The 55873-nt window shown below is 62.1% G+C and carries 57 protein-coding genes and 1 pseudogene (2 of these 58 cut by a window edge); 34 read left to right on the forward strand and 24 right to left on the reverse strand.

Features of this window, described 5'->3' with window-relative positions; genetic code table 11:
- The 4 genes from IPJ87_03305 to lpdA all read right to left on the reverse strand — a co-directional run.
- On the reverse strand, window positions 1-325 hold the beginning of the coding sequence (locus IPJ87_03305; GenBank protein MBK7940893.1) for a polysaccharide biosynthesis/export family protein. 455 nt of this gene lie to the left of the window's left edge; the window shows 325 of its 780 coding nt (coding positions 1-325); its start codon is at window positions 323-325; the stop codon falls past the left edge of the window.
- Window positions 326-354: 29 nt separating this feature from the next.
- The gene (locus IPJ87_03310; GenBank protein MBK7940894.1) at window positions 355-1581 is read right to left on the reverse strand and encodes a glycosyltransferase; all 1227 of its coding nucleotides are present in this window, start codon (window positions 1579-1581) and stop codon (window positions 355-357) included.
- 37 nt (window positions 1582-1618) lie between these two features.
- Complete coding sequence (gene asnB, locus IPJ87_03315; protein ID MBK7940895.1) at window positions 1619-3490, reverse strand: asparagine synthase (glutamine-hydrolyzing); 1872 nt, start codon at window positions 3488-3490, stop codon at window positions 1619-1621.
- Window positions 3491-3572: 82 nt separating this feature from the next.
- Window positions 3573-4961 (reverse strand): dihydrolipoyl dehydrogenase, encoded by a 1389-nt coding sequence (gene lpdA, locus IPJ87_03320; GenBank protein ID MBK7940896.1) that lies wholly within the window; start codon window positions 4959-4961, stop codon window positions 3573-3575.
- A 94-nt stretch (window positions 4962-5055) separates the two neighbouring features.
- Between lpdA and IPJ87_03325 the strand changes: the two genes are divergently transcribed.
- From IPJ87_03325 to IPJ87_03335, 3 genes are read left to right on the forward strand one after another with little or no spacing between them, the layout of a single operon-like run.
- Complete coding sequence (locus IPJ87_03325) at window positions 5056-5550, forward strand: hypothetical protein (GenBank protein ID MBK7940897.1); 495 nt, start codon at window positions 5056-5058, stop codon at window positions 5548-5550.
- 18 nt (window positions 5551-5568) lie between these two features.
- The gene (locus IPJ87_03330) at window positions 5569-5955 is read left to right on the forward strand and encodes a rhodanese-like domain-containing protein (protein MBK7940898.1); all 387 of its coding nucleotides are present in this window, start codon (window positions 5569-5571) and stop codon (window positions 5953-5955) included.
- On the forward strand, window positions 5955-6782 hold the full coding sequence (locus IPJ87_03335) for an alpha/beta hydrolase (protein MBK7940899.1): 828 nt from the start codon (window positions 5955-5957) through the stop codon (window positions 6780-6782). The genes IPJ87_03330 and IPJ87_03335 overlap by 1 nt, the downstream gene beginning before the upstream one ends.
- Window positions 6783-6813: 31 nt before the next feature.
- Here IPJ87_03335 and IPJ87_03340 read toward each other — a convergent pair whose 3' ends face one another.
- Window positions 6814-7191: a RidA family protein gene (locus IPJ87_03340; protein ID MBK7940900.1), complete on the reverse strand. Its 378-nt coding sequence runs from the start codon at window positions 7189-7191 to the stop codon at window positions 6814-6816.
- Between the two features lie 90 nt (window positions 7192-7281).
- Here IPJ87_03340 and IPJ87_03345 point away from each other — a divergent pair, with 90 nt between their 5' ends.
- The 8 genes from IPJ87_03345 to IPJ87_03380 all read left to right on the forward strand — a co-directional run bounded on the left by IPJ87_03345 (window position 7282) and on the right by IPJ87_03380 (window position 16506).
- A complete protein-coding gene (locus tag IPJ87_03345) occupies window positions 7282-8682 on the forward strand; it encodes an MBOAT family protein (protein ID MBK7940901.1) in 1401 nt (466 codons plus the stop codon).
- 2 nt (window positions 8683-8684) lie between these two features.
- A complete protein-coding gene (locus IPJ87_03350) occupies window positions 8685-9587 on the forward strand; it encodes a hypothetical protein (protein MBK7940902.1) in 903 nt (300 codons plus the stop codon).
- 51 nt (window positions 9588-9638) lie between these two features.
- Window positions 9639-10418, forward strand: a complete 780-nt coding sequence (gene surE / locus IPJ87_03355; GenBank protein MBK7940903.1) for a 5'/3'-nucleotidase SurE — start codon at window positions 9639-9641, stop codon at window positions 10416-10418.
- Window positions 10405-10704 (forward strand): hypothetical protein, encoded by a 300-nt coding sequence (locus IPJ87_03360; protein ID MBK7940904.1) that lies wholly within the window; start codon window positions 10405-10407, stop codon window positions 10702-10704. Before surE ends, IPJ87_03360 begins: the two co-directional genes overlap by 14 nt.
- Window positions 10701-11819 (forward strand): lipid-A-disaccharide synthase, encoded by a 1119-nt coding sequence (lpxB, locus tag IPJ87_03365; protein ID MBK7940905.1) that lies wholly within the window; start codon window positions 10701-10703, stop codon window positions 11817-11819. Before IPJ87_03360 ends, lpxB begins: the two co-directional genes overlap by 4 nt.
- 32 nt (window positions 11820-11851) lie before the next feature.
- Complete coding sequence (locus IPJ87_03370) at window positions 11852-13015, forward strand: SpoIID/LytB domain-containing protein (GenBank protein ID MBK7940906.1); 1164 nt, start codon at window positions 11852-11854, stop codon at window positions 13013-13015.
- Window positions 13016-13102: 87 nt separating this feature from the next.
- On the forward strand, window positions 13103-15163 hold the full coding sequence (locus IPJ87_03375) for a hypothetical protein (protein ID MBK7940907.1): 2061 nt from the start codon (window positions 13103-13105) through the stop codon (window positions 15161-15163).
- Window positions 15164-15318: 155 nt separating this feature from the next.
- Complete coding sequence (locus IPJ87_03380) at window positions 15319-16506, forward strand: hypothetical protein (protein ID MBK7940908.1); 1188 nt, start codon at window positions 15319-15321, stop codon at window positions 16504-16506.
- Here the strand turns inward: IPJ87_03380 and IPJ87_03385 are convergent.
- Both IPJ87_03385 and IPJ87_03390 read right to left on the reverse strand, forming a co-directional pair.
- Window positions 16503-17234, reverse strand: a complete 732-nt coding sequence (locus IPJ87_03385) for a hypothetical protein (GenBank protein MBK7940909.1) — start codon at window positions 17232-17234, stop codon at window positions 16503-16505. The genes IPJ87_03380 and IPJ87_03385 overlap by 4 nt on opposite strands.
- A gap of 133 nt (window positions 17235-17367) precedes the next feature.
- Window positions 17368-17655, reverse strand: a complete 288-nt coding sequence (locus IPJ87_03390; protein ID MBK7940910.1) for a hypothetical protein — start codon at window positions 17653-17655, stop codon at window positions 17368-17370.
- A 148-nt stretch (window positions 17656-17803) separates the two neighbouring features.
- Between IPJ87_03390 and IPJ87_03395 the strand changes: the two genes are divergently transcribed.
- The 3 genes from IPJ87_03395 (at window position 17804) to IPJ87_03405 (ending at window position 21458) form a co-directional block, all read left to right on the forward strand.
- On the forward strand, window positions 17804-20122 hold the full coding sequence (locus tag IPJ87_03395; GenBank protein MBK7940911.1) for a CotH kinase family protein: 2319 nt from the start codon (window positions 17804-17806) through the stop codon (window positions 20120-20122).
- Window positions 20123-20250: 128 nt separating this feature from the next.
- Window positions 20251-20946: a hypothetical protein gene (locus tag IPJ87_03400; GenBank protein MBK7940912.1), complete on the forward strand. Its 696-nt coding sequence runs from the start codon at window positions 20251-20253 to the stop codon at window positions 20944-20946.
- Window positions 20943-21458: a hypothetical protein gene (locus IPJ87_03405; protein ID MBK7940913.1), complete on the forward strand. Its 516-nt coding sequence runs from the start codon at window positions 20943-20945 to the stop codon at window positions 21456-21458. Before IPJ87_03400 ends, IPJ87_03405 begins: the two co-directional genes overlap by 4 nt.
- Before the next feature lie 23 nt (window positions 21459-21481).
- Here IPJ87_03405 and IPJ87_03410 read toward each other — a convergent pair whose 3' ends face one another.
- Window positions 21482-21979, reverse strand: a complete 498-nt coding sequence (locus tag IPJ87_03410; protein ID MBK7940914.1) for a ClbS/DfsB family four-helix bundle protein — start codon at window positions 21977-21979, stop codon at window positions 21482-21484.
- A 131-nt stretch (window positions 21980-22110) separates the two neighbouring features.
- Window positions 22111-23283: a DUF1624 domain-containing protein gene (locus tag IPJ87_03415; protein ID MBK7940915.1), complete on the reverse strand. Its 1173-nt coding sequence runs from the start codon at window positions 23281-23283 to the stop codon at window positions 22111-22113.
- Between the two features lie 198 nt (window positions 23284-23481).
- Here IPJ87_03415 and IPJ87_03420 point away from each other — a divergent pair, with 198 nt between their 5' ends.
- The 8 genes from IPJ87_03420 to IPJ87_03455 all read left to right on the forward strand — a co-directional run bounded on the left by IPJ87_03420 (window position 23482) and on the right by IPJ87_03455 (window position 32790).
- A complete protein-coding gene (locus IPJ87_03420; GenBank protein ID MBK7940916.1) occupies window positions 23482-24258 on the forward strand; it encodes a redoxin domain-containing protein in 777 nt (258 codons plus the stop codon).
- 55 nt (window positions 24259-24313) lie between these two features.
- Entirely contained in the window at window positions 24314-25813 is a 1500-nt protein-coding gene (locus tag IPJ87_03425; protein MBK7940917.1) for a hypothetical protein, read from the forward strand.
- 172 nt (window positions 25814-25985) lie between these two features.
- Window positions 25986-27104, forward strand: coding sequence for an MFS transporter (locus IPJ87_03430; GenBank protein MBK7940918.1), 1119 nt, complete (start codon window positions 25986-25988; stop codon window positions 27102-27104).
- Window positions 27105-27708: 604 nt separating this feature from the next.
- Window positions 27709-29040 carry a hypothetical protein gene (locus IPJ87_03435; protein MBK7940919.1) on the forward strand — a complete coding sequence of 444 codons (1332 nt, stop codon included), beginning with the start codon at window positions 27709-27711 and terminating at the stop codon, window positions 29038-29040.
- A gap of 33 nt (window positions 29041-29073) precedes the next feature.
- Complete coding sequence (locus IPJ87_03440; protein MBK7940920.1) at window positions 29074-29598, forward strand: T9SS type A sorting domain-containing protein; 525 nt, start codon at window positions 29074-29076, stop codon at window positions 29596-29598.
- 318 nt (window positions 29599-29916) lie between these two features.
- Window positions 29917-30459 carry a GNAT family N-acetyltransferase gene (locus IPJ87_03445; GenBank protein ID MBK7940921.1) on the forward strand — a complete coding sequence of 181 codons (543 nt, stop codon included), beginning with the start codon at window positions 29917-29919 and terminating at the stop codon, window positions 30457-30459.
- Between the two features lie 64 nt (window positions 30460-30523).
- Entirely contained in the window at window positions 30524-31078 is a 555-nt protein-coding gene (locus IPJ87_03450) for a LemA family protein (GenBank protein ID MBK7940922.1), read from the forward strand.
- The gene (locus IPJ87_03455; GenBank protein MBK7940923.1) at window positions 31078-32790 is read left to right on the forward strand and encodes a DUF2207 domain-containing protein; all 1713 of its coding nucleotides are present in this window, start codon (window positions 31078-31080) and stop codon (window positions 32788-32790) included. The genes IPJ87_03450 and IPJ87_03455 overlap by 1 nt, the downstream gene beginning before the upstream one ends.
- Window positions 32791-32810: 20 nt before the next feature.
- Here the strand turns inward: IPJ87_03455 and IPJ87_03460 are convergent, their stop codons facing one another.
- Window positions 32811-33884, reverse strand: coding sequence for an aminotransferase class V-fold PLP-dependent enzyme (locus IPJ87_03460; protein MBK7940924.1), 1074 nt, complete (start codon window positions 33882-33884; stop codon window positions 32811-32813).
- A gap of 142 nt (window positions 33885-34026) precedes the next feature.
- Between IPJ87_03460 and IPJ87_03465 the strand changes: the two genes are divergently transcribed.
- From IPJ87_03465 to IPJ87_03490, 6 genes are all read left to right on the forward strand, one after another.
- Window positions 34027-35031, forward strand: a complete 1005-nt coding sequence (locus IPJ87_03465) for a hypothetical protein (protein ID MBK7940925.1) — start codon at window positions 34027-34029, stop codon at window positions 35029-35031.
- A 70-nt stretch (window positions 35032-35101) separates the two neighbouring features.
- Entirely contained in the window at window positions 35102-36205 is a 1104-nt protein-coding gene (locus IPJ87_03470; GenBank protein MBK7940926.1) for a hypothetical protein, read from the forward strand.
- A 59-nt stretch (window positions 36206-36264) separates the two neighbouring features.
- On the forward strand, window positions 36265-36516 hold the full coding sequence (locus tag IPJ87_03475) for a hypothetical protein (GenBank protein ID MBK7940927.1): 252 nt from the start codon (window positions 36265-36267) through the stop codon (window positions 36514-36516).
- Between the two features lie 13 nt (window positions 36517-36529).
- Window positions 36530-36904 carry a putative toxin-antitoxin system toxin component, PIN family gene (locus tag IPJ87_03480; GenBank protein ID MBK7940928.1) on the forward strand — a complete coding sequence of 125 codons (375 nt, stop codon included), beginning with the start codon at window positions 36530-36532 and terminating at the stop codon, window positions 36902-36904.
- A gap of 861 nt (window positions 36905-37765) precedes the next feature.
- Window positions 37766-38077, forward strand: a complete 312-nt coding sequence (locus tag IPJ87_03485) for a type II toxin-antitoxin system RelE/ParE family toxin (GenBank protein ID MBK7940929.1) — start codon at window positions 37766-37768, stop codon at window positions 38075-38077.
- A 39-nt stretch (window positions 38078-38116) separates the two neighbouring features.
- Complete coding sequence (locus tag IPJ87_03490; GenBank protein MBK7940930.1) at window positions 38117-39226, forward strand: helix-turn-helix domain-containing protein; 1110 nt, start codon at window positions 38117-38119, stop codon at window positions 39224-39226.
- A gap of 268 nt (window positions 39227-39494) precedes the next feature.
- Here IPJ87_03490 and IPJ87_03495 read toward each other — a convergent pair whose 3' ends face one another.
- The gene (locus IPJ87_03495; GenBank protein ID MBK7940931.1) at window positions 39495-39656 is read right to left on the reverse strand and encodes a hypothetical protein; all 162 of its coding nucleotides are present in this window, start codon (window positions 39654-39656) and stop codon (window positions 39495-39497) included.
- A 343-nt stretch (window positions 39657-39999) separates the two neighbouring features.
- Between IPJ87_03495 and IPJ87_03500 the strand changes: the two genes are divergently transcribed.
- Both IPJ87_03500 and IPJ87_03505 read left to right on the forward strand, forming a co-directional pair.
- Window positions 40000-40866 carry an HNH endonuclease gene (locus IPJ87_03500; protein MBK7940932.1) on the forward strand — a complete coding sequence of 289 codons (867 nt, stop codon included), beginning with the start codon at window positions 40000-40002 and terminating at the stop codon, window positions 40864-40866.
- Window positions 40867-41068: 202 nt separating this feature from the next.
- Entirely contained in the window at window positions 41069-41539 is a 471-nt protein-coding gene (locus IPJ87_03505; protein ID MBK7940933.1) for a hypothetical protein, read from the forward strand.
- A gap of 102 nt (window positions 41540-41641) precedes the next feature.
- Here the strand turns inward: IPJ87_03505 and IPJ87_03510 are convergent, their stop codons facing one another.
- The 10 genes and pseudogenes from IPJ87_03510 to paaZ all read right to left on the reverse strand — a co-directional run bounded on the left by IPJ87_03510 (window position 41642) and on the right by paaZ (window position 50385).
- A complete protein-coding gene (locus tag IPJ87_03510; GenBank protein MBK7940934.1) occupies window positions 41642-42556 on the reverse strand; it encodes a radical SAM protein in 915 nt (304 codons plus the stop codon).
- A 117-nt stretch (window positions 42557-42673) separates the two neighbouring features.
- Window positions 42674-43648: a nucleotide-binding protein gene (locus IPJ87_03515; protein MBK7940935.1), complete on the reverse strand. Its 975-nt coding sequence runs from the start codon at window positions 43646-43648 to the stop codon at window positions 42674-42676.
- A gap of 73 nt (window positions 43649-43721) precedes the next feature.
- A complete protein-coding gene (dcm, locus tag IPJ87_03520; GenBank protein MBK7940936.1) occupies window positions 43722-44699 on the reverse strand; it encodes a DNA (cytosine-5-)-methyltransferase in 978 nt (325 codons plus the stop codon).
- The gene (locus IPJ87_03525) at window positions 44696-45280 is read right to left on the reverse strand and encodes a hypothetical protein (protein MBK7940937.1); all 585 of its coding nucleotides are present in this window, start codon (window positions 45278-45280) and stop codon (window positions 44696-44698) included. Before IPJ87_03525 ends, dcm begins: the two co-directional genes overlap by 4 nt.
- 413 nt (window positions 45281-45693) lie before the next feature.
- Window positions 45694-46806 (reverse strand): ParB N-terminal domain-containing protein, encoded by a 1113-nt coding sequence (locus tag IPJ87_03530; GenBank protein MBK7940938.1) that lies wholly within the window; start codon window positions 46804-46806, stop codon window positions 45694-45696.
- 270 nt (window positions 46807-47076) lie between these two features.
- Entirely contained in the window at window positions 47077-47427 is a 351-nt protein-coding gene (locus tag IPJ87_03535; protein MBK7940939.1) for a DUF5615 family PIN-like protein, read from the reverse strand.
- Window positions 47424-47666: a DUF433 domain-containing protein gene (locus tag IPJ87_03540; protein ID MBK7940940.1), complete on the reverse strand. Its 243-nt coding sequence runs from the start codon at window positions 47664-47666 to the stop codon at window positions 47424-47426. The genes IPJ87_03535 and IPJ87_03540 overlap by 4 nt, the downstream gene beginning before the upstream one ends.
- Before the next feature lie 18 nt (window positions 47667-47684).
- Window positions 47685-47894, reverse strand: a pseudogene (locus IPJ87_03545) (hypothetical protein).
- A 14-nt stretch (window positions 47895-47908) separates the two neighbouring features.
- Window positions 47909-48340, reverse strand: coding sequence for a hypothetical protein (locus IPJ87_03550; protein ID MBK7940941.1), 432 nt, complete (start codon window positions 48338-48340; stop codon window positions 47909-47911).
- Window positions 48340-50385 (reverse strand): phenylacetic acid degradation bifunctional protein PaaZ, encoded by a 2046-nt coding sequence (paaZ, locus tag IPJ87_03555; GenBank protein ID MBK7940942.1) that lies wholly within the window; start codon window positions 50383-50385, stop codon window positions 48340-48342. Before paaZ ends, IPJ87_03550 begins: the two co-directional genes overlap by 1 nt.
- A 168-nt stretch (window positions 50386-50553) precedes the next feature.
- Between paaZ and IPJ87_03560 the strand changes: the two genes are divergently transcribed.
- Entirely contained in the window at window positions 50554-51681 is a 1128-nt protein-coding gene (locus IPJ87_03560) for a hypothetical protein (GenBank protein MBK7940943.1), read from the forward strand.
- On the opposite strand, the gene IPJ87_03565 is transcribed toward IPJ87_03560, so the two are convergent.
- Together IPJ87_03565 and IPJ87_03570 are read right to left on the reverse strand one after the other, a co-directional pair.
- Window positions 51659-52072, reverse strand: coding sequence for an aldehyde dehydrogenase family protein (locus IPJ87_03565; GenBank protein ID MBK7940944.1), 414 nt, complete (start codon window positions 52070-52072; stop codon window positions 51659-51661). The two genes, IPJ87_03560 and IPJ87_03565, sit on opposite strands and share 23 nt — an antisense overlap.
- Before the next feature lie 231 nt (window positions 52073-52303).
- Window positions 52304-53173 carry a hypothetical protein gene (locus IPJ87_03570; protein MBK7940945.1) on the reverse strand — a complete coding sequence of 290 codons (870 nt, stop codon included), beginning with the start codon at window positions 53171-53173 and terminating at the stop codon, window positions 52304-52306.
- A gap of 395 nt (window positions 53174-53568) precedes the next feature.
- On the opposite strand from IPJ87_03570, the gene IPJ87_03575 reads away from it, so the two are divergent.
- The 3 genes from IPJ87_03575 to IPJ87_03585 all read left to right on the forward strand — a co-directional run bounded on the left by IPJ87_03575 (window position 53569) and on the right by IPJ87_03585 (window position 55000).
- Window positions 53569-53937 (forward strand): hypothetical protein, encoded by a 369-nt coding sequence (locus IPJ87_03575; protein MBK7940946.1) that lies wholly within the window; start codon window positions 53569-53571, stop codon window positions 53935-53937.
- Between the two features lie 5 nt (window positions 53938-53942).
- Entirely contained in the window at window positions 53943-54230 is a 288-nt protein-coding gene (locus IPJ87_03580; GenBank protein MBK7940947.1) for a type II toxin-antitoxin system RelE/ParE family toxin, read from the forward strand.
- 113 nt (window positions 54231-54343) lie between these two features.
- Entirely contained in the window at window positions 54344-55000 is a 657-nt protein-coding gene (locus IPJ87_03585; GenBank protein MBK7940948.1) for a hypothetical protein, read from the forward strand.
- A 267-nt stretch (window positions 55001-55267) separates the two neighbouring features.
- Here IPJ87_03585 and IPJ87_03590 read toward each other — a convergent pair whose 3' ends face one another.
- On the reverse strand, window positions 55268-55873 hold the end of the coding sequence (locus tag IPJ87_03590; GenBank protein ID MBK7940949.1) for a hypothetical protein. Its footprint extends 924 nt past the window's final position; 606 of the gene's 1530 nt are visible here — the last part of the coding sequence; the start codon falls outside the window, past its right edge; its stop codon occupies window positions 55268-55270.

The following is a 55873-nucleotide window of genomic DNA, read 5'->3' on the forward strand; positions in this document are numbered from 1 at the left end:
TGACGCGGCCGAGCAGCGGCAGCTTCACGTTGCCATCGGGCTCCACCAGGTAGTTGAACTGCAGGCGCTGCATGCTACGCGCATTATCCGCCCCGGTGCCGATGGACACCATGTCGATCATCTTGAACCCGTCGTTGGCGAAGAGCCGGAACTGCAGGTAATCGTTCGGCTGGATCTTGAACGCCAGGTCCACCGTGTCGGGTACCGAGTCGAACTGATAGCCCAGCGGTGTCTTGAACATGATGTCGCGGTTGATGGTGCAACCGCCGCCCATCAACACCGCCACCGCCAACACCACCAAAGGCCCAAGACGTGCCGTTCGCATCGCGCAAAAGTAGCGTTCTGGCCCCACGGTCAGTTCAGCAGGGCATCGTACAGACGGGCGGTATCGTCCACCAGGCGTGTGTAGTGGTAGCGCTGGCGCACGAAGTCCCATCCCTGCCCGCCCATCCGGCCCCGCAGCGCATCGTCCTCCACCACACGCAGGATGGCCTCGGTCATCGTGGCCAGGTCGCCCGATGGGCTCAGCAACGCCGACCGGTCCGGCAGGACCACGTTCTCAACGCCGCCCACACGGGTGGTCACCACCGGCCGGTCCGAGGCCTGCGCCTCGATCAGGCTCACCGGTGTGCCCTCGTTCAGCGAGGTGAGGACCACGAGGTCGACACCGGCGTAGACGATGTCCACCTCCTTGATCCAGGAGGTGAAGGTGATCGTGGCCTGGGGCACCACGGCACCTGACCCGGCGCCGTGGCCGAAGCCATGTCCGTTGAAGATGGGGCCCACGGCGTGGCTCAATCCGAGCTCCTTGACCCGCGCTTCCAAGTGGTCGCGTTCCTCACCGTCGCCCACGATGAACGCGCGCACACGCCGTTGGGTGCGTCGGGCGACCGCGGCCATGGCCTCCAGGAAGAGGTCGTGGTTCTTGATCGGGACGAGCCGGCCGACGATGGCGATGGCGATCTCGTCGTCGGCCACGCCGTAGACACTTCGGAAGAAGGCCCGCTTCTGTGCGCGGTCCTCCCGGAACCGGCTGAGGTCGAAGCCCAGGGGGATCACGCTCACCTTGTCCCCGGGACAGATCCGGTGCTCGTCCACCAGTTCGTGCTTCTGCTTCTCGCTGATGGCGATGATGCGACTGCTGCGGCGGGCGAGGAAGCGCTCGATGTTCTTGTACAGCGCGGTACGCACCGGACCGAAGTAGCTGTGGAAGACGTGGCCGTGGAAGGTGTGGACGATGGCCTTCACGCCGAGGTCCGCGGCCGCCATGCGCCCTACCGCACCGGCCTTGGCGGCGTGGGTGTGCACGATGTCCGGCTTGAACTCGCGGATGAGCTGTTTGATGCGTCGGTAGGCGCCCCTGTCGCGCCAAGGGGCCACCTCGCGCTGCAGCTCCGGCAGGATCATGGCCTCCACTCCGAGGGAACGGAGAATGTGATGGCTGCCTTCCTCGGTGGCCTCCTGGCTGCCCCCCACGAGCAGGGTCTCATAGTCCCCGGGCAGGTAGCGGGTCAGGTAGGCGGCGTTGTGCGTGGGCCCCCCGAGGTTGAAGCGGTTGATGATCCGGAGGATACGAGGCATGGGCCGACGGCAAAGGTAACGGGGGCGCAGGAAGGGCTCAGGCCATGTACCGCCGCCACCACGTCAGATAGACGATGAGGGCATGCACGGTTGCCTGCGAACTTCCGGGCGAAGGGCCATGGAACCGGTTGAGCACCTGCCGGACGGCACCTGGCTCGAGGCCAGCGGCACGGAGCAGCTCGGTATCCGCACAGGTGGCCAGGCGGTCGGCCAATGGCCCTTTGAGCAGGGGGGTCAGCGGTACCTCGAAGCCGCGCTTGGCCCGGGTCAATGTGCCTTGGGGCAGCAGGTCCCCGAAGGCTTCGCGCAGCAGCTGCTTTCCCGAACCCTTGCGGAACTTGACCTCGGACGGAAGGGCGAAGGCCAGCTCCACCACACGCCGGTCCAGGAACGGGGTGCGTACCTCAAGGGCGTGCGCCATGCTGGTCAGGTCCACCTTGCGCAGCATGTCGTCGGGCAGCACGGTGTGCACATCCGCCCACAACAGGCCGTTGAGGTCGCGGTGCGCGGCCAGGGGGGCGGTGATCGCGGCCCGACGCTGCGCGAAGGCCCCTTCGTCGGATGCAGGATCCAGGAGGGTGGCGGCATCGAGCTCCTCGTCCCACGAGGCCAGGAGCAGGTATCGGTCCTCCGCGCTCAGCGCTGCGCTTCGTGCGAACCGGTCCAGCTGGCGCACTTTATCGGCCAGTGGGTGGTTGCGCGAACGGGGCAGTACCCTCCACAAGGGGGAGCCCAGCAGGGCCAGCCGCTCCACCGTCCCGGGTGCGCGAACGCGGAGCTCGGCCTGGTGTTTCCGGTATCCGCCGAAGACCTCGTCCGCGCCATCACCGCTCAGGGCCACGGTCACTTGCTGCCGTGTGCGGGCGTTCAGCACGTAGCTGGGCAGGGCGCTCTGGTCCGCGAAGGGCTCGTCCAGCGCGGCCAGCAGATCGTCGTAGCTGGCGGCCAGGTCATCGTGCCCCAGGGTGAAGGTGGTGTGGTCGGTGCCCAGATGGCGCGCCACGGCCTCGGCGAAGGGGGTCTCGTCGTAGTACGCCTCGGTGTAGCCGATGCTGAAGGTGCGCAGGTCGGGTTTGTGGCGCCTGGCCAGTGCGCTCACGATGCTGCTGTCCAGGCCGCCGCTGAGAAAGGTGCCCACGGGCACGTCGCTCACCAGCCGGATCCGCACGGCGTCATCCATCAGGTCGCGGAGCCGCTGCACGGGGTCCGAAGGCACGGGGGTCTTCGCCGCTTCGGCCTCCGCCTCGTACCAGCGGGCGGTGCGGATGCCCTGGGCATCCACCATCAGGCTGTGGCCGGGCCGCAGCTTGTGCACACCTTCCAGGATGGTGTGCGGCGCAGGGATGTAGTAGTGCGTGAAATAGGTGCGCAGTGACACGCGGTCCAGCCGGCGCGGAGCCCCCAGGGCCAGGAGGGCGCCCAGCTCGCTGGCGAACATCACCGTGTCCTCGTGCAGGCACCACAGCAGGGGCTTCACCCCGAACCGGTCGCGGGCCAGGAAGAGCGTGTCCTCCTGGGCATCGTGGATGGCCAGGGCGAAGAAACCATTGAGGTCGTGCAGGAAGGCCGGTCCTTTCAGGGCGAAGAGCCGCAGGGCCACCTCGGTGTCAGTGCGGCTCTTGAAGCGGTGGCCCTGGGCTTCCAGCCTGGCGCGCAGCTCGGCGAAGTTGAACACCTCGCCATTGAAGACGATGGTATACCGGCCCTCCAGGTCGGTGAACGGCTGGTGCCCGGCGGCCGATGTGTCGATGATGCTCAGGCGACGGTGGCCGAGCACTGCGCGTCCCGCCCGGTGCACGCCCTCGTCATCCGGCCCCCGATGGGCGATGCAGGCCAGCGCGGCCCGGATGCGCTCGTCCGACGGGGCCGGCCCGCCGCCCAGATGGTAGGTGCCGGCGATGCCGCACATCGGAGAAAGCTGAAGGTTGAAAGCCGAAAGCTGAGAGCCGAAAGGACCGCCCGTTCAATGCTCAGCTCTCACGTTTCCCATGTCACAGATGGATCACCTCGCCATAGGCGGCGGCGGCGGCCTCCATGATGGCCTCGCTCATGGTGGGGTGGGGGTGCACCGTCTTGATGATCTCGTGGCCGGTGGTCTCGAGCTTGCGGATGCTCACGCACTCGGCGATCATCTCGGTGACGTTGGCGCCGATCATGTGCGCGCCCAGGAGCTCGCCGTACTTGGCGTCGAAGATGAGCTTCACAAAGCCGTCCTTGTTGCCGCCTGCACTGGCCTTGCCACTGGCGGTGAAGGGGAACTTGCCCACCTTGATGGCCAGGCCCTTGTCCTTGCACTGCTTCTCGGTCAGGCCCACGCTGGCCACCTCGGGGCTGCAGTAGGTGCAGCCGGGGATGTTGCCGTAGTCGAGCGCCTCGGGGTGGTGCCCGGCGATCTTCTCCACGCAGATGATGCCTTCCGCGCTGGCCACGTGCGCCAGGGCCTGGCCGGGGGTCACGTCGCCGATGGCGTAGTAGCCGGGGATGTTGGTCTGGTAGTGCTCGTTCACCGTGATGCGGCCCTTGTCGGTGGCGATGCCCACCTCCTCCAGCCCGATGCCCTCGATGTTGGGGGCGATGCCCACGGCGCTGAGCACGATGTCGCACTCGATCACCTGCTCACCCTTGGCGCTCTTCACGGTCACCTTGCAGCCCTTGCCCGCGGTGTCCACCTTGGTCACCTCGGCGCCGGTCATCACGTCGATGCCCTGCTTCTTGAAGCTCTTCTCGAGCTGCTTGCTCACCTCCTCGTCCTCCACGGGCACCACGTTGGGCATGAACTCCACCAAGGTCACCTTGGTGCCGATGGCGTTGTAGAAGTAGGCGAACTCGCTGCCGATGGCGCCGCTGCCCACCACCACCATGCTCTTGGGCTGCTCGGCGAGCACCATGGCCTCGCGGTAGCCGATGATCTTCTTGCCGTCCTGGGGCAGGTTGGGCAGCACGCGGCTGCGTGCGCCTGTGGCGATGAGGATGTGCTTGGCCTCGAGCACCTGCTTCTTGCCGTCGGCGCCGGTGACCTCGAGCTTCTTTCCCGGCATCAGCTTGCCAGTGCCCATGATCACGTCGATCTTGTTCTTCTTCATCAGGAACTGCACGCCGTTGCTCATGCCCTTGGCCACGTCGCGGCTGCGCTGCACGATGGCCTTCATGTCGGGCGAGCCGCCGTTGACGGTGATGCCGTAGTCCTTGGCGTGGTGGATGTACTCGAACACCTGGGCGCTCTTCAGCAGGGCCTTGGTGGGGATGCAGCCCCAGTTGAGGCAGATGCCGCCAAGGGCCTCGCGTTCCACGACGGCGGTCTTCAGGCCCAGCTGGCTGGCACGGATGGCGGCCACGTAGCCTCCGGGGCCACTGCCGAGGACGATCACATCATAGCTCATGAGGAAGGGGTGCGGGTTGAGGGGGCGAAGGTAGGGGCCATGGCCGATCGGCGACGGCGACGGTGGCACGCCCGCCGGTCCTACATTCGCCTCCATGGCCACCACCTTCCTGCCGGACGATTCCGGTTCCACCCAGCGCCCTGACATGCTCACGGGCCTCGGCATCCTGAGCTTCATCAACTGCGGGCTCTTTCTGCTGATCTACGGCTTGGGCCTGCTCTTCACCCTGGGTCTTCGGTCCGTGCCCGAGGAGGAGTTCATGGCGCAGATGAACGAGCAGATGGCCGGCATGAGCGACATGATGGGCGAGGAGGGCGTCGCGGCCTTCGAGGAGCTCGTGCCCCTGTTCTACCATGGCGGCGCCTTGCTGATGGGCCTGCTCCTGCTGCGTACCGTCGCCCGCTTCATCGGGGCGGTCAACATGTGGCGAGGCCGCCGCCAGGGCTTCTACCTCTACGCGGTGGCCCAGGTGGTGGGCATCTTCGTTCCGCATGCGGTGCTCCCGTGGAAGTACCTCGGGATCTTCGGCCCTTTCCTGGCCCTCGCGTTCGTGGCGCTGTACGGCAGCCAGTTGAAGCGCTTCAGCTGAAGGAGCGTGCGTATCGGGATGCCGATCCTGCTCGTCCTCGGACCGATGCTCGCGGGCTGTTTCACGGTCCGCAGCACGGACCGGTTCACCTACACCAAGGTCGATGCCGCCTCCTATGCGCGCCTGCTGGCGGACAGCACGGCCCGGGTGCTCGTGGACGTGCGCACCGCCGGGGAGCATGAGAAAGGTCACCTGCCGGGCGCCATCAACCGGAGCTTCCTCTCGTTCCGCTACGGCCGGCTGGTGCGCGACCTCGACCGTTCCACGCTCGTGTTCCTCTATTGCCAGACCTGCCACCGCAGCCCGCTCGCGGCACGGCGGATGAAACGGATGGGCTTTCGCCGGGTGGTGGACCTGGAGGGCGGATTTCAACGGTGGCCTGGGCCGATCACCACTGTTCCCTGATGCGTGTTCTGTTGCCCATCAGTTGCTCCGGCCTGCTCCTGGCCCTGTCAGCCAGTGGACAGGTGCAGCGGTCCGCACCGCCTGCGCCCTTCACCTTGGGCGTGGTGGAGACCATTCGCAGCACCACCCTCGCTGAGGACCGCGTCCTCAACATCGCCCTGCCGCAGGGCTACCACCCCGACAGCGCCGCGCGCTACCCGGTGATCTACCTGCTCGATGGAAGTGCCGATGAGGACTTCATCCATGTGACCGGCGCCGTGCAGTTCGCTTCGTTCCCGTGGGTGGATCGGGTGAAGCCGAGCATCGTGGTGGGCATCGCCAACGTGGACCGGAAGCGCGACCTCACCTTTCCCTCCACGGTGGCCAAGGACAAGGCTGACTTCCCGACCACCGGCGGAAGCGCCGCGTTCATGCGGTTCATCGCGAAGGAGATGATCCCCTTCATGGACGCCAACTACCGCACCACCCGGGAGCGCACCCTGATCGGCCAGAGCCTCGGCGGTCTCTTTGCGACGGAGCTGCTGTTGCGCATGCCCTACCTCTTTCAGCACTACATCATCGTAAGTCCCAGCCTGTGGTGGGACGATGGATCGGCCTTGGACATCCCGGCGGATGCCCTCAGCGCGCCCGACATCGGCGTGGCCTCGGTACACATCACCGTGGGCAAGGAGGGAAAGGCCATGGTGGGTCCGGCCCGCAAGCTCGCCGCCCTGGTGCGCAAGGCGCATGTGCCCCGCGTGGCCTTCCACCGCATCACCGACCTGGACCATGCCAACATCCTGCACGAGGCGGTGATGGAGGCGCTGCAGTGGCGCACGGACCGGTGAGTGTCCGAGCCGGGTCGGGATCGACCTCCGGTCACCCCTTCCAGGCCACCCCGCTGATCTCCACGTTCACCCCGCGCGGCAGGCCCTTTACGGCCACGGCCTCGCGGGCGGGCGGCGTTTCGGTGAAGTAGGTGCCGTACACCTCGTTCACGGCGGCGTAGTGGGCCATGTCGCTCAGGAAGATGGTCACCTTCACCAGGTGCTCATAGCCCATGCCGGCGGCCTTCAAGAGGTTGCCCACGTTCTCCATCACCTTGTGCGTTTCGGTGGCGATATCGCCCATGTGCAGGTCCCCGTGTTCATCCAGCGCGATCTGGCCGCTGAGGTAGAGCGTGGGGCCGGCCTGGATGGCGGGCGTGTACGGGGCGAGGGGCTTGGCGGCGTTGGGCGGGAAGATGGGCTGTTTCATGTGTGCGAGTGCCCATGAGCACAAGGGCATCTGGGACGCGAAGATGGCGATCGAGCGGGCACGCCGGGTAGTTTTGCGCGCCGTCAGCCCATGCTGTTCAATTCGGTCCACTACCTGTGGTTCCTGCCCACGGTGTTCGCGCTCTACTGGGGCGTGTTCCGGAGCCTGCGTGCGCAGAACCTGCTGCTGATCGTGGCCAGCTACGTGTTCTACGGCTGGTGGGACCCGCGCTTCCTCGCGCTGCTGTTCGTCAGCTCGTTCAGCGACTACTGGCTGGGCCTGTGGATCGACCGGAGCGGCGATGCGCGTGTCCGCAGGCGGGCCTTGGTGCTGAGCCTGGTCTTCAACCTGGGCATCCTGGCTTACTTCAAGTACAGCAACTTCTTCATCGCCTCGGCGGTGGATGCGCTGCACGCCTTGGGCCTGCAGGCCAACATCGGCACCTTGAACGTGATCCTGCCGGTGGGGGTGAGCTTTTACACCTTCCAGAGCATCAGCTACACGATCGAGATCTACCGGCGCGAGATGCGACCGGTGCGCGATCCCATCGCCTACCTCGCGTTCGTCAGCTTCTTCCCGCACATGGTGGCCGGGCCTATCATGCGAGCGGTGGACCTGCTGCCCCAGATGACCGCGTCCCGGCGGTTCACCTATGCCAACGGCGTGAGCGGCCTGCGGCTCATCGTCCAGGGCCTGTTCAAGAAGGTGGTCATCGCCGACAGCCTGGCGCCCATGGTGGATCAGGTGTTCCGGCTGTATCCCTGGGAATCCGGGCCCGACCTCGCGCTGGGGGCGATCTACTTCGCCTTCCAGATCTACGGCGACTTCAGCGGCTACAGTGACATCGCCATCGGATCGGCGAAGCTCTTCGGCATCGAACTGATGACCAACTTCCGCACGCCGTATCTGGCCCGCGACATCGGCGACTTCTGGAAACGCTGGCACATCAGCCTCAGCACCTGGTTCCGCGATTTCCTGTACATCCCGCTGGGGGGCAACCGGGTGAGCCGCCCGCGGCGTGTGTTCAACACGCTGGTCACCTTCATCGCCAGCGGGTTCTGGCATGGCGCCAACTGGACCTTCCTGGCCTGGGGGGCGATCCACGGGCTGCTGTACGTCCCGCTGATCGGCAAGGCGGATGGGCCAGCGCGACCGGCCGGACAGGCGCGCATCCTCCTGTCCACGCTCCTGACCTTCGCCGGCGTCACGCTCGCTTGGGTCTTCTTCCGCGCCCGGAACATCGCTGAGGCCTTCGGCTACCTGAAGGGCATGTGCACCCAGGACGTCATCAGCGTGCCCGACCGGCTGGACGGACTTCCTTTCGTGGGGGTCATGGTCCTGCTGGACCTGGTGAACCGGCATCACGTGCGTGATCCCTTCGGCCAGATCACGACGCGGTGGGTGCGTTACGCCGTCTACTTCACCCTGGTGCTGGCCGTGGTGCTCTTCAGTCGGCGGAACGACGTGCAGTTCATCTACTTCCAGTTCTGACCATGCGCCCGTTCCTGTGGAAGACCCTGATGGCCGCCGCGCTCTGCGCCCTGGTGGCGGTGGTGCTGGACCTGGCGCTCACCCGGCGGGCCGCCGGCCGGCAGTTCGAGCGGTACGCGGACCTGCACGTGATCCGCGCGGGAAAGGCGGAGGCCGAGGTGGTGGTGATCGGCAATTCACGCGCCCGGTACCACTACGATGCCCAGGTGATCGCCGAGCGGTTGAGGCGCCCGTGCTACAACCTGGGTATGATCGGGTATCCGCTGCTGGACCAGTTGGGCAAGCTGCGCTACTACTTGGAGCACGCGCCGGAGCCAGCGCTGGTGGTGGTGAACGTCGACGCCGCATCGTGGAGGCCGCTGGCCCGGGATACCATCATCCAGTACGAGCAGTTCCTGGATGATATCCGTGACCCTGCCGTGCTGGACATCGTGCGGCACAAGACCGGGTTCCGTCCGCTGGACCTACTTCCATGGGCGCGGTACGCAGGATTCCCGGAGTACGTGCTGAAGATCGCGACCTTGGACACAGTGACGAACGTGCACGCGGGCTTCGTGGCTTCCACGGAGGTGCTCGATCCCAAGCGTGCCCGCCAGGTCAGCCTGCCAGCGGATGCGCTGAACGGGCTGGACGGGTATCTCGAGGCCTTGCGTGCGCATCGTCGCCGGCATTGGCCCCATGCGCGGGTGGCGTTCGTGGAGACCCCCTTCCATGGCTCGGACAGCCTTTGGATCCTGCGGGCCCTGGAGCCGCGGTTGGACCGGGCGACCGAGATCGTGGTGCCGGTGGACCTGAGCTGGACGGGCGACCCCACGCTGTTCATGAACCGCACCCACTTGAACGCCAAGGGGGCCGCGCACTTCAGCGCCCTGGTGGCTGATTCCCTGCGGGCGAAGGGCTGGTGATCCCGGTTCCCGTGGCAGGTCCGAGCGCGTGGATGGGTAGTTTCGCGGCCCATGGAGCACCGACCGCTGATCCTGGTCACCAACGACGATGGCATCTTCGCCCCGGGCATCCGCGCCCTGGTGGAGGAGGTCCGCGCCTTCGGTCGCGTGATGGTGGTGGCCCCGGACAAGCCCCAGAGCGCCATGGGGCACGCCATCACCATCCACAGCTTCCTGCGCCTGAACAAGGTGGCCTACCTGGACGACCTGGACGCTTGGAGCTGCAGCGGCACACCGGTGGACTGTGTGAAGCTGGCCATCTACAAGCTGCTGGAAGGGCGCAAGCCCGACCTGCTGGTCAGCGGCATCAACCACGGCGCGAACATCAGCATCAACGTGCTGTACAGCGGCACCATGAGCGCGGCGGTGGAGGGGGCCATGGAAGGCATCCCGAGCGTGGGCTTCAGCCTGATGGACCACAGCATGGAGGCCGATTTCGCACCGGTGCGGCCGGTGGTGCGGAGCGTGGTGTCCAACGTCCTGCGCCACGGCCTTTCCCAGGGGGCGTGCCTCAATGTGAACGTGCCCCGCACCCGCGGCGAGGCCCTCAAGGGCATGCGCGTGTGCCGTCAGGCCAAGGCCAACTGGGAGGACGAGTTCGAGACGCGGCTCGATCCCGGCAAGCGCGAGTACTACTGGTTGAAGGGGGAGTTCAAGAGCGAGGACCACGGACAGGACACCGATGTGTGGGCCGTGAACAACGGCTACGTCAGCATCGTGCCCACCCAGTTCGACATGACGGCGCACCACGCCATCGCCGACCTGAACACCTGGGACCATGGCCTGGAATGACCGCACGGTCGGCCTGGTGGGCGGGTTGCTGGCGCCCGCGGCCGGTTTTCTCGTGTATGCCCTGATCTACGTCAACCTGATCCGGCCCCACAACGACCTGGGCTGGTTCGTGCAGGACCTGTTCCTGGGCACCCGCCGCTACCAGGCCCCGGTACTGAGCCTGTCCCTGCTGGCCGACGTGCCGCTGTTCTTCTGGTTCGACCGCAAGGGCCGCGTGGAGGCCATGCGCGGCGTGCTGATGGCGGTGTTCATCCACGGTGCGGTGATCGTGGCCCTTTGGATATGAGCCGGCGCGTGTACCTCATCGCCGGCGAGGCCAGCGGCGACCTGCATGCGGCCAACCTCGTGAAGGCGCTTCGCCGCGAGCACCCGGAGGTGGAGCTGCGTGGCTGGGGTGGCGACCGCATGGCGGCGGCCGGGGTGCAGGTGGTGAAGCACATCCGTGAGCTGGCCTTCATGGGCTTCGCCGAGGTGCTCCTGAACCTGCGTACCATCCTCGGCAACATCGTGGCGTGCAAGGCGGACATCGCCGCATGGCGCCCCGATGCGATCGTGCTGGTGGACTACCCGGGCTTCAACCTGCGCATCGCGACCTATGCACGCACGCTCGGCATCCCCGTGTTCTACTACATCAGTCCGCAGGTGTGGGCCTGGAAGGCCGGCCGGGTGAAGCGCATCCGCCGCGACGTCACCGAGCTCTGCGTCATCCTGCCCTTCGAGCAGGAGTGGTACGCCGAGCGCGGCATGGACGTCACCTTCGTGGGGCACCCGCTGCTGGACGCCATCGCCGAGGAGAACGACCATCCGCCGACGCCGTTGCCGGGTGCGGACGGGCGACCGGTGATCGCCCTGCTCCCGGGCAGCCGCCGCCAGGAGGTGGAGCGCATGCTGCCGGTGATGCTGGAGGCCACCGCCGGCTTCACCGACCATCAATGCGTGGTGGCCGCGGCGCCCGCGCTCGATGATGCGGTGTACGCGCCGTTCCTCCGGAACAGCTCCGCTCTGGTGGTGCGTGAACGCACCTACGGCCTCCTGCGGCAGGCCCGGGCGGCCTTGGTCACCAGTGGCACCGCCACGCTCGAGACGGCGCTCTTCGGGGTGCCCGAGGTGGTGTGCTACGGGGGCAGTGCCGTGAACGTGTGGCTGGCCCGGCGGCTGGTGAACGTCCGGTTCATCTCCCTGGTGAACCTGATCATGGGGCGCGAGGTGGTGCGGGAGATGATCCAGCAGGACCTGACGCCGGAGGCCCTGAACGCCGAGGTGCATAGGCTGCTGCACGATGCGCCCTACCGGGCCGCGATGCTGGACGACCTGGCCCGGCTGCGGGAACGACTGGGTGGCCCCGGGGCCAGTGCGAAAGCGGCGTCGCGCTTGTGGAAAATTCTGGTCCAGCGCTCCTGACCGCCCTGTCGGGCGCGGGTACTTTCGCCGCCATGCGCCTCCACCTTACTGCGTGGGCCCTGGTCGCGGCCGGCTGGGTCGGTGCCCAGTTCCAGGAAGTGCAGGTGGCGGTGCTCCATGGGAAAGGCGTCACCAGCGCCACACTGATGGGCACCCGCGGCGCCATGGCCGTGCTGACCGATGGCCGGCAGGTGGGCGAGCTCGCACCCAATGACGGGCTGCGGGTAGCCTTGGAGGACGGACGCATCGTGGGCCGGTCCTTGAGCGCGACGTGGACGGCCCGCGAGCGGATCACGCTTCGAGCGGCCTCTGGAGGTGGCGTGCGGCTGCGCGCCGTGGTGCCCAAGCTCGCCGAACGCGTGTACAGCGGGTCCATCGACATCCGTCGGGCGGGCGCCGAACTGCGCTTCGTGAACGAAGTGAAGCTGGAGGATTACGTGGCCGGGGTGGTCGAGAGCGAGGCCGGAGCGCAGCAGGCACCGGAGTACTACAAGTTGCAGGCGGTGGGCTGCAGGACCTATGCGCTGGCGAACGCGCGGAAGCATGCGCCGGAAGGCTTCGAGCTCTGCGACCAAGTGCATTGCCAGGTGTACAAGGGAAAGGCCACCCATGGACCGATCACCGAGGCCGCACAAGCCACCCGCGGCATGGTGGTGGTGGATGCTGGGATCAGGCTGATCCAGGCCACCTTCCATAGCAACTGCGGGGGAGAGACGCTCAACGCGGAGGACATCTGGAGCAAGTCCGAACCCTATCTGCAGGCCACCACTGACAGCTTCTGCATCGAACAGCCCCATGCCACCTGGGCCATGACCATCCCCAAGGCCGACTGGCTCGGCTATATGGAAAGAAAGCATGGGCTGCGCACTGCGGATGCGGCCGTGCGCGCGGAACTCCTTGCCCACGAACCCCAATGCCGTGGCCTCTACCTCAATACCACCAAGCCGCTCGTGCCGCTGAAGCAACTACGGGAGGACTGGAAGTTGCGGAGCACCTATTTCACCGTGCGCACCGCCGGCGACCAGGTGGTGCTGGACGGTCGCGGCTTCGGACATGGCGTGGGGCTCTGTCAGGAAGGGGCCATGGAGATGGCGAGGCGTGGGATCCCCTTCATGGACATCCTGCATCACTACTACCGCGATGTGCACCTGGTGGACCTCAGTAGCCTCGAGTTCTTCCGCGACGAGGGGCAATGAGGCCGGCCCCGCAGACCGGTCGTCGAAAGAAGTTGACGACGCTCGATGAATGGTCTATTTTTGTCGACGAACACCGAATCCAACCGCATGGAGAAGTTCCTTACCCTGCTTGTTCCCGCTTTCCTGCTCTCGGCACCGGTCCACGCCCAGGTCGCCATCGGCCTGAACGAGATGCCGGCTGCCGGGGATGAACTGCGGTTGACCCAGGCCAACTTGAACCTCTTCATCAACTACGCGCAGACGGGTCCGGGCTTCACCTGGAACTACACCAACCTGCAGGCGGTGAGCGAGGACACCACGACCTACCAGACGGTGGCCTCCACGAACATCGTCTACGCGCTGGTCTATGCGGACATCTTCTTCAATCCGAACCGGGCCAACCATGCCACGGCCGGTGTGGACATCCCGTTCAACCAGCTGCTGCCCATCGCCGACCCGTACACGTTCCTGTACCGGAGCAATTCCCAGTACAAGAAGATCGGCTTCGGCGCGGAGCTCGCGGGCATTCCGGTGCCGATCATCTTCAGCCAGCAGGATGTGATCTATGAGCTGCCGCTGGACTACGGCGACGCGAGCGTGTCCAGCTCGGCCTGGAACGTCAGCCTGCCGACCCTGGCGTACTACGGCTACCAGCAGACCCGCACCAATGAGGTGGACGGCTGGGGTACCATCAACACACCGGCGGGGAGCTTCAGTGCCCTGCGGGTGAAGACCACGCTGGCCGGTCGCGACACGATCAACGTGGATACGCTGGGCATCGGGTTCGCCATAGAGCGGCCCGTGGTGCGGGAGTACAAGTGGCTCACACCGGGGTTGCGCGTTCCAGTGCTTCAAGTGAACACCACGCAGATCTTCGGCTTCGAGGTGGTGTCCGCCATCTACTTCTACGACGTGCCGCGCAGCATCACGGTGGAACAACCGCTTTCCGCCAGCATCTGCCCGGGTTCCACCCTGGACATCACCTACAGCGAGACCGGTGTGTTCAACAGCGGTGGCCTGCTCATCGACGCGAACGACTTCATCGTGCAGTTGAGCGACGCCAACGGCGACTTCAGCAATGCGGTGGACATCGGGCAGGTGACGGCCACTACGGCAGGCACCATCCCGGTGACGATCCCGGCGAACACCCCTCCAGGTACCGGTTATCGGATCCGGATCGTGTCCACCAGTCCCGCGTTCACGGGCGAGGACAACGGCTTCGACATCACGATCGACAACACGCCGCCGGTAGCCGTTGTCTCCGCCAATGGCCCCACGACCTTCTGTGCGGGCGGAAGCGTCACCCTTGATGGGACCTCTGGTGGCGGTCTGGCCTACCAGTGGCAGTTGGACGCCTCGGACATACCGGGCGCCACGTCAGCGACCCTGGTGGCCGATGCCCCGGGCAACTACACGGTGATCGTGTCCAGCGCGTGCGGAGTGGACGATTCGGACCCGGTGCTTGTGATCGTGAATGACCTGCCGCAGGCACCGGCCGTCCTGGCCTCGGATACCACGGTGTTCTGCGACGGTGGCTCGGTGATCCTTGTGGCCGACCTCTTCCCCGGTGTCACCTACATGTGGAGCGTCGACGGTCAGGTGATCCCCAACGCGGACACCGAGCAGCTCAACGTCACCACCGGTGGAAGCTACACGGTTGCGGTAACTGATGGCCTTGGCTGTAGCAGCGCATCGGCCGATACGCTCGCCATCACGGTCAACGCCCCGCCGGCCGAACCGGTGATCACGCAGGTGGTGGATACGCTCTTCGCCTCGGGTGCAGGAACGTTCCAATGGTTCGTGGACGGGCAACCGATCCCGGGCGCCATGGACAGCTGGTACGTGCCCACGGCGAGCGGGGCCTACACCGTGACCATCACCGATGCCAACGGATGCACGAGCACCTCGCAGCCCTATGCGTACATCTTCACCTTGATCGGGACAGGGCATGTGGCCGACCTGCGCGCTTGGCCCAACCCCACGTCCGGGCAGCTCTGGCTGGATGGGGCGGAGGGTGAGCGGTACATGGTGACGGACGCCAGCGGTCGACTGCTGATGCAGGGCCTGGCCACAGGTCGTCCGGCGCTGGTCGACCTTGGCGGGCTGGCACCGGGCCTGTATGAACTGCGGATCGAACAGGGTTCCGTCCTGCGGGTCGTGCGTCAGTGACCGACGGTCCCGAATGCAAGCGCCCCCGGCCAGTAGTGGTCGGGGGCGCTTGCGTTCCAGGCCTCTTGCACGATCGGCGGTTGACGATCGGTCCGGAATTCGCAGGAGCGCGGCACACGGTTTTCATTCCTTGGTGCGTTCGAGCATCACGCCACATGTCCATCCGCACGATCGCCGCCAGTCTGTGCCTCTTCCAGGGAGGTGTCCACGCTCAGCCGGCCAATTTCGATCCGGCCCTGGTGCGCGACCTGAGCGCCTTGTGCGCCACGCACACCTTCCGCGACCTCTATGGTTCGGACGCGGCGATCATGCCCGAGGGGTACGAACTGGTGCACACGTCCACGCCCCGCGGCATGGACAACCTGTTCCAGGTGTTCCGAAAGGGGGCGATGGGGATCATCGAGGTCCGTGGGTCCACCGCCGACCCGTTGAGCTGGATGGAGAACATCCACGCGGCGATGCTTCCCGCCAAGGGCACGGTGGTGGTGGATGGCCGGCCCTTCGACTACCACTTCACGGACGATACCGCGGCGGCGGTACATGCCGGCTACACCCTGGGCGTTTCCTTCCTCGCCGATGAGGTGGTGGGCCAGCTCCGCCTGCTGGACCAGCAGGGGGTGCATGACATCGTGATCACCGGGCACAGCCAGGGGGGCGCCTTGGCCCACCTGCTTCGGGCGCACCTCGAGCACCTGCCCACCACCCGGGTGTCCGCCCGTCTGCGCTTCCGTACGTACGCGTTCGCCAACCCCATGGTGGGCAACGCCGCGTTCGCGAAGTGGTATGGTGAGGCCTACTGCAGCGCGGGCACGAGCTTCAGCATCATCAATCCGGAGGACCCGGTGCCCGGGATGCCGCTGGCCTATCACGACCATCGCATTTTCTCGTCGGGCACGCTGAACGGGATGGTCTCCGGCGAGGAAGGCTATGATGTGAGGAGCGTGGCACGGAGCGCGTTGTTCCGCATGTTCCGCGGGACGCTCACCGATCTGGCGCACTACACATCGGCCTCCGTGGAGAAACGCATCGCGAAGCCGGTGGGCGAGGTGCGGCTGCCCCCGTACCGCAGCGAGATGAACTATGCGGTGATGCCGGAACGGGTGTTGCTGGACCCGTTCCCTTACCCGCTGATCCTGCGGGACAGCACCATCCTGTCGAACGATTCGATCATGCGGGCCAACCCGCGCGATGCGAACGGGGTGTTCTTGAACAAGGCGCTGTACCGCAAAGCGCCGGGCTTCTTTCAGCACAAGCCGTACAACTACTTCGTCGCCATCCTGCGGCGTTGGTTCCCGGAGCGGTACGAAGCGTTGCGCGTGAAGGTGCTGCCGGAGAATCTCTAGCCGGGCGCTCCGGAGCGGATCACGTGATACCGCAGCATCACCGCCGTTCGCTGGGTGCGCTCGCCGGAGGTCCGGGCGTCCCGCATGGGTGCCGGTGCGCTCCATTCGAGGTCCTTGTCCGTGGGTGATGGCGCCAGGCCGTCGAGGTCGAACGCCAGCCAGGTGTGGTCCTCGATGCCCAGGCTGAGGATGCGACGGGCCGATCTCGAGTTCAGGTCGGCCACGGCGGTCACCAGCAGATGGCCCTCCGCCTCGCGGAAGCGGTCGCGGTCGATGCGCGCGTAGTGGTTGTCCTTGTCGCCAGCGTACAGGCTCATGCGGACCTGGTCGGGTTCGCGGGTGCGCGGGCCCACCAGGGCGAGCGGCAGCCGAACCTCCACTTCCAGCGCAAGGGCTTCACCGTTCAGCAGGGGAGGACGGGGAACGGAAAGCAGGCCGAGGCCGGCGATGGCGAACAAACTGCCCTGGGCCATCACGACCGCCAGCGCTGCGGCCTTCCAGAAGCCGGACCAATCGATCGCACCGGCCAGCTTGGTGCCCAGCAGTCCGGCCAGGAAACCACCGACGAATCCTGCAGGGATGAAGAAGAACGCGATCGCGAAGCCGCGTTTGCCCTCGAAGTCGCTCACTCCCATCCGCTTCGTCACCCGATCGGACACGGGTACGGTGACCATGGCGGTGGCGATGCCGTTCAACAGAGCGACCAAGAGAGCGACCTTCCAGGACATGGGGCGTGGTGTTCGTCAGGGATGTTCCATCATCTCGAACGTGCCGAGGCGGTTGCGGGTAAAGGTGGTGAAGCGGTCCATCATAAGCTCCTTCTCCGCATCGGTCAACGGCCCTTTCCTCCGCCGGTCCTTGTCATACCAGGATGGCGGTGACGCCCTCGATGGCATCCTTCAGCTTCTCACAGGCGCGGATGGTGTCCGCGACCCGCTCCGGTCGTGGCGTCAGGGTGTTCTCGCGCAGGTTGTCCACACCGGTCACCAAGGCGGTGCAACGGCTGTCGCCGGCGATGCCACGTTCCATGTGGGATTCGATGTCGGCCAGAAGGCCATCGTCCAGCCGCCCGTGGCGCAGCTCGGTCTCCAGCATGTGGGTGGTCCGTCGAAGGCTGCGCAGCGCACGGGCCAGTTCCAGATCGGTCATGGGGTGCAAAGATCGGGGCGCCGAGACAACGCCGCAGGCTGGTATTCGCGCTTTGCTCCCGCACCTGTCGGGAACGGATCCTGTCCAGGGTGAGGCCCTGAGCGGACGTTCTGCTCTGAAGTGCCATCTTGCAGGCCCGTCGCTGCGCATGCTCAAGAACGTCCTCCTTCTCCAAAGCGCAGTGCTCATCTTGAGCAGCGGCCTGCACGCCCAGTGCTGCGATCACATCCTGCAGATGACCGACAGCTATGGTGATGGCTGGAACGGTGGTTCGTTGGAGGTGCTGGTCAACGGAACGTCCATCGGCACGTTCGCAGCTACTGGAGCCGGGAGCACCGAGACGTTCACCGTGTGCACGGGGGATGACGTGGAGCTCATCTACACCCCGCAGGACTGGGAAAGCGAGAACAGCTACGTGCTGTTCGACCAGTGGGGTAATGTGGTCTTCGCCGATGGCCCGACCCCTGCTACGGGATCAGTGTTCATCGGCCTGGGCGATTGCACGATGGTGCCGCCACCGGGCAGCACGCCCTGTTCCGCCTGGCCGATCGACACCACAGCGTGCGTGATCGCTGATAACACAACGGCCCTTGGCACCGGCATCGACCCGGGCTGCGCGAACTACAACGGGGGCGATATCTGGTATACGATGCCCGTACCTCCTTCCGGTAACCTGGTGGTGAGCACGGCCAGCGCCGGTGACCTGAACGACACGGGTATCGCGCTTTGGGTCGGGCCGGATTGCTTCAACCGGGCGCTCGTGACCTGCGACGATGACAACGGACCGGACTATTTCTCGATGATCCTCGCCAGTGAACTCCTGGTCGGTGACACGCTCTGGATCCAGGCGTACGGCTACGGTGGCGGCACCGGAGCGTTCGAACTCTGCGTCGCTGACCCTGGCACCGTGGTGCTGGACAGTTCCGAGATCCCCATCGTGCTGATCAACACCCTGGGGCAGGAGATCGTGGATGAGCCCAAGATCGATGCGCTCATGGAGATCAAGTACAACGGTCCTGGCACGATCACCTACCTCACCGACCCCTCGAACGTGTACAACGGCCACATCGGCATCGAGATCCGCGGAGGTTCGTCGCAGGGTTACCCGCAACAGCCCTTTGGATTTGAGACACGCGACCCGCTCGGCGCGAACCTTGACGTTCCGTTGCTCAGCATGCCGGCCGAGAACGACTGGGTGCTGTTATCGAACTACAATGACCGGTCCCTGATCCGGAACCAGCTCGCGTTCCGGATCTCTGCGGGCATGGGTCAATATGCGCCTCGCACGCATCTGTGCGAGGTGCTGATCGACAGCGTGTACAGGGGCATCTATCTGTTCGGCGAGAAGATCAAGCGTGACAGCGGGCGTGTGGACATCGCCAAGCTTACCGGCACGGAGAACTCCGGCGACGACCTTACCGGTGGATACATCCTGGAGCAGAACTACTGGGATGCGGACAACAGCTTCGAGTCGGATCACTCCCCCATCGATCACCCGGGCTTCGATGTGCACTTCCTCTACGCGTACCCCGAGCCGGATACCATCACCGTCCAGCAGAAGGCCTACATCGCCGCTTTCGTCGACAGCCTGGAGACCGCGCTATACAGCAGCATGTTCAACGATCCCGCCACCGGCTACCGGAAGTACCTGGACGTGAAGTCCTTCATCGACTACTTCCTGGTGAACGAAGTGGCGCGCAGCAACGATGGCTTCAAGAAAAGCGTGTTCTGGCACAAGGACAAGGACAGCAAGGGTGGCAAGCTGAAGGCTGGACCCATCTGGGATTTCGATTGGGCCTGGAAGAACATTGCGAGCTGCTCCATTTTCGGAGCGACCGATGGTTCGGGCTGGGCGCATCTCATCAACGACTGCTTCACGGATAACTACTCCTGCGGTTGGTACGTGCGCTTGCTGCAGGACAGCACCTTCAACAACGAGCTTCGCTGCGCCTATGAGGAGTACCGCACCACCGTGCTGGACACCACGTTCATCTTCCACACCATCGACAGCATCGGCGACCGCGTGCAGAACGCACAGGCGCGGCACTTCCAGAAGTGGCCCATCCTCGGCATGAGCGGGCCTGCTCCTGACGTTGGACCGGTGGCGACCACCTATGCCGCCGAGCTCGATTCCTTGAAGGCCTGGATCGCCCTCCGTCTGGCCTGGCTCGATGCCAACATCCCCGGGGTGTGCAGGGGCCTGGGAGGGAATGGACCCGAGCGGAACGACCTTCTGTCGTGCTATCCGAACCCGAGCACCGGAACGTTCCACTTCCAAGGCGCTGTTGACGGCGACGGTCCTTTCCTACTTCGCATCCTTGATGTGGCCTGGCGGGAAGTGGACCGCGTGAGCCTATTGCCAGGACAGGTCTCCCTGGACCGCACGATCACGCGAAGCGGTACATACTTCTTCACTGTGACTGCGGGAGGCCACCTGTTGCAGAAGGGGAAGCTGGTGGTGTTCTAGGCATCTCGCTCGAATACGGGGCTCTTTCGCTCGGCTCTCTCGCTGGCATGGATCGGCTAGAGTTGGGATCGTACACGCTACCTGGATCGATGTTCGAACTTCGTCGAATGCAGGGTGTACAGCGCATCATGGGTCAACATCTTCTGGTGGTCACGGTCATCCTGTCGCTGGCTGTCTGCCGCACAGAGGGCTCTTCCGCCCAACAACAGGATGAGAGTAGCTGCGCGGTCCCGGACGCGTTCGTTCAACACGTGGGCCTCGTGCTCTCCGATACCACTGGCCGCTTCTTCAACGACTACCCCGCTCCCACTCCGCTTACCTGCGAACTGCTCGGCATGCTTCAAGATGAATTGAAGGACGACAGCGTGCGCTACCACTTCGAGCATTTGCATCAACGCTTCGATGATCCGCGTGCGAACGCAGCGTTCACCTACATCAGGCGGCATAACAACTTCCACCTCGCCATGGCGCTCACCACGCATTGGAACCCCGATACGCGCATCGAAGCGGTGAATGCAGTGGACAACTACCGCCGCATACGGCCGATGGTGTGCGCGACAAAGGAGCACTATGGCCGCTTGGAGGAACAGGATCGCGCGGCCGTGCGTTACTTCATCAAGGTGATGGAGACCACTCCGCTATGGATCAGCGGCAGCGAGAACGCCACCATCCACAGCGTGTACATGAGCGAAGTGGTGCATGCCTTGGATCGGTTCACCGGACAAGAGCACAGTACAACGGGTGATATGCGCAGGACATTCGACATGCCCGAGGCCCGACTTCAACAGGCCTTGACCGATTGGCGCAACTGGTTGGAGCAATGAGGGCCGCGCTGTGCTGCTTGCTGCTGCTACCGATCGCGCTTTGCGCGCAGGATGCGCAACGCTTCCAACGGGCGTTGCGCACCGGCAATGTGCATGCGCTGGACCGTTGGATGAAGCAGGAAGTACACCGCATGCTCAAGGGCCAGGTCCACGGGGCGCCGCAAGCGGTATACATGGGTCACGACAACAGTTACGATACGCTGGTGGCATTCCTGCGCCGCCAGCCCGGCGTGCAGGATGCGGCTTGGGATAAGTACCTGGCCAAAGCTGCCATCTGGCCGGGCCACAGTACCATCGGTATGCGCTGGCAGAAGGATGATCGGATCCACGAGCGTTGCTGGAGCGTACAGGAAGGCGTCCCCCGCACCATCAACATTTTCGGCTGGCGCCCGCGGGTGCGCGAGGACAGGCAGAATTTGAGATACGAGAACGCAAGAGATTGCCCCGGTTTCGTTGAGCAGCAGAGGAAATATCCCGAACATGGAAGGCACCAAGCGCCTGCGTATCCCTGATCATGGACGATCTCCGACCCGCACTACTTCATGCCCTTCTTGATCAGCTTCAGCGCCCAGTCGTAGTGACTTGATGTCGCTCCGACCAAATAGGCGCCCAGCGAAGTGCTGCCCGTCCACGGATAACGCTTCTTCGTGAAGAGTTCGGCGTCGCTATGCCGTTCGATCAGGGCTACCACATCGGCGTGCGAGCGCTCGAACAGTGCGCGCACCTTCTTCAACGGGATATCACTGTACTTGCGGTGGATCCATCGGTTCAGCTCCGGTGTTGCAGCCCAGGTGTAGCCCTTTGCCGGCATGTCCGGCTTGCCACCCTTCATGCCCACCGCATACCAGCCGAGCATGAACGTGTGCCAGTGGTGCAGGTGGCCCAGCACATCGCGGATGTTCCGGTTCATGGTGCCGGGTCTGAACGCGCGGTCGCGGTCGGCCGGGGAGAGGCCGACGATGAATGCGTTCAACGCTTCATATCTGGAGCGGCCTTGCGCGAGCAGGTCCTTCTTGTTCGTCGGGCGGGGCATTCTTGTGGATCCCATCGAAAGATGAGGTGAGGCCTGAAGATGTGCATTGATGAATGTCAACTTGCCATGGATGCTGGTCCGGTGCGATCGAAAGGACCGGCGTAGCGGCACTCTGACCGGGTACCCGAGACTCACAGGTAGCTCAGCCACCATTTCTCCCGGTGCGCGGCGCGGTAGGTCCCGAACCATCGGCAGGGCAGGTACAACACGAGCACCACGCCGATCCAGACGAGGTACACCACCCACAATGGAAAACCGTTGTCGGCATAGGCCGCCGGGTCGACCGTGGCCGTGAGCACCGTCTCCCGGATCGGTTGCCCTTGCAGCACCAGGGCCACTGTGGCCAGTGCATGGATCAGGTAGATGTGCAGCATGTAGTAGAAGAAGGGCACGCGGCCGAAGGCGATGAAGGGTGCGCTCCAGCGAAGCCGTCGGCCATCCGCCCAGGCCAGGAAGAGCAGGGCCGGACCCAGGGTCATGCACAGGTAGAGGAGGGAGGGCGGATACTTCTGCGTGTTGAGGATGGACAGCAGGTCGAAGAGCGGTGTGGGCTGTTCCGTCCACGGTTGCGGATCGCCATAGAGGTTCCACCCGCGCAGCACCACGAAGAGCGCGAGCGCCGCAACGCCGAGGCGGGCCAGGGTGCGGGTGCGGAGCGCCGGTGCCACTTCGGGGGTGAACAGGCGGCCCAACGCGTAGCCCAGCGCCATGGTGCCGATCCACGGTAGCACGGGATAGGCGAACACGATGATGCGTCCTGTGGCCGGTTCCAGCGAACCACGCCGGTGTAGCGCATCGAACAGGGTGCCCGCGATGCCGCCCTCCCGGATGTGGACGTGGTCCAGCAGGTTGTGGCCGAACACGATCACGAGCCCGATGCCCAGGACCCAGCGCCACGGAAGTCGCACAAGCACGGCCAGCGCGATCATGCTGACGCCGATGGCCCAGAACACGGCGAGCATGGTGAAGGTGAACCGCGGATCGAACTGCCAGCCGAAGGCCACGATGACCACTTCCGCCACGATCATCCATGCGCCACGCGTCCAGAGGAAGCGGCTCAGTTGCGCGGGTGTGCGGGTGCGGCCGTAGAGGAACGCGCTGGTCCCTGCCAGGAACACGAACACCGGCGCACAGAAATGGGTGATCCACCGGGTGAGGAAGAGCGCGGGCGTGGTGGTGCTGAGGTCGGTGGGGTCGGGCCCGAACAGGAGCCCGTGGTGGAAGAAGTCACGCACGTGGTCAAGGGCCATGACCACCATGACCAGCCCGCGCAGCAGGTCGAGCGAAGTGATACGCTGGTTCAAGGCGGAAAAGTAGGATACGCGGAACAGCGCGTTCGTCCGCGTGCCCTGAACGCAGGTTGTTGGGCCGTTCCGTTGCCGGGGACGGTGCTTGGGACCACCGGAATGGTCGTGGATCGGTCCGCCGGTCGGATCGGACACGAGGTACTTTGCCGTGGAAACCCACGTTCCACCCTCCGCGGGTGACCAGCCAAGACCTCCATGAGACCGACCCTCGTACTGACGCTGATCCTGAGCGGCCCGACCGCCCTCGCGCAACTGCCCAACGGGAGCGTGGCCCCGGACTTCACGCTGACCGACCTGAACGGCACCCCGCATACCCTTTCCAGCTATCTGGATGCGGGCAGGACGGTGTTCCTGGAGATCTTCGCCGCGCACTGCCCCACCTGTTGGGGTTATCATCAGACCCACAGGCTGAAGGACCTGTACGAACAATATGGGCCCGACGGCACGAATGAACTGATGGTGCTGGCCTTGGAGTACGATCAGTGGAACGGCATGAACGAGCTCATGGGCATCGGGGACCCTTGGGTGACGGCGGGGGATTGGCTGACGGGCACGCCATACCCCATCTTCAATGTGGAGGATCCCGACCGGGGCGTGTTCACGGACTACAACGTCACCTTCTATCCGGCCATCTATCGCATCTGCCCGGACCGCATCGTGCAACAGGTGTTCACCTCCCAAACGGAGGCGCAGCTCCTCCAGATGCTTCAGGACTGCCAGGCCGTCCTGAACGTTGGCGAAGAGGAGGACCTGGGCGATGTATGGTTCGACACGCGTTCTCGCGCCCTGATGCTTGCCCGCCCAGCGCAGGTCCGCCAGGTGGAGGTGATCGACCTGCATGGACGGGTCGTGCTGAATGTCAGCGGCCCCATGGGACACAGGGTCGGGCTCGGGGAGCTCTCCGCAGGTGTGTGGCTCGTTCGCATCGTGACGGCATCCGGATCGCACGTGCGGCGCTTGTACGTGGAGTAGGCGGACGCGCGCTGCACTTCCCCGGGTGCCGAATGATCCGTACCGTTGGGGTCCCATGCGACCATCCGTCAGCATCACCGAGGACGGCCGTTCCGGCCATGTCGTCTACAACCAAGGCCTGCGGTCCATCACCGGGTATTGGGAGTTCGGTGGCCACGACGTGGTGACCATCGTGAGCATGGGGACGCGCGCGGAGTGGGATCGTGCACACGGTTGGGCCGTAGAGCGGCGGGCGGAGATCCTGCGCTTCGTGGCCGATGAGGTGGTGCGGCAGCGGGCGCCATCGTGCACGGCGGAGATCGATCCGGAGCGTGGCGACATCCACATCTTGCTCGGGCCGGGCCCAGGTGCTCGCAAGACCGCCGGGGTGCCTTCGCCGCAGGCCAGGTCAGCAGCGTTCGTGCGCCGGTATTCCAACCTGAAAGCCATGGTCGGACTCGGGATCCTTGTCGCGACGGTCCTCATCGGCGGCGTGCTCTGGCTCGGCAAGAAGGCGCTCACCGTGTCGCCGGTGAGCGGTGTGCCGCTGAACGACTGCGTGCGCACGGACACGCACATCGCCTCGCTCATCCAGACCACCGATCCGCATATGGTGGAGATCAGCGGACGCGGCGGCAACACCACCACCAGCCTCAGCATCCTGCTCATTCCGCTTGATGGCACGGAACCCTTCGTGGTGCCTTTCGCCCGGGAGGTCGACGGCAACGGCTACACCCTGTCGCGCATCCTGGGCAGCGACGGGCGCACGCTCTGGTTCGACTGCATGGGCCTGCACGGTGTTCACCTGCGCGACGGCACGCTCGTGACGGCGGATGACCTGACGACCGCGAACCCGGGCTTGCCGCCGCGCTGGTGGGAGGATGCCCGCGGCACGGACATCGTGGACGGGAAGTTGCACCTGATCAACGACGACCGCAGCGCGGCCATGGACCTGGACCCTGATACCTGGAAGGCCACGCCGGTGGCGCCCAAGCCGTCCAACGACCGCTTCCAGCGCCACGAACCCACCGACCAGCTGGCGTCCGGCCTGATCACTCCGGGCGGCACCTGGCTTGGCCTGCACGCCCCGGAAGAGCTCGAAAGCAACTTCAAGGTGGGCCAGTGGGTGCGCCGGGTGGAGAACGCCGAGGATGCCAAGCGCGAGCGGCGGTTGTGCCGTGGGGAGCTGGAGCGCGGGTCCGACGCCGATCACTTCCGCATCCGCGGCATCGCGCCCCTCGGTGACAGTGCGTACCTGAACGCGGCCTTCCTGCGCCTGCATGCCAGGGCGGAGCCGTTGCGCCTCTCCGACCCCGAGAGCGTGCTGATGGTGCATACGGACAAGCCGGGCCTGGGCGGCCGGCTCATCGTGTCGCGCGTGGACCTGGACGGAAAGGCGATCTGGCGCACGGAGACCGCTCTGGACCGCTACACCGTTTCCCAGATCCTGCCCGGCGCCGCGGCCTTCGCCTTTGTGGGCACACGGCCACCCGTGGAAGGCAAGTTGAGCGAGCCTTTCGTGGTGCTGGTGGACAACGCCACCGGGAGGTTGACGGTGCATTCGCTGTGGCGCTGACCATCACCCTGGATAACGGCGTGGTCATCGTGTACGTCACAGTTCTCTCCGTGAACGAACGACCGTGAAGGCCCTCGCGAACGCATATCGCTTCTACGCAGGCTCCTTCGCCGGCTTCAGCCGTTCGATCTGGCTGCTCACGTTCGCCACCTTCGTGAACCGTGCAGGCACCATGGTAGTGCCCTTCCTGTCGCTCTACCTCACCAAGGACATGGGGCTCTCGCTGGAGGAGGTGGGCTGGATCATGAGCTGCTTCGGTGCGGGATCTGTGGTGGGGTCCTGGCTCGGCGGCCGGTTGACGGATCGCATGGGCCACCATCCGGTGATGGTGGGCGCCCTGGTCACCTCGGGCCTGGCCTTCATCGGGCTGCAGTACGTGAAGGGCTTCATGCCGTTCTGTGCGGGCGTTTTCGTCCTCATGGTGCTCAGCGATGCCTTCCGCCCGGCGCTGTTCGTGGCCATTCGCCACTACGCTGCTCCTGAGCAGCGCACACGCGCCGTCACGCTCATCCGCCTGGCCATCAACCTGGGCTTCAGCCTGGGCCCGGCGCTGGGGGGCTTCATCATCGCCCACGGGGGCTTCAGCGGGCTCTTCTGGGTGGATGCGCTCACCTGCCTGGCCGCGGCCCTTATCCTGTGGACAGGGCTGCCGCGCGTGATCATGGACGCAAAGGCGGCCGGTGTCGACGGGAAGGCCGTCGGGTCGCCCTATCGCGATGGGCCCTACCTCTTCTTTCTGTTCATCGTGGCGCTCATCAGCATCCCTTTCCTGCAATACTTCAGCAGCGTACCGCTGTTCTACAGCCAGGGGCATGGGCTCAGCGAGGAGACCATCGGATTGCTCCTCGGCAGCAACGGTCTGCTCATCTTCCTCACCGAGATGCCGCTGGTGCGCTATTGCGAGGACCGCCGCTTCCATGTGCACACCATCCTGCGGGTGGGCGTGCTGCTCCCCGCCATCAGCTTCGCGGTCCTCAACCTGCTGCCCACGGTGGCCTTCCTGTGGGTCGGGATGATGTTCATGACCGTGGGGGAGATGCTCTTCTTCCCCTTCACGAACCGCATGGCGAACGAGCGCGCGGACCGTGGCCGGCCCGGGACCTACATGGCCCTGTACACCATCGCGTGGAGCATGGCGCACATCGTCGGCCACAGCCTCGGGCTCAACCTCATCGCGTGGGCGGGCTACTCGAGCACGTGGTGGATCTGTGCCGTGGTGTTGGTGGGGTGCGTGGGCATGCTGTACGTGTTGGAGCGGATGATGCGGCGTGAGCCGGGGGTCAGCACCTGAGTTCTGCGAAGCACGGCACCGCGTGTGAAAGTGCCTTTGCTACGGGCCCAGTGCACAGCGCCGGTGGACTTGTCAGTGCTGCACGATGAAACGGCGCCTCAGGTTGTCAGGGAGGCCAAGTGCCACGGCAACATAGCTGCCGTCGGGCACGCGAGGATGCACTGGCCGGCCTTTGGTAATAGCACGTTCCTGCCACACACACACACACACACACACACACACACCGGCCATGCGCGTTGTCACTCCGGGCTTGACCTGGAGGCGCGTCCGGGCTGTATCGCTGGATGCCTCCGGCTCGCTTCTGATAGTGTGCATCAGACAGGTTCCATCACGTAAGGAGCGGGAATCGGAAGTGGGCGGATACGACCTGCGCGCCTGCTTGCCGGAGGCGGGGGACCTCGAACCCGCCGACTGCCTCCAGCAGGTATATGCGCCAGAGCCTGAAGGAACGCCGCCAAGTGATCGCTACGTTCATGGAAAAGGCGTAGGGTATGGCGGCATCATCATCCGTGTGGCTCGCTCCCACTCCATGCGGCACCGAACTGATCGGTGTCATAGGTCCGGCTTCAGTCCACTCGGAACATTTGATATGAACTACTGCTTCATGCGCTCATCACGTCCCCCCCTTCTCGCGTTCCTGCTGCTCGCCTCGGCGATGCCTGCCCATGCCCAACTCACCGAATCCGAACCGAACAACGATTTCGCAACCGCCAACTTTCTTCCGGCAGACACCGTTCTCAGCGGGGTTACATGCGCTGCTCCGGAGACGGACTACCTCTACATTGTTCCACCGAGCGATGGGGTGATGCGGATCATCACGAGCATCAGCGCCAACACACCCTCTCCGATCCCGAATGACCTGCTCATCCAGGTGATCTCCGATGAGATCCACCACTATGGGGACGGCATTCCCTTGGTGGGTGCGAACGGTGTGCCCATCACGGACACGTCGACCTGGACGTGCATAGCGGCCGATACGGTGTTCTTCGTGGTGCACAACAGCACGATGTTCAACGGGTATTGCTACACCTATGAGGTGCGCTACGAAATGACAGCACCGCATTTCAGTGCGGATGTGGAACCCAACAACTCCCTGGCCGAGGCCGTGGAGCTGCCGCACGCCACCGATGTGGAGGGACACCTGGGCTTCATCACCGATCCGGCTTATGGTGGCAGCGATATCTACGACTACTACCGGATCGTGCCTCTTGAGGATGGCGTGCTTCGCGTGATCGTGGAGTCCGAGAACACCGGCGTGCTCGTGAACCCGGTGAACATGCACCTGGAGGAGTTCAATGCCCAGACTTTCGAGGTGGGCTTGAACAGTGTGCCGCTGGCCGATACGCTCTACTGGACCTGTCTGCGCGCCGACACCTTCCATCTGCGCTTCGCCATGCCCACCTTCACCGACTGCGGCATCAGTTACCGCCTGCGGTACGACATTCTGCCGGGGCTCTTCACCACGGAGCAGGAGCCGAACAATAGCATCGCCGAAGCCGTTGTTCTCCCTCTCGGCACGGATCAGGAAGGCCATCTGGGTTTCCTCCTTGGTCCGTTGAACACCGATTGGTACGACTACTACCACATCGTGCTACCGGATAACGGCGATCTGCGCGTGATCATCGGATCGGAGAACGCCGGCACCGTGAGCAACACGGTGAACCTTTCGTTGGAAGGGGTTTACGAGCAGCCCATCGACATGGGTGTGAACGGGGCGCTATTCACCGATACGTTGTACTGGAACTGCCTCACCCCGGGCTCCTATCACCTGAAGTTCGCCATGCCTACCGCCACCGATTGCGGCATCACCTACCGCATGCGCTGCGATCTGCTGGCCCCGGTGTATGCCAACGATCCGGAGCCGAACGGCGTGATCCCTCAGGCCGTTCCCGCCACAATGGGTGTGCCCGTGGATGGCCATCTGCAGCATGGATGACTCACGAGCGACAACAACGACTACTTCCGCGTGGTGAAGTCCGATACCGGCCACTTCCGCATCGTTAGCGAAGCCTACTCCCTGCAGGCCGCAGCGCAGCAATTGAACTTGGAGATCGCCGATCACACCTGGACACCGATCGCCAATTTCACCGCGCTGATGGGCAGCAACGGAATAGTGTTGACCGATACCAGTACCATCCTCAATGCGCCCGTCGATACGCTGTACATCCGTGTGTCCATGCAGCCGGGTGCCTGTGGCGCCTACCGATTGTGGTTCACTACGGTCTCAACCGTGGGCATTGCCGAAGCGGAACAGGCGCCGCTCCTTGAGGTGTTCCCGAACCCGACCGACGGCCACGTCCGGATCAGTTGGCCGGAGGTAGGAGAGGGTACCTTGGAGTTGCACGATGCTACTGGCCGTGTGGTGCTGCAACGCAATGTGCGGGCCGATGCCCGGAGCATCGAGCTCGACCTGTCCGGCCTGTCGCTGGGTACCTATGCCTGCATGGTGCGCAATACGGACACCCGGCATTGGGCGCGCATCTTGCGGGAGTAGCGCTGTGTTCGCAGTGCGCGTTCCGGCGCCGCAGGGTGGCCGGAGGAAGTCGGATCATCGGCGACCGGCCTCCTCGATCATGAAGGCTTAGTGGCTGTGCGGGCAGATGATCTCGCTCATGCGGATGGGCTGGGGTCTGTTGTGTGGGCTTATCGCGGTCATGTCAAGACTAGAGCGCATCTCAAAAATGCCCTTTGGGCTCCGCGAGGGTCTTTCGCGCCCATGCGTCGCTGTCGAAGCCCTCACAAAGTACCCGACTATGCTCGGGTTCGACGCCTCGCCTGAACGCGAGATCCCGCTCGCTCGCTACCAAAAGCAATTTTAGATGTGCTCTGGCCTTCGTGTTGCGAGCGCCGTTGTTTCAGCGACGGCGAGCTGTGGAAGTTGTGGTACACCACCATGCCGTCGGCGGAGGAAATGCGCGCCGAGATCGACCGGCGCCCTGTGCTGTTCCAACAAGGCACCGTGCTATCCTGGGCCGTGCGCGACCTCACTTCCGGCAAGGTGGTGGGCATGACCACCTTCATGAACATCGAGGCGGAGAAGCCCCGCGTGGAGATCGGTTCCACCTGGTACGCGCGCTCCGTGCAGCGCACCGCGCTGAACACCGAGTGCAAGTTGCTGCTGCTCACGCACGCGTTCGACACGCTCGGCTGCATCGCGGTGGAGTTCCGCACCAGCTTCTTCAACTTCCAGGGCCGCCGCGCCATCGAACGCCTTGGCGCCAAGCCCGATGGGATCCTGTGCAACCACATGCGCATGCCTGACGGTACGATTCGCGACACCTGCGTGTACTCCAGCCTTCTTCACGAATGGACGGCGGTGCAGGAGAACCTGCTGTTCAAGTTGGGGCGCACTTGAGCGCGGATCGCTGTTCTGGTCACAACGGCCTACATTCGGACCACATCCACTCCATACACACCCCATGATCGCCCTCATCATCGGAGCCGTTCTCCTGCTCCTTGTGTTCTACGCCATCGGCATCTACAACAAGCTGGTGAAGTTGAAGAACCTGGTGGCCGAGGCGTGGAGCGGCATTGATGTGCAGTTGAAGAAGCGCTACGACCTGATCCCCAACCTGGTGGAAACGGTGAAGGGCTACGCCGCGCATGAGAGGGAGACCTTCGAGAGCGTGACCCGAGCGCGCGCCGCCGCACAGCAGGCCACCACGGTGGAGGGCCATCAGGCCGCCGAGAAGCAGCTGAGCAGCGCTCTCATGAACCTGATCGCCGTCGCCGAGCGCTACCCCGAGCTGAAGGCCAATACCAACTTCCTGGAGCTGCAGACCACCCTGGCGCAGATCGAAGGTGATCTCGAGAAGTCCCGCCGCTACTACAACGGCAACGTACGCGAGCAGAACACCCTCATCGAGAGCTTCCCCAGCAACCTCATCGCCAACGCGTTCGGCTTCGTGAAGTCGGTGTTCTTCGAACTGGAGAACCCCGCGGAGAAGCAGAACCCACAGGTCAAGTTCTCGTGATGCGCCGCTGGCTGTTGCTGGCTTCGCTGGTGGGCGGGATGCATGCCCACGGCCAGACCGAGAAGATCAACGCGTGGCACACGGACCTCACCGTGGCGCCCGACGGGCGGCTCACGGTCACTGAGGCGATCAACGTACACGTGGAGGGCGTCGAGTTCAAGCGCGGCATCGTACGGAAGTTGCCGCTCCGCTTCACGGACCACAACGGTCGCACGCACCACGTGAAGTACGACCTGCAGGCGGTACAGGTGTTCGGCGCCACCAGTCCGTACCACACCGCCACCGAGGGCGACGACTTCGTGGTTTACGTGGGCAGCGAGGGCAACTTCCTACAGCCCGGCGACTATCCATACACCCTTACGTACACCACCAAGGGCCAGCTCGGCTTCTTCCCCGACTTCGATGAGATCTACTGGAACGTGAACGGGAATGGGTGGGCCTTCACGGTGGACAGCATCTCGGCGCTGATCCACCTGCCTTCACCTGCGAATGTCAAGAAGACGGCCTGTTACACGGGTGTGCTTGGTTCCACGGAGAACGCGTGCCGCGACAGCGCGATCGATGCGCACACGGTGTACTTCACCGGCCGCGCCCTGGACATGTACGAAGGTCTTACCGTGGCCGTGGGCTTCCAGAAGGGCGTGGTGGTCGAGCCGCCACGGCCCACCTTCTGGGAGGAGCACGCCATTCCGCTGGTCGGAGGGGGCATCACCCTCTTGCTGCTGATCTACTACCTCATCACGTGGATCCGCTTCGGCCGCGATCCCGACACGCCGACGGTGATCCCTTTGTTCGAGGCGCCTGACGGCCTTTCTCCCGCCTCGGTGGCCATGGTGATGAAGGGCGGTGAGGACAACGACCAGATCACACCGGCCATGATCCATCTGGCCGTGAAGGGGTACGTCCGCATCGAGGAGAAGAAGGAGGATGTGCTGCTGGGCCTGTTCTCCAAACGGACCTACACCATCCGGAAGCTTAAGGGAGGATCAGGCTTGCCGAAGGAAGAACAGGCGCTGCTGAACAGCATGTTCGGCTCCGGACGGGACCGCTTCGAGTTCGATGGCTCGTACGATCCCAGCGTACAGTCCATGGCCAGTTCCTTCCGGTCCTCCCTGCGCCACCAGTGGCATGGCTTTTTGAACGCGGGCAAGAACCTGCGCTTCTGGTGGATCCCCATCCTCACGGTGGTGGTGTGCGGCGTCGCGCTGCTCGTGCTCTATGCCAGCTCATGGGGCGACAACGATGGGCTCTACATCGCGGCCTTCCTCGTGGCCAATCTGGTGCTCTTCTTGTTGTACCAGTACCTCATCCGCAAGCCTAGCGTGGAGAAACTGGCCCTGCGTGCGCGCTTGCGCGGTTTCCGGATGTACCTGAGCGCCGCGGAGGAGAGGCAGCTCCAGCACTTCAACCCGCCCGCCATGACACCGGAAGTGTTCGAGCACTGCCTGCCCTACGCCATCGCCTTCGGCGTGGAGGAGGTCTGGGGCGAGCGCTTCCAGTCGATGATCGACAAGGCACTGGTTGATCCCAACTACCGCACCACGTGGTACAGCGGCTCCGTGATGAATTATGGATCCTTCTCGCACAGCATGAGCAGTTCGTTCTCCCGCAGTGTGCAGAGCAGCAGTACGCCGCCCAGCAAGAGCGGGGGCTCCGGTGGCGGCGGTTCGTCCGGTGGCGGCGGCGGCGGCGGTGGGGGCGGGGGCTGGTAGCTCCGAGGACCTTCTACGCCCTACTGCCCCCAACCCTCCACCAAACGGTCCATATCCGCCGTGGTGTTGTAGAAGTGGATCCCCACCCGCACACCCGCACTGCGGAAGGCCACTTTCACGCCGTGCTGCTCCAGGTGCTTCACCTGGGCCTCATCGCCCTGCAGCACCAGGATGCCCGCACGCTGGTCCGCACGCCGGCCGTGCAGCACCGTGATCCCGGCTGCATCGAAGCGGTCGACCGCGTAGGTGCACAGAGCGCTCACATGCGCAGCGATGCGCTCCGGACCGATGGCCGCGATCCGCTGCAACGCATCCTGCAGCCGCGTCAGGGCCACGGGATCGCGGTGCCCGGCGTTCAGCATGGGGATGGGATCCACGCCATGGCGCTCCTTCATTTCCGCACGTACGGCTTCGGACAGGTGCATGAATCCGTTGCCGAAGCCCGCCAGCGGCCACTTGTACCCGCTGGCTCCGACGATATCCACGCCCGCGGCCTGCACGTCCAGCGGCACCGCGCACCACGACTGGGTGATGTCCACCACCGACCAGGCGCCGAACGCACGGCACAACGAGGCCACGGCGTAGAGGTCGATGCGGAACCCCGTCAGCCACTGCACCGCGCTGATCGCCACCAACTGTGGCCGCTCACGTTCCATGGCGCCGCGCACGGTGTCGAGGGAGATGGTCCCGTCCGCTTCCGGAGGCACCACCACGCGCTCGGAACCGGGCAGGGCGAAGGGTGCATGCAGGGTGGGGTAGTCGTGTCCGATCAGGAGCACCTTCGGTCGGTGCTTCAGCAACGGCGCCAGTTGGGCCAGGCCCACGGTGAAGTTCTGCACCAGGGCCGTGCCGGGTCCGGTGCCATTGATGCTCGCCGCTATGGTGCGTGCCACCTCGGTATTGCCGCCGAACATCCAATGGAAGAACCGCACGCTCCCTTCGCGCATCAACCGCTCGTGCTCGAGCTGCGCAGCCTGCACCGTGCACCCGGCCATCAGGCCCATGGACGAGGTGTCCAGGTAGCAGAGGTCGGCGAAGGCGGGGTAGGCGGCGCGAATGCGGTCGTGCTCCGGCAGAAGGCTGGGGGAGGGCATGGGGCGAAGAGAGTGGCGCAAAGGTCGCTTGCGCCACGAAGGTGGAACGCGCCGCGAAAGGTGGCTGTCCGTGCTATCCGGGTCCGCGGCATAGGCTACTTTCGGCAGTATCCTCCTTACCTCTCTCCCAGCTTCCCCGCGAATGAACCCCTCCACATTGCAACAGATCACCGGCACCATCAGCGCCGGTCTCGCCACGCTGCTTTTCTTCCTACGACTTCTGCCATTCCTAGCTGAATGGGTCAACAAGGAGACGAACAGCGACCGATGGGCGGCACCCGCCGTGAACATCCTCGCATCCATCTGGGGGCTGATGATGGTCGCGCTGCTCTGCATGACCGCCAGCGGTGGTTTCGACTGGATCCGACTGGGACGCGGCAAGCTCTACCTGCTCACCGTAGCTGCTTCGTTCGCGCTGGCGTGCGCTTCCTACCTGTTCATCGGCCTGTATCTCCGCCCCGGCTTCACGCCGCGCGGCCTCTACAGTCCGTTCCTCTACCTCATCCTGTTCACCACCGTGCTGCTGGTGGTGGTGAGCTTGAACCAGAAGCTCGTGCCCGGAGTGTCCGTGCAATGGTTGCTTCGGCCATGGACGTGGTTCACCGCCTTGAGCCTTGTGGGCAGCCTGATCTTCTCCGGCAAATGGGTCATCAACAACAGCGGTCGCGGTCTGGCCGACGTCACCACGCGGATCATCGTCCTCTTGCCAGCGACCAAAGAAGAGCTCGCCGAGATCGAACGGCTCGATCCGAAGAACGATCTCGAAAAGCTGGTCTGGAAGGCGAGCCTTGTTGAGAAACCGGCCGTGTGCGAGGCTGCCACGGCTCGCCTGCGTTCGGATCCGGAGTTCCTGGAGCGAATGGCCGCCATGCTGGATTCAGGCTACGCGGAACCTGCGCTGGCGTTCGTGCGCGATGCGGAGTTGACACCCGAGGAAACATCCCGCTTTGCTCGCCCCACGCTGAACGCCTTGGGGCGCTGGGTGAACAGTGCAGCCGCGCCCAACTTCACGACGTCGGAGAACCTGAAGCGTACGCGGCGTTGGGGCGATGAGATGTTCCAGGTCCTCCCCGAGAAGTTCGCCGGCACCGGCGTTGACTTCTCCGAGCTGCAGGGGTGGTACAAGGAGAAGATGGAATTGGAATAGTGGATCCACGCACGGACCGATGACGACCGCCGATCCCTTCCGCCAGCAGCTCGCGGAATTCCCTGCGCCCTTGCGCGAACTCGTGGAAGCTGAGATCCAGGCAGGCAACAGCATCGTGGCCATCGAGAACGGCTTTCCCGCTGCGCCGTGCGGAGCTTCCGTGAAACTGGCGAAGGCCGTCCAGGAGGAACACCGGCGATCGATAGGAGAGGTGCGATTCTACGCGCGCAACAACTCCTCCTACGCGGGCGAATTCACCACCGAGCAACGGCACTTCTTCGTGCTGGAGCCGCCGCTGCCGCCGGAGCCACCGCCGGACATGGACGCCATCCGCAAGGCGCTGCAGCCGAACCCGGACGTGTTATCTACCTTGTCCCAGCGGGAAGCAGGCTCGGGGGTGGAGTTCGGTAGGGCACTGTTGGATGAGCGCATGGCGGAACAAAAAGCGAACGCACGGGCACGCGCACTGTCGATCACGGAAACCGCCACCAGCGCGAAACGCCTGCTGCATTTCAACGACCATCGCGCACCGCACGAGATCCAGTTCGCGCTGGAGCGGGACCTCATGACGCTCTTCGACGCCGCCATGAAGGACGACCGCCTGATCATGACGGCCAGTTCCAAGGTGGTCGGTTCGTGGCATCACTTCACGCTGCGCTTCGAGGCGGCGATGCCCAACACCAATTGCTATTCGTTGTGCGTGGAGACCTCCTGGGCCGATGCGGCGGCCACGCACCACGACTATTACCGGCACACGGCAGGAACGTGGTTCGAGCACTGGACGCGCGATCTCCAGCCCGCCGAACCGCCCGAAGCCGATGAAGGATCAGCCGAGCGCTACCAGAAGATCTGCGCCGCATCGATGAACGCCGAAGCACATCTCGATACCGTACCCGCGATCCAACGAACGATCGTGGCGGCAATGAAAAGCGGCGCACGGTTCACCACCTCGCACAAGGAGGGTGGCACGAACATCACGTGGAACCATGAGCGTTTCGTGCGCTCCGACTACGGCGATTACCCGGATCACATCACCTACGCGAGCGAGGCGCACTTCTTGGAAGCGCTGCGGAAATTCTACGACTGGGAGACCTCGCAGAACGTGTACCCGGAAAAGGTCTCGGAGCTGGTGGCGTGGAGGCTGATGCTAAGGTTGATGCGGGGGTTGCGTTGACCATTGGGGGGCACAACGGCAGATCGATCCAACTATCTTTGAGCAACACACGAACGAATATGTCCTTCACCAATAAACCCTCGGTGGCCCTCACGCTCGATCAAGTGATGGAGATCGTGGACCAGCTATCCCCGGCTGATACGCTGAAGGTGGCCAAGCACATCAAGAAGAAGAACAAGGATGCGGACCTTGATGATCTGATCGCGATCTTCAGCAAGGTGAAGATGAGCGAGAAGGAAATGACGGCTATCGTAGAGGACGTCCGAGCTGAACGCTATGCCCGCGAGAAAGCGCGTTACGCTGGTCGTTGATGTCAATGTGTTGGTGAGCATGCTCATCAACCATGACACCGCAGGGATCAAGTGGTTGTTCAACAAGCAAGCCTTCCGGGTGATGGTCTCATCCGGATTGTTGGGTGAGTTGGAAGAAGTCCTGATGCGACCGCAGTTCAGGCGCTACCTCACGTTGGCTGAAGCCGATCGGGCCGTGGATCGGATAGCGAACCGGTCAAGCCTGGTAGAGACTGCCTTCCAAGTGCGCCCCATCTGCCGCGACCCGAAGGACGACTACTTGCTCGCGCTGGCCAAGAAGGGCAAAGCCGACTTCCTGATCACCGGCGATGACGATCTACTCGTGCTGAAGAAACACGGCAAGACCCGGATCCTGAAACCTGCTGCATTCAGGAAGGAGTTCTTGTGAGCGCCCATGATCAGCGACCAACCCGTGCCTTCGGCAGGCAGGTGCGCGATGAGCTGCTGACCTTCTCGCCTTTGCGTAGCCGCTTCGGCGGAGCAAGGCCGCAAGGAGCCACGACAAGACGCCCTTCCACAACCTGCGGACGCACTCCACGAGCAGCAGCCCCGGGCGGCGACCCGGGGGAAGCCGCCGAGCGCGGGGTGCCACGGCCAACCTCGTTCCGGCGGCATCGTCCCGGCGCGTCGGGACGACCCTGCGGGCGAGCGTCCTCGTTCGGCCATCCGGCTCCCGCTGTGTCGGGATGAAACAGTTGCTCCTCGATCGGAGACTTCGCTCCAGTATCCTCACTCGTCGCGCCCCTGCCTGCGGCAGGCAGGTTGGCTGGCCGAACGATCACCGCTCGTGCCATCCGTTCGAGGTTGGCCGAGGCACCCTTGGAGCACACCCAATGGGCCAAGGATGCCGACCTGCTGCGCCTTCGCGTAGCCGCTTCGGCGGAGCAAGGCCCACCCTTGCCGCCGAGCATCGACCCCCGGTCCACGAACCGGGGCTGGCCGAGGAGATGGCCGACATTGCAGGCCGCAGAACTGTCACGTCGGGCGGAGCCGAGACGTACCTCGCACATGACCTGCACGTGGACCTCGAAACCGCCGCCTGCCTCCGGCAGGTAAATGCGCCAGAAGCTGGTGACCAACGCCGCCAAGTACCCCGTGCCTCGCCAAGCCGTAGCTTCAGCGAAGGCTGGGAAAAGGCGAAGGGCGTGGCGACGAAGTGGGATCGGTTGTAGGTCTTATCGTTCAAGTGTTGGTAAAAGGCTTTCGTCGTTTGATTAGATAGTTCTATACTTGCACAACACATTGTGCGTTGGAAGTACATATCGATGACAAGAACCTGCTGAAGTTGTACTCCGGGGAGACTCCCAAGAAGCTGCGCGGATTGCCGCCGCAGGTCGTGGAGAAGTTCTTTGCCGCAGTGCAGGTCCTCATGGCATCCAACAGCATCACCGACATCTGGAAGTTCCCCAGCTACAATTTCGAGAAGCTCAAGACCAAGGGCATCTGTTCAATGCGACTCTCCGGCAAGTATCGGTTGGAGATGACCGTGCAGTGGACCAACCCCGAGCAGACCATCGGCATCTTCACCCTTACAGCCATCAGCAACCACTACGGCGACTGACCAGCCTTCCGCAACCACGCATCCCGAACCCTCCGCACCATGGCCAACCTCACCAACATCCGCCCGGCACAGGTCTTTCCACCTGGGTACTTCATCAAGGACCAACTGGAACAGCGCCAATGGAATCAGAACGAACTGGCCGAAGTACTGGGCATTACTCCTCGCCATCTAAGCCAAGTGATGAACGGCGAAGCACCGCTCAACTACGACCTGGCCATCCAACTCGGACAAGTCTTCGATACCAGCCCGCAGCTTTGGTCGAACCTCTATCTGAGCTATGCAATGTGGAACGAAGAAGCAGAAGAGGAAGCCAGTGCTACGGAAGTCAAGGCGGGCATCTACGAGCGCATGCCGATCCGCGACATGGTGAAGAAGGGCTGGCTGAAGGAGCCCAAGAATTTGAAGGATCTCGGGCAGCAAGTGGCCAAGTTCTGGGGAAAGGATGACGCTGACCTGTCCTTCATAGATACGGAGTACTCGCCCTGCCTGAATAGGAGCACCACCTCTAAGGCGAACCAGTACAACACCAGCTATGCGCTGACGTGGTACCGCAAGGCGAGCATGTGCGCGGAGAAACGGGAAGTACCTACCTACAACAAGAAGAAGCTGGAAAGCCTGTATGACAACCTCTACTCGTACACCGCCAAGACAGCGAGCATCAAAGTCTATCTGGAGAAACTTAACGAGTGTGGTGTCAAGTTCCTCGTGCTGCCCCACTTGGAGAAGACCTATCTCGATGGCGCAGCCTTCAAGCAAGGGAGCAACCCGGTAGTGGTGTATACGGCCCGTTATAAGCGCATCGACAGCTTCTGGTTCACGTTGGCGCATGAGATCGCGCATGTGCTGTTGCATCTCGACAAGCAACGCCCGATCATTCTGGATGATCTGCACGAAGGAGAAGCGACCGAGATGGAGAAGGAAGCGAACGAGTTAGCTGGGGAGAAGCTCCGCCACGCGGAGATCGCAGCCCGCTTCCGTGATTCAGGACAAGTACACCCGAAGCGGATCGAGGCCTGCGCGCAGCTCTATGGCGTACATCCATCCATCGTAGCGGGCAAGCTGGCACATGATGGATTGGCTGGGTATCGCGTGGTGCAGCGGTATAGTGAGGATGTGCTGGGGCATATCCCAAGAAGCTACTTGAACTAGGAAGCCGTCACGGGCATCCTCGATGCCGCGCTGGTTACCGCCCACGCTGAAAGGCTGGCACGGTGGACCACCGATCACGATGTCTGCCTGCGGAAAGTCGAAGCCGACCTCGAGTTTAACAGCGTAGCACTCGCTGCCCAAGTTGTGGCGGCAGCTGGCGGCCGCCGAGCCTGCCCCGGCCCCAGAGCCGGGGTTCATCTCGAAGCCGATGGTCTTGTAGCCAGCGTCCGCCGTACGGCGGACCAAGGCCAAGCCACCGCAGCCATGCCTACGCTGAAGCTTCGGCAGGCAGGCCCGCGAACAGGTCCAGCACCACCCGGCCTTTCTCTTCAGTAAGGCGTTGTCTTGGATAGGCCTCCTCCTCGGTAGGCGCGCCTGCCTGCCGAAGGCAGGGCACCAACAACTCATTGATCTCCTCGATATATCCCATCACACGCTGCCAATCTTTTCTTAGCCGCCATAGCGCTTTGGCGAAGGCGGCTTGGCGATCGGCGTGGTGACAAAGTAAGCTCCGTTGAGATCCATCAACGTTGAGCACCTTTCTTTGAGGAACATGAAGTTCTGGGCCGGCGTCACCGACAACGATTGGTACACCTTCCTCTCCGCACGCGGGTTGGATGAGGTGAACTTCTGGCGGCCATCGCCGGGGCCTTACTTCACGGGCTTGCCAGCGGGAACGCCGTTCCTGTTCAAGTTGAAGGCTCCGAACAACCACATCGCGGGTGGCGGCTTCTTCGTGCAGTACTCATCGCTTCCGTTGGAAATGGCGTGGGATGCGTTCGGGGAGAAGAACGGTATGCCCACGTTCCGCGACTTCGATCGGAAGATCCGTGATTACCGGAAGCTGCCCAAGGGACCATTGGAGATGGGTTGCAATGTGCTGGTGCAGCCGTTCTTCTTTCCGAGGGAACGGTGGATCGAATTGCCGACGTGGCCCAAGGCGGTGGTGCAGGGCAAGACCTTCGACACCGAGACCACCGAAGGCGCGTGGCAGAGCGCATCTCAGAATGACTTTTGGAAGCGAGCGAGAAGGATTTCGCGGTCAGGCAAGGCGCGAAGTCCTGAGCGTAGCCGGTGGCTACGTGATGGACGAGCAACGCAGCATGGCCGTGAAAGACTCTCGCGCAGCCCGAAGGGTCGTTCTGAGTTGCGCTCTAAGGAACGAGGTGCAATTGCGTTTGCAGGACCATGCCGTCCAAGACCTCGTGGCCGAACCGGCGGCTGAATACGGCGGACCGCGCTACGGCGAACTCTTCCTCACGCGCAGCCGCTTGGGGCAGGGCGCTTTCCGGGTGCTGGTGAGCGAAGCCTACTCGAAGCGTTGCGCCATCACGGGCGAATCGACCTTCCCGGTGCTGGAGGCGGCGCACATACGGCCGTACGAGTTGGAAGGGCCGCACCGCATCTCCAACGGCATGCTGCTGCGCTCCGACTTCCACAAGCTCTTCGATGCCGGGCTGGTGACCGTGACGCCCGAGCTGCGGGTGCGGGTGAGCGACCGCATCCAGGAGCAATACTTCAACGGCAAGGCCTATTACCGCTTGCACGACCAGCCGCTCGCCGTTATACCCAAGCTGGACAGCCAGCGGCCCGACCCCGAGTTCCTGCGCTGGCACCTCACCGAACGTTTTGTTGGCTAAACCATGGGTATCACGAAGGGGCATCTCACGGCGGCAGCGACGCAGAGCGTCGCCCCTCCGGGCACGGCTCTCATTTTCCGCCATCCTTCGTTGCTCCTCGGTCAGATACTTCATCCAGTATCTTCCCATCGTCGCGCCTCGGCTGGCAGAAAAGCAGAGCCGTGTGCCATCCGTTCATGCCCCTCCGTGATACCCCCCACCCATGATCAGCGACCAACTGCGCGATGAACTGCTGGCCTTCCGCAAGGAGCGCGACTGGGAGCAGTTCCACAACCTGCGGACGCTCTCCACGAGCAGCAGCCCCGAGCGGCCCGAGGCACACTTGGAGCACAGAATGGGCGAAGGACGCCGACCTGCTGCGCCTTCGCGTAGCCGCTTCGGCGGAGCAAGGCCCACCCTGGCCAACGAGCACCGACCCCCGGTCCGCGAACCGGGGCTGGCCGAGGAGATGGCCGACATTGCAGGCCGCAGAACTGTCACGTCGGGCGGAGCCGAGACGTACCTCGCACATGACCTGCACGTGGACCTCGAAACCGCCGCCTGCCTCCGGCAGGTAAATGCGCCAGAAGCTGGTGACCAACGCCGCCAAGTACCCCGTGCCTCGCCAAGCCGTAGCTTCAGCGAAGGCTGGGAAAAGGCGAAGGGCCTGGCGACGAAGTGGGGTCGGTTGTAGCTAGGGGTATCTCTCCGAAACGTGAATTACTGATTCTTGTGAGTGTCCCATGCACCAATGATGGGAAGAATATGAGTGGAAGGGGGTGGGGCTGGTCAAGCCTTATGCAGCCCCGCGAAAGACACGCTTGAAAGACACGGAAACCGGGACATACCTGTTACCATCGATGGAGTCGATGACCATTTCCGATTCAAGCACATTTCTACGGAGTAGCTCGTTATCAGGATGATCATTCCAACGTACCCCGTTCCTGTCAATAGTGCCGATGTTGGAATCGCTGTGGAAGTACTCACTGGAGATGTACAGCTTGCCGTCTGGGAAAATCACCAAGCGTTTGCCCTCTTGCGAATAGAAGCTCCTATTCCGATGCAGGTGGTAGTGCTCCTTGTTGATGGCTTCGACATACTCCTCTTGGTCTAAGTAGCCAACCTCATAGCGTAGCTCAAATCCCTTGGGCATGGCCGCTGTTAGTTCGGAAAGACGACCAACTACCGCTTGCCACTCACTTGGTTGCAACTGCTGGTCGCCAATCCTCAGGGCATTACCGAGCAGTGAAAGCCGATGCACATTGACCATCTGCACCCCGAGCCCCCGAAAGAAATTGAAGTATCCCTCAAGGTGGTCCGAATTCCATCGCCCCATAGTGATTATTACCTCCAGATTGCGGTGGCGTGGTAGGAGGCGATTCAGATTCGCTAATGTCTTGCCGTAGCTCCCACGCCCACGGATTGAGTCATGCACCACCGCGGCAGGTCCATCAATGCTTACACAAACCCGAATATCACTACCGATAATGCTCTCCTCGACCTGTTCGGTGAGAAGTGTGAGGTTCGTCGTCAACCTCTTCTCCCGGATTCGGGTGTGCCTTAGAGCATCGAGGATGGTAGTGATACCAGCATGCATCATCGGCTCACCACCGAGCACTGTAATGCGGTCGGCACCATTGTATGCCTGCAACAGGGCTTGAATGGATGCGGTGTCAATCTCGTTGGAGGCTGACAGTAGTTCGTTGCCCACGTAGCAATGTCGGCATCGCAGATTACAGGTGGAGTTGACGTAGAGCACAAGATCGCTGACCTTCCCATAGGGGAGGTCTCGTGTAAGTAGAGCACTGGGAATCGAAATGGACATAGTTCAGAAGCAACCGATGACTAGATCGGGTCGATGGAGCGATTCCATGTTTCGCTTGACATCGCTTAGGTAGTACTCGTACTCTTTTTGATGAACGTTCCGATGAAGCTCCAAGACAAGCGATTCGTCCCTGAATTCAGGTGTCATGATGCTCGGCATTAGCGCCATCTTGCTGTCGGATATGATACATCGGTAATTCGCTGAAGGAATGATACCGCAGCGAAACCCATCAAGGAGCTTCTTCTTCGCCTCCTTCTTGAAGTGTCGCTTTGCCAGCGGCACCAGCTGTTTCTTGATAAAGGCATTCAGAATGCCTTCCCCCTTCGATGCTGAGATGATACCGCACTCGCCGTTTGAACCAATGATATCGATGAACTTGCAGGATAAAGCAGCAGCATAGGTTGGGTTGCGCTCAATCCATGATTTGTTCGATTGACCAAGAATGTAGAAGCGCGTGCGTGCCTCATCACGGAGGCCCGACCAATACTCATTAGCATCTGGCATGCCGTACTTGTTCGTGTAGATTATCCCCGACTTGGTGGTGGCTGTCTTACTTGTCTCGTTGAGGTCCTTAATCCAAGCCATGAACTCAGAACGAGAAGACTGATTGCTCAAACGAATGACGGTAACGCCGTGAAGGTCACTAGCCACCCGAGGTCTGCCCTCTTGGACTATGATAGCACGCAGGATATCTTGGCGGCCAGTGAACATCCCGTATTCCAAAATGACGTTGTCCCGAGTGTGTTTTGAAATACTCCGACGATACCAGCCCTTGTCATCTTCCGAGAAGACGAAGCACGCACCGTTTACATCTGAAGCAATTTGCAGGAGGCGTTGCAGGGTATATGATCCCGGCGGGAACAGTCCTGTTTGATTCCAGGGTAACGGCTCGTGACCAGCCGCCTTTATCCAACCGCACAGCTTCTTCAGCGTCCCGCGCTTAACGGCCTCTGTGGACGATCCGATGAATATTCGCATGATGCCAAGGTTAGCGGCAAGGTAAGCATTGCCATGCATTGCTGCTGGCGTCAATCAACGCGCCAAGAGGTATCTAGAGGAGTTCACCGAGCGTCGAAATCGCTCTTGAACTCAGCCTCTGTGCGAGCCGCGGCGGCACCGAGTTGCCGATGACTCGGTACTTGTCCCACAGCGTTTCTCCAGCGTTCATGCGCTCAGGCAGACCTTGAATGCGAAGACATTCGCGCCATGAGAGGCGTCGGTTGAAGTCGCCGTTTAGCCGCCACTTGTCCTTGCTGACGAAGGACATCGGCTCACCGCCTGGATGCAATGGCACATGGTGCCCATCGGCGACGATGGTGAAGCTTGGCTGACTCCAAGCCCGCTTGCGGTTACGGGTCAGATAGTGACCGTGGAAGGGGCCGTCGTGGAACTCTCCGTCAGGCCATTCGGGAAGGTCACCAATTACATCCTGTAGCGCACGATGTACTCGTGGTGTGCCCTTACCGTAGGTCGCCTTCGGCTCGGCGAAGGACACCGGTCCAACGCGCTTGTGGAAACCGACAAAGAACACGCGTTCGCGGGTTTGTGCAACGCCGTAGTCAGCGGCGTTGAGGATCATCGGTTCGATGTTCTCAAAACCCCTTGACCGGAAGCCATCGAGCTGTTGCTTCAGGAAGTAACCGTCGTTGGCGCTGAGCATGCCGCGCACATTCTCGATGAAGATGAGCTTGGGCTTCACGGCATCGATGGCGCGCAGGAACTCCTGGAAAAGGAAGTTCTTGTCGTTCTGCGTCAAGTCGCGGTCCTCTCCGTGTTTCCAGCGGCGTCTCGCGGCGCCACTGAAGCCGGTGCATGGATAGCAGCCGATCAGGATATCAGCGCTCGGAAACATCTTGATCAGGCGCACATCCTTCTCTACGAACTGAGTGTTAGGGAAAATGGACTGATAGGCCACGGCGGCATCGTGGTCGATGTCGTTGGCCATGATGATGTCCACGCCGGACTTCGAGACGCCGAGGTCGAAACCACCGCAACCGGAGAAGAGCGAAACTGCTTTCAAAGGCTTCATAGCACTGCTTCTTTCTCGAGTAAGAATTGATCAACCACGCCAGTTGCTTGGAGCGGTATGAACTGACCGAGGAATGGATCCGGGCAAAGGGACAGGAGACGCTGCCGATCAATGAGCATGAACCCGCCGATGTCGGTTTGTCGATGCCAGGACCCATCAGCGCATCGCATGCAAAAGGGAATCATTGCCACATTGACGTTTGGACAGCGCATCTGGATTTTAACGCTCCACGCACTGTGACTACTTGAGTGGACTGTTTCGTGCCAGGTCGGAGAACACTTGCATTGCGCGAATAGTGAAAGTCTGCTACCGATATCATCTCCGTAGTGGTCTATTGCGACGAGGTCCAATCCATCATCGCCTGTGCTCGTGCCCGGGTAGTCACCCTCCTTGACCAGGCTGAGTTCCCCCATCGCTTTTGCCAAGTCCTCGATCTTCTTGGTGATGTTGCCAGTGAAGTCCGCAGCATGAGTGGTGTTCTTGCCGAACCTCATGACCTTCATTCTGGGCCCCACTACTGATTCGAGCACGGACTTGGATACACCCTCGAACTCGCCCGTAAGAATGTTCTTATGGTCCATGAAGTAATTAAGGGATGAGCACATAAGGCAATACACATAGAGACGCTGACGGTCGCTCAACACTGCCGCACGAACAAGTGTCTTATGGTCTATCCCAAACGGGTAGCTTGCCCCATAGGCTAACAGGCGATACTGCAAGCACTCGAAAATTCTCTGACAGAGATCGTCGCTCTTTGCCGCGTTTGGTTCTGGCTCGATTGAATGATCCTCATCAATTAGAGAGTACATTCCACCCGCAGCGTCCTCGTCCAATAAGTCTGAACGAAGGTCTCGAAGTGAAGGGTAAAGCCTGTCGCGGAGATCGCCATATGTGATTGCGCGATCTGGTGATGACAGGCAAACTAATTCGGCGTAGTCCGCCCACTGGTGGACGTCAAACAGCGCATAGTCCGGTATTGCCGCTAACCGCGTACTCATAGGTCATCAAGATCGCTTGGGCTATTCCGTTTAACCTTCATAGCGTCGTGTAGGTCCTTGGCCATTCTGGCAACTTCAAGCAGCGCCTCAATATCTCTGGCTGCCGGGGTATCAATCAGGTGAGACTGATCTCTCGCGTCCTTTAGTCTTCGGAGCGCGTGGTCTATTGCAGCTGTGAAAACTTGATTGGGTTCATCCGTAAGGAGACTTGCCTCATCTAAACTTCGACCCTTTCGAAATTCAGCCAGCGCCCTCTTGCTCAAAACCACGGCGTTAAGTGTGCGCAGTTTTCGTGACTCGCCAAGGCGTGTACGTCCTTCAGCAGTCTCTTTAAACAACCATTCGGTCAACTCCTTCAAGTGCTTGCGGTTCACGCTCGCCGCGTCGAAGCGATTTAGACCGGTGCCTAAGCCGATATGCTCCGAAATGCCCTTGTAGGACAGCGCGGTGGTGAGGACCGAAAACGAAAATGATTCCTCACTGATCCCCGGTATCCCGAAGAAGCTGGCGCCTTCGATATCCTTGTAGAGAGCAAAGCCGGTAAGCAGCTTATGCACGTAGTCTGCTCGACTCCCGATCGTCCTCGATAGGTTGCGTAGCTGATCCGCATAGCTCTTGTCGGAGTGCAGCCCCAAGAGTTGATGCAGGTAGCGCGCCTTGGCAAGTGAGTCCCACTGATCAACTCCCGTTATGTGCCGATAACCCAGATACTGTAGTACATCTGACCGACGGTCATAGATGATTACTGGCACTTCGGTCGGCTTGAATTGGGCCTCCAAGGCGATAGTGTCAACCGAGGCTTGCTTGATGGGCGCGTACTCTGGGTTGACCAGTAGCTTCAGGGCCGCCAAGCGGCGGTTGCCTTCCACGACTTCAAACTTGCCCGGTGTCTTGCTAGAAGGAACTACCATCAGCGGCTCTCCCGAGAAGTAGCCTTGTTGACCGATAGACTGCATCAGATCCGTCACCTTGCCCTCCTCCAGCATGTACCGATACACCTCATCATCAGAGGCATTCGTTTTAGATGTCGGAAGTCGAGGGTTCTCAGGATCAAAGAGCAGCTTATCCAGTGGTTGCCATTCTGGCTTTTTGGTGGCGGGGGTGCTCAAGGGGTGGTGGGTCTTTGGAAACCGGCTCTGGTTACAAGATTACGGAGCAGACCATTGAGTGGCTGATTTTGGCTGAGGAGCGCATTCCGCGTGAGCGATTGAAGCGAAAACCCCGCAAGCCCGGTAATCAGGGCGCGGAGTTGCAGCGTAAAGCGCGACCCCGAGGCTTTGCGAGGGGGCCCGCCGCGCGGCTGAGCACGGTAGCTGGATGCGGAACGTGAAGAGCTTGCCCCGGGCACCGACCCGGGGCGGAGCGGGTCGCTGTGGTATTCATCGTACTGTAATGCCGTTGCGGTCCAGTTCCACCAGCCCTCCATCCTTCAGTGCCTCGCAGATGAGGTCGAGATAGTTCATGAAGATGAAGATCAGCTCGGAGTTGCGGATGTTGCCGGTGGTCACATAGAGGAGCCGCTTGGGCTCTCCCTTCACTTCGTACACGGCGATAAAGTCGGCATCCTTTGTAACGACTACAGCGCCCTCGCGGTCTGCTTGTTCGATGATCGCAGCATCCGAACTCAGATGGCCAGCTGGAAGTTCGGACGCATGCACCGCATGATGGCCTCGCTGCTTGAGCGCTGTGGCCAACTGGTGCGGTAGCTGGGTATCGACCAGCCAGTTCACTGCGCCGCGCGGTGGATGGATTTCACTTCGGTGACCTTGGCCGCGAAGGCCAGGCAGGCGAGGAAGTCATCGGGTTCCAGTTCAGGGTGGTCGCGAATGATCTCCTCGGTGCTCATGCCGCTGGCCATCAACTCCAGTACGTTCTGCACCGGCCAGCGCATGCCCCGCACCACGGCCTTGCCATGGCAGATGTTCGGATCGGTGGTGATGCGGGAAAGGATACCGGCCTGGGTGCTCATGCCACCAAAGATAATCGGTCAGTTCTGGTCCAGCTTCTTCACCATGGTCAGAATGGTCGCGATCGCCACCGTCTCCCCGGTCTCATCGAACACATCCACCAGGAACTTGACGATGCCCTTCGCCACATCCTCCGGCGTCCGCTTCTCCTGATCCACTTTCTTCCCGCTGAGGCGGGACGATGACGCCTTCACGGTGAAGCGCACCTGGCTTGTCATGTCTTGGTGTACTTGTGGCAGGTGGCTTATTTCGGGGCAAGTTCATCATAGCGCATCAACAATTCCTCCAGTCGCCAGAGCCCGGCCCACTTGTGGCACCCTTGTTCACGCACACTCCGCCGATCTCTGGGAACGGTTCGGGCCTCCCGGCGGCACTGTTTAGATCGTTCCTTGAGCCAAAGTTTGTGTTCCTTCCTTACCCATGCGCGGGCACTGTCTGTGGGCTGGACCTTCAATAGCTCTGGGATCATGTTCTCGATGAGCGTGTCGATGTTCGCGTTCTCGGCAACGAGGACCTCAAGCCGATCGGAGTCGAGTGAGTAGGTTCCATCCCGACCCACGCTGAGCGTGATGCCGGAACGGTGTACTGTAACAGCCTTGCCGATATCTGATTGCGCCAAGGAAGGCCACAGTCCATTACATACAATGGAGATCAACACAATCGAGAAGCGCATCATCAATTCTGATCCAGCTTTTTCACCATCGTAAGGATCGTGGCAATGGCAACAGTTTCGCCTGTCTCGTCAAAGACATCAACGAGGAACTTCACAATGCCCTTGGCAACGTCTTCAGGCGTCCGCTTCTCTTGATCGACTTTCTCTTTGACCGTGAACCTGACTTGTATCGTCATCCCAGGATAAACGGGCTTAACGAACCTGCACTCATCCAACCCATAGTTCAACAGCACCGGCCCCTTTGGCGGATCCACGAACAACCCCGCAGCCCTTGAAAGGATGAAATAGCCGTGCGCCACGCGCCCCGTGAAGATGGTGCCTTCGAGGCTGTTGGCGTCCATGTGCGCGTAGAACTTGTCGCCGCTGAGGTGGGCGAAGTCCTCGATGTCCTGCAAGGTGACGGGGTGGATGTCGGTGATCACGGTATCGCCCACCTGCAGTTCCTCGAAGTGCATGCGGAAGGTGTGGCGCTCGGTGATGTTCATGCGCGCGCCCTGCTGGTATTGCTGGGTGATGGCGGTGATCATGCTGGGGTGGCCCTGAATGGCGGTGCGCTGCAGGTAGTGCATCACGCCGCGCTTGCCGCCCATCTCTTCGCCGCCGCCCGCGCGACCGGGGCCGCCGTGTACGAGGGTTGCGAGCGGTGAGCCGTGGCCGGTGTTCTCCTTGGCCATTTCGCGGTTGAGGATGAGCATGCGGCCGTGGTGGCTGGCGGCGCCCCACACGAATTGCTGCGCCACCTTTTCACCGTACGTGGCGATGCTGGCGCAGAGGCTGCCCTTGCCCAGCTTGGTGAGGGCCACGGCATCGTCGATGTCGGTGTAGGGCATCAATGTGCTCACCGGACCGAAGGCCTCCACGTTGTGGCTCTGCAGGTTCTTCCAGGGGTCGGCGTTGAGCAGCAGGATGGGGCTCATGAAGGCGCCCTTGGCGGCGTCGGCGCCCTTCACGTCCACGCTGTCGGCGCTGCCGTAGACGATCTGCGAGCCTTTGAGCAGTTCGTCCAGCGCGCGTTTCACCTCGTTGCGTTGCGTCTGTCCGGCGAGGGCGCCCATGCGCACACCGTCCACACGCGGGTCGCCGATCACGGTGCCGCCAAGACGTTTGCCGATGGCGATCTGCACATCCTCCAGCACGTTCTGCGGCACCAGGATGCGGCGCGCGCCGGTGCAGCGCTGGCCGCACTTCAATGTCATCTCCTTGCCCACTTCCTTGATGAAGAGGTCGTACTCCTCGGTGCCCGGCACGGCGTCGGGGCCGAGCACGATGGCGTTGAGGCTGTCGGCCTCCATGTTGAAGGGCACGCTCTCGTCCACGATGCGCGGGTGCTTCTTCAGCATGCGGCCCGTGGTGGCGCTGCCGGTGAAGGTGACCACGTCCTGGTGCATCACGCTGTCCAGCAATCCTTCGGCGCTACCCACGATCAGCTGGATCGCCCCCTCGGGCACGATGCCGCTGGCCACGATGTCCTTCACCATGGCTTCGGTGAGGTAGCTGGTGACGGTGGCGGGCTTCACCACGGCGGGCACGCCGGCCATCCAGTTCACGGCCACCTTTTCCAGCATGCCCCAGATGGGGAAGTTGAACGCGTTGATGTGTACGGCCACGCCCTCCTTGGGCACCATGATGTGGTGACCGATGAAGCTGCCGCCCTTGCTGGTCTTCACGGTATCGCCGTCCACGTAGAAGGGCATGTTGCCCAGCACGCGGCGCAAGCTCGCGTTGGCGAAGAGGTTGCCGATGCCGCCCTCGATGTCCACCCAGCTGTCGGCCTTGGTGGCGCCGGTGCGGTAGGAGAGTTCATAGTAGCTCTCCTTTCTATCCATCAAGTACATCGCCAGCGCCTTCAACATCCGGCCTCTTTCCGGGAACGTCATCTTCCGGAGCGTTGGCCCACCGACTTCGCGACCGTAGGTGAGCATCCTTCCGAAGTCCAGCCCGGTGCTGGAAGTTGTCCCGATCAGTTCTCCGTTGACCGCATCGATCAGCTCCGATTGCTTTCCTGCACCGGCGACCCATTCGCCGCACGCGTAGTTCTGTAGTTGCATGGGAGCGAAGGTAGAAGTGAGGTGTGTTTGTGCGTGCCCCTCGCAGGGCCTCGGGTCGCGCTCTTCCGTCCAAGTCCTCAGCCGGATTACCGGCTTCCGGGCTTTCCCGTTCGATCGCTCACGCAATGAATAGTCTGCTACCTTCGCACAACTAACCATCGAATTCCCATGACAACCCTCCGCACCCAGTTGTTGGTGAGCACGGTCGTGCTCGTAGGAATGTCAATAGCCCAGAATCCCTGCAAAGACGTTCTTGTTGTTCATCGAGAGATGGTCAACAGTCACGAATCACTGGTTAGGGCAGTGAGAGACTATCAGTCGTCTTTGCAGAGTAGTAGCGGTAGCACTAACGCCGGATTTGACTTCAGTGTAATCCTCCCAACAGAAGTTCCTATTCCGGTCGGCGGTAGCGGTTCCTTTGCGACGGCTAACAGTTCCTTTGAGCAGCAAGTGAGAAATTTTGAGAGCAGCAGCAACTGGCAATGGGACAAATACGTCGAAATTTCATTCGTCCCTGCGAATCAAACTGCCGCTTGGCTGGAATGTGTGCGCACTATCTACCAGTCGACGTCCCCGGGTCTGCAGGTAAAGGGTCCTCGCATCTCTGGACACATAGTCACAATTGACGTAGGTCTTGGGCAGAACATGCAACCGGCCGTAATCAAGTCTTGCCGCATCAAATCTGCAGGCGTTGAAAAGGACATGAAAGCCCTTCTGAATTTGGATGAGATTCAAGCTGGCACGCACTCGACAATCCCATTCGAGGTGACTTCGACAGACGACGATTTCTATTTCGAGCTCGCGACGGACAAGTATGCCCCAGTAATCGTCTATTTGACGGCGATTGCTCCTCCTCCGCCTCCTTGCCAGCCACCGACCAGTCTTAATGCAAACGCTGAACGCAATGTAAATGAGCGCATCGCCCTCAGTGAAGCGGTTTACCTTAAGACTGGGGAACAAATCTTAGTCAAGCTGGACTTTCAAGTCACTGCGTTGCATTATTGTCCACCGGACAAGACAAGACCGAATGACGGTTGGAACTGTGTTGGGGCTTACTTCGTCATTGAGAAAGGGGAAAAGGAATTTGACCGGATCACAGTTAGGGAGCCATCGCCTGATGTGAATATGAAGTTCGCCGCACGGGATGAATTCAGAAACGTCCTCACATATCAGGCAAGCGAGTCTGGGTGGTATTCCTTCAAGTTCTTCTACAATATCAGTGGTCGATGCGACGGAGGATTGATAGGTGAAACGCGAACGAATTGGGACAGATTCAACTTGACGCTCTGCCACTAGCACATGCTCTGATTGGTATTCTGGCCTGCGCTAAAATTGCCCAGACTGAACTAGTCAAGCTGGCATTGGCGAAGAGGTTGCCGATGCCACCCTCGATGTCCACCCAGCTGTCGGCCTTGGTGGCGCCGGTGCGATACGAGATCTCGTAGTACTTGTCCTTCCTGTCGAAGAGGTATTGGGCGAGGGCCTTGAGCATGCGTCCGCGCTCGGGGAAGGTCATTTTGCGCAGGGGCGGGCCGCCGACGGTGCGGGCGTAGTGGAGCATGTGGGCGAAGTCTAGGCCGCCGGAGGAGGTGGTAGCTACCAATTCACCGGTGATCGCATCCGTTAGCTCGGCCTGTTTGCCCGTGCCTTTCACCCATTGTCCGCTGGCGTAGTTCTCTAGCTGCATGTCGCGAAGTTCGGCACGGAATGCTCAACCGCAACGGCGCAACGAACGCAACGGGTGCGCAGCGGGATTGCGAATGCAGGTGGTTGGGGCGTGCCCCTTCGCAAGAGCCTCCGGGTCGCGCTCTGAGTTTACCCCGGCCTTGAGCCGGGGTCCAAGTCCTCGGCTGGATCCTTCGACTTCGCTCAGGACCAGCCTCCGGGCTTTCCCGTTCGATCGCTCACGCGAACTGCACTATCGCCAAAGCGGGTCGTTCAGGTATGTAACACTTTCCTCAACAGCGCAAGAGCAATCTTCCCGGATCGGACGGTCGGGAAAGACGCGCCGGTAAACAATGATCGCCTTTTCCAAGTTGTAGCGCTGGCGTTCATCCGTGAACTCGAAGCCTTGCCATGATGCCCCTTGACAAGGGTCTTCATATCCGGCCAAATGCAGGATCGGCTCAACAATGACATTGAGCCAGAGTGCGGAGACCAAAGCCGGATCATGCAATGGCGGGCGCCAACCATCATAAGCGCAAAATTTCAAGTGATACCTCCAACTCATCCCGAGCATCCGCTCGGTCATGTAGGAGGGTGTGATGGAGGAAGCGAATTCCGGACCGCACCGAAGCGCGTGGAAAACAGGGCGGGTGTTCACGTTGAACCAAACGGCCATCGAAAGAACGAACACAACACCAGAATACAGAGCGGCTTTGAAGTAGGCTCGGTGGAACAATTGATGCTCGGAGAAGACCAAAGCCAGTATCTGCGCGAGGAAGAAATGGGGCACATAGGCCAGTATCGCTTCAGGACGAACAAATGCGATCGGTAGAGCGAAGAGGTTCCATTCCCAGATGAATAGGATACAGTACACACAGATGCACGCAGCACATCCGAACAGGTACGATGCCAAGCCCATGATCCTCGGCATGTGTTCCGAGTACAAGCCAAAGAACATGACCGGAACGAACGATAGTGTGAGAACCACGACCGCCCAAGCAACCGGTCGGCAGAAGAACTGGAAGTAGTGATTCGCGACAAGTGCTCCACCGCCAACAAGCAGATTAAGGAGCACAAGCCAACGAGAGTGGAGCAGTCGACTCAGATAGCGGCGAACATGCATGATGCCGTCAACGGCTATGAGACTTGATCATTGCCCGAAGTCCAGCCCGCCGGAGGAGGTAGTGCCGATGAGCTCGCCGGTGATGGCGTCGATGAGGTCGGATTGCTTGCCGGAGCCGGCGATCCATTCACCCGCTGCGTAGTTCTCTAATTGCATGGAGCGAAGATCGGCGGGAAAGGGGGAACGCTGATGACGCTGATCGAGCAGATAAACGCTGATGAATGCGGCACGTGTCACACTGAGCCCTGAGCAGGTCGAAGGGTCGAAGTGTGGGCGTGCCGGCGCCAAATGCGCGCCGTCGCGCTATCCGCAGTAGTCCGCGCTCGTTCCTCGCTTGCGGGCTACTTGCTCCTATCGCTCACGCTGGCACCGCGCTCTACCCGTAGCTTTGAGCTATGGACCTCAAGACGCTGAAGCTCGAACTTTTAGAACGCATCGCGCTGATCGATGATGAGTACCTCTTGCTCGTGATCAAGCGCGCGTTCGATGCACCACGGGGCTATGTCGTTCCCAACGAACACATGAGCGTTGTTCAAGAGCCTTCAGGAACGGATCGCACCTTCACTTGGCAGGAGGTGCAACGCATCCTGGAAGAGGACCGCGCACAACAGCGCGCTTTGCGCCACGAGCCTAGAGACCTGGACCTCTCCGACGATGAACTCGCCATGTTGGATGAGCGCCGCGAACGCCACCTGAACGGCGAAAGCCGCTCCTACACCTGGCAGCAGGTGGAGGAGATCTTGAAGAAGGATATCGAGCGATAGGTCTCATGCTCGTCATCAAGCCGGAGGCGCTGGAGGAGATCCGGCAGGCGCACTTGTGGTACGAGGTTCAACGTCCTGGGCTCGGTGCCCGGTTCCGGGAGGATTTGAAGGAGTGCCTGCATTTCATCGTGGAGAACCCACCCGGCTTCGCAGTTCGCAAGAAGGTCTATCGCGCGGCGGTCCTGTCCCGCTTCCCGTATGTGGTGTGGTATGCCATGGAGGGGGAGGACGTGGTGGTGTACCGTGTGCGCCATGGGAAACAGAAGCCCCTCGCGCGCGTCGGGAATAAGTAGTCCGCACTCGTTCGCGCCGACCTTTATCCGGGGATCCTAGCCTGCGAGCATTCCGCTCCTATCGCGCACGCGGGCATACGCTGCGAAGCGCTTTCGCGTTCCTTTGATCAGCCATGAACGCGTCCTCATTCCTAGTGCTCACTGTCCTTTCGTTCTCCGTGCGCGCAAGTGCCATAGGTCAGGATTGCGTCATGGACCAATATGCTGAATGGACCATCGATTCCCTGCTCGATCCGACAATGCGCGCTGAAGTGTTGTCCCTCTATCCGACCGGCCTGTTGGAGGAGACAAGCACTGTGGAACTGATCGCGCTACCGGGACGCGCGAATTGCCATGACCGAGCGGAGTTCAAGGGAAACGATATCACCGTGGTGATCGAAGGAGCGCCGTTCGATACTGCGAAGCACACCTTCGGTTACGACCGCAGCCAACAGGTGCCCTTTCTCTGCAACATCGATGGTCTCGGCTTCTGGGGCACGGATGGAGGTATGCCGCGGCGCGAGATCAAAGGTGTGAACGTCACAATGAAGGGTAAGATGTTGAATGTCCCCAAGCGCGGATATACCAACCTCTACGAACCGAACATTTGCGATACCTATCCGGCTTCTAATGATGCTCCTATATCCATCCATGCCAGTTGCCGACTATCCAAGGACCGGGAACGCCTCTATATCCACATGATGAACAGCGACGGCGCTGGGGGATACCTGGTCACATGGATCTTCCAGAACGGGCGCTATTGGGGCAGGGTGGTTGAACACGGGTTCTGACAGCCGAAGTCGAGCCTTCAGCCGTTCGTGGTGCCGATGAGATCGCCGGTGATGGCGTCGAGGAGTTCCGCTTGCTTGCCTGAGCCGGCGATCCATTGGCCGGCGGCGTAGTTCTGGAGTTGCATGGAGCGAAGATCGGCAGGAATGCATCAACCGCCACGACGCTACGGCGCAACGGGAACGCAACGTCGTGTATTCATTTGCCGCTGGCTCGGGCCGCGGTACACGTGACCGGCTGGTCAGGGCCTGTCAGCGCCAGCCGGAAGTTCAGTGAAGCACCACCAACCGCGTCATCAGCGAGCGGTTCTCCCGCGGGCTCTGGAGGCGAACGACGTAGGGGCCGGAGGGCAGATCCACCGTTGGAAGCTCCAAACGATCGGCCGACCAAGTACTTTGCTCTCGCAGGATCCTTCCTCCAAGGTCATGCACCGTACAGGACCAGTTGTCCATCTCCGGGAGCAGGATCGTGACGAAGTGGTCCGCAGGTTGCGGTACGCATCGTGGCAATGATCCCTCCGTCGCGCGCGGTGGCAGCCCTGTGCTCAAACACGGATCGAGGACCACGGGGGGGTCCAACGTGGATGAGAACAAGGCAAGGACGTTGGTCGTGACGAAGGATGTGTTCACCACGGTGGTGCTGGTGGTGTCGAGCCCCACTGTGGCCGTGTCCAGTGCCAGGGCCATCGATGTACTGGCGCACCAGCTGAGCGTGCTGTCCAACCGCAAATGGGTGGTCACCGATCGGTTGTTCAGTGCCAGCCCCACGTTCGACAGATGAAGCTCGCCGCCGGTCAGACATGCATCGGCCCGGCTTGATCGAATGGGAAGAACGGAGTTGCCGATCACCATGCCGTTCGCGTCGATCCGGAGCAC

The sequence above is a fragment of the Flavobacteriales bacterium genome (assembly GCA_016713875.1).
Taxonomy (GTDB): domain Bacteria; phylum Bacteroidota; class Bacteroidia; order Flavobacteriales_F; family PHOS-HE28; genus PHOS-HE28.

What these genes read in the sequence shown, in the direction of transcription:
- IPJ87_03495 (MBK7940931.1), bottom strand. Translation starts at nt 39,656, where the DNA reads ATGGGATATATCGAGGAGATCAATGAGTTGTTGGTGCCCTGCCTTCGG.
- lpdA (MBK7940896.1), bottom strand. Translation starts at nt 4,961, where the DNA reads ATGAGCTATGATGTGATCGTCCTCGGCAGTGGCCCCGGAGGCTACGTG.
- paaZ (MBK7940942.1), bottom strand. Translation starts at nt 50,385, where the DNA reads ATGCAACTACAGAACTACGCGTGCGGCGAATGGGTCGCCGGTGCAGGA.
- IPJ87_03570 (MBK7940945.1), bottom strand. Translation starts at nt 53,173, where the DNA reads ATGCATGTTCGCCGCTATCTGAGTCGACTGCTCCACTCTCGTTGGCTT.
- IPJ87_03565 (MBK7940944.1), bottom strand. Translation starts at nt 52,072, where the DNA reads ATGCAGCTAGAGAACTACGCCAGCGGACAATGGGTGAAAGGCACGGGC.
- IPJ87_03475 (MBK7940927.1), top strand. Translation starts at nt 36,265, where the DNA reads ATGTCCTTCACCAATAAACCCTCGGTGGCCCTCACGCTCGATCAAGTG.
- IPJ87_03375 (MBK7940907.1), top strand. Translation starts at nt 13,103, where the DNA reads ATGGAGAAGTTCCTTACCCTGCTTGTTCCCGCTTTCCTGCTCTCGGCA.
- surE (MBK7940903.1), top strand. Translation starts at nt 9,639, where the DNA reads ATGGAGCACCGACCGCTGATCCTGGTCACCAACGACGATGGCATCTTC.
- IPJ87_03325 (MBK7940897.1), top strand. Translation starts at nt 5,056, where the DNA reads ATGGCCACCACCTTCCTGCCGGACGATTCCGGTTCCACCCAGCGCCCT.
- IPJ87_03450 (MBK7940922.1), top strand. Translation starts at nt 30,524, where the DNA reads ATGATCGCCCTCATCATCGGAGCCGTTCTCCTGCTCCTTGTGTTCTAC.
- IPJ87_03435 (MBK7940919.1), top strand. Translation starts at nt 27,709, where the DNA reads ATGCGCTCATCACGTCCCCCCCTTCTCGCGTTCCTGCTGCTCGCCTCG.
- IPJ87_03465 (MBK7940925.1), top strand. Translation starts at nt 34,027, where the DNA reads ATGAACCCCTCCACATTGCAACAGATCACCGGCACCATCAGCGCCGGT.
- IPJ87_03385 (MBK7940909.1), bottom strand. Translation starts at nt 17,234, where the DNA reads ATGTCCTGGAAGGTCGCTCTCTTGGTCGCTCTGTTGAACGGCATCGCC.
- IPJ87_03310 (MBK7940894.1), bottom strand. Translation starts at nt 1,581, where the DNA reads ATGCCTCGTATCCTCCGGATCATCAACCGCTTCAACCTCGGGGGGCCC.
- IPJ87_03460 (MBK7940924.1), bottom strand. Translation starts at nt 33,884, where the DNA reads ATGCCCTCCCCCAGCCTTCTGCCGGAGCACGACCGCATTCGCGCCGCC.
- lpxB (MBK7940905.1), top strand. Translation starts at nt 10,701, where the DNA reads ATGAGCCGGCGCGTGTACCTCATCGCCGGCGAGGCCAGCGGCGACCTG.
- IPJ87_03540 (MBK7940940.1), bottom strand. Translation starts at nt 47,666, where the DNA reads ATGAGCACCCAGGCCGGTATCCTTTCCCGCATCACCACCGATCCGAAC.
- IPJ87_03400 (MBK7940912.1), top strand. Translation starts at nt 20,251, where the DNA reads ATGGGTCAACATCTTCTGGTGGTCACGGTCATCCTGTCGCTGGCTGTC.
- IPJ87_03580 (MBK7940947.1), top strand. Translation starts at nt 53,943, where the DNA reads ATGCTCGTCATCAAGCCGGAGGCGCTGGAGGAGATCCGGCAGGCGCAC.
- IPJ87_03360 (MBK7940904.1), top strand. Translation starts at nt 10,405, where the DNA reads ATGGCCTGGAATGACCGCACGGTCGGCCTGGTGGGCGGGTTGCTGGCG.
- IPJ87_03525 (MBK7940937.1), bottom strand. Translation starts at nt 45,280, where the DNA reads ATGGACCATAAGAACATTCTTACGGGCGAGTTCGAGGGTGTATCCAAG.
- IPJ87_03500 (MBK7940932.1), top strand. Translation starts at nt 40,000, where the DNA reads ATGCGTTCGGGGAGAAGAACGGTATGCCCACGTTCCGCGACTTCGATC.
- IPJ87_03550 (MBK7940941.1), bottom strand. Translation starts at nt 48,340, where the DNA reads ATGATGCGCTTCTCGATTGTGTTGATCTCCATTGTATGTAATGGACTG.
- IPJ87_03455 (MBK7940923.1), top strand. Translation starts at nt 31,078, where the DNA reads ATGCGCCGCTGGCTGTTGCTGGCTTCGCTGGTGGGCGGGATGCATGCC.
- IPJ87_03330 (MBK7940898.1), top strand. Translation starts at nt 5,569, where the DNA reads ATGCCGATCCTGCTCGTCCTCGGACCGATGCTCGCGGGCTGTTTCACG.
- IPJ87_03410 (MBK7940914.1), bottom strand. Translation starts at nt 21,979, where the DNA reads ATGCCCCGCCCGACGAACAAGAAGGACCTGCTCGCGCAAGGCCGCTCC.
- IPJ87_03335 (MBK7940899.1), top strand. Translation starts at nt 5,955, where the DNA reads ATGCGTGTTCTGTTGCCCATCAGTTGCTCCGGCCTGCTCCTGGCCCTG.
- IPJ87_03370 (MBK7940906.1), top strand. Translation starts at nt 11,852, where the DNA reads ATGCGCCTCCACCTTACTGCGTGGGCCCTGGTCGCGGCCGGCTGGGTC.
- IPJ87_03340 (MBK7940900.1), bottom strand. Translation starts at nt 7,191, where the DNA reads ATGAAACAGCCCATCTTCCCGCCCAACGCCGCCAAGCCCCTCGCCCCG.
- IPJ87_03490 (MBK7940930.1), top strand. Translation starts at nt 38,117, where the DNA reads ATGGCCAACCTCACCAACATCCGCCCGGCACAGGTCTTTCCACCTGGG.
- dcm (MBK7940936.1), bottom strand. Translation starts at nt 44,699, where the DNA reads ATGAAGCCTTTGAAAGCAGTTTCGCTCTTCTCCGGTTGCGGTGGTTTC.
- IPJ87_03575 (MBK7940946.1), top strand. Translation starts at nt 53,569, where the DNA reads ATGGACCTCAAGACGCTGAAGCTCGAACTTTTAGAACGCATCGCGCTG.
- IPJ87_03390 (MBK7940910.1), bottom strand. Translation starts at nt 17,655, where the DNA reads ATGACCGATCTGGAACTGGCCCGTGCGCTGCGCAGCCTTCGACGGACC.
- IPJ87_03345 (MBK7940901.1), top strand. Translation starts at nt 7,282, where the DNA reads ATGCTGTTCAATTCGGTCCACTACCTGTGGTTCCTGCCCACGGTGTTC.
- IPJ87_03420 (MBK7940916.1), top strand. Translation starts at nt 23,482, where the DNA reads ATGAGACCGACCCTCGTACTGACGCTGATCCTGAGCGGCCCGACCGCC.
- IPJ87_03505 (MBK7940933.1), top strand. Translation starts at nt 41,069, where the DNA reads ATGATCAGCGACCAACTGCGCGATGAACTGCTGGCCTTCCGCAAGGAG.
- IPJ87_03585 (MBK7940948.1), top strand. Translation starts at nt 54,344, where the DNA reads ATGAACGCGTCCTCATTCCTAGTGCTCACTGTCCTTTCGTTCTCCGTG.
- asnB (MBK7940895.1), bottom strand. Translation starts at nt 3,490, where the DNA reads ATGTGCGGCATCGCCGGCACCTACCATCTGGGCGGCGGGCCGGCCCCG.
- IPJ87_03515 (MBK7940935.1), bottom strand. Translation starts at nt 43,648, where the DNA reads ATGCGAATATTCATCGGATCGTCCACAGAGGCCGTTAAGCGCGGGACG.
- IPJ87_03350 (MBK7940902.1), top strand. Translation starts at nt 8,685, where the DNA reads ATGCGCCCGTTCCTGTGGAAGACCCTGATGGCCGCCGCGCTCTGCGCC.
- IPJ87_03560 (MBK7940943.1), top strand. Translation starts at nt 50,554, where the DNA reads ATGACAACCCTCCGCACCCAGTTGTTGGTGAGCACGGTCGTGCTCGTA.
- IPJ87_03430 (MBK7940918.1), top strand. Translation starts at nt 25,986, where the DNA reads ATGGTAGTGCCCTTCCTGTCGCTCTACCTCACCAAGGACATGGGGCTC.
- IPJ87_03380 (MBK7940908.1), top strand. Translation starts at nt 15,319, where the DNA reads ATGTCCATCCGCACGATCGCCGCCAGTCTGTGCCTCTTCCAGGGAGGT.
- IPJ87_03405 (MBK7940913.1), top strand. Translation starts at nt 20,943, where the DNA reads ATGAGGGCCGCGCTGTGCTGCTTGCTGCTGCTACCGATCGCGCTTTGC.
- IPJ87_03395 (MBK7940911.1), top strand. Translation starts at nt 17,804, where the DNA reads ATGCTCAAGAACGTCCTCCTTCTCCAAAGCGCAGTGCTCATCTTGAGC.
- IPJ87_03425 (MBK7940917.1), top strand. Translation starts at nt 24,314, where the DNA reads ATGCGACCATCCGTCAGCATCACCGAGGACGGCCGTTCCGGCCATGTC.